48 protein-coding genes and 6 tRNA genes (1 of these 54 cut by a window edge) are annotated in these 56,995 nt (G+C 66.9%); 30 read left to right on the top strand and 24 right to left on the bottom strand.

Going from position 1 to position 56,995, the window contains the following annotated elements:
• The 4 genes in view from GC150_02555 to GC150_02540 are tightly spaced (at most 27 nt apart) and all read left to right on the top strand, a layout consistent with a single transcriptional unit that may run on beyond the window.
• Positions 1 to 189, top strand: partial view of an ABC transporter permease subunit gene (locus tag GC150_02555; GenBank protein ID MBI1383775.1) — the 3' portion only. It extends 486 nt beyond the left edge of the window; the window shows 189 of its 675 coding nt (coding positions 487-675); its start codon lies beyond the left edge, outside the window; the stop codon is at positions 187 to 189.
• The gene (locus GC150_02550; GenBank protein MBI1383774.1) at positions 186 to 836 is read left to right on the top strand and encodes an ABC transporter permease subunit; all 651 of its coding nucleotides are present in this window, start codon (positions 186 to 188) and stop codon (positions 834 to 836) included. Before GC150_02555 ends, GC150_02550 begins: the two co-directional genes overlap by 4 nt.
• Positions 837 to 863: 27 nt before the next feature.
• On the top strand, positions 864 to 1,607 hold the full coding sequence (locus GC150_02545; protein MBI1383773.1) for an ATP-binding cassette domain-containing protein: 744 nt from the start codon (positions 864 to 866) through the stop codon (positions 1,605 to 1,607).
• 10 nt (positions 1,608 to 1,617) lie between these two features.
• Positions 1,618 to 3,606, top strand: coding sequence for an aminotransferase class III-fold pyridoxal phosphate-dependent enzyme (locus tag GC150_02540; GenBank protein ID MBI1383772.1), 1,989 nt, complete (start codon positions 1,618 to 1,620; stop codon positions 3,604 to 3,606).
• On the opposite strand, the gene GC150_02535 is transcribed toward GC150_02540, so the two are convergent.
• From GC150_02535 to GC150_02525, 3 genes are read right to left on the bottom strand one after another with little or no spacing between them, the layout of a single operon-like run.
• A complete protein-coding gene (locus tag GC150_02535) occupies positions 3,590 to 3,967 on the bottom strand; it encodes a hypothetical protein (GenBank protein MBI1383771.1) in 378 nt (125 codons plus the stop codon). The genes GC150_02540 and GC150_02535 overlap by 17 nt on opposite strands.
• A gap of 16 nt (positions 3,968 to 3,983) precedes the next feature.
• Complete coding sequence (locus tag GC150_02530) at positions 3,984 to 5,303, bottom strand: aldehyde dehydrogenase family protein (protein MBI1383770.1); 1,320 nt, start codon at positions 5,301 to 5,303, stop codon at positions 3,984 to 3,986.
• A 3-nt stretch (positions 5,304 to 5,306) separates the two neighbouring features.
• The gene (locus GC150_02525) at positions 5,307 to 6,488 is read right to left on the bottom strand and encodes an aminotransferase class I/II-fold pyridoxal phosphate-dependent enzyme (GenBank protein ID MBI1383769.1); all 1,182 of its coding nucleotides are present in this window, start codon (positions 6,486 to 6,488) and stop codon (positions 5,307 to 5,309) included.
• 329 nt (positions 6,489 to 6,817) lie between these two features.
• Between GC150_02525 and GC150_02520 the strand changes: the two genes are divergently transcribed.
• The 13 genes from GC150_02520 to GC150_02460 all read left to right on the top strand — a co-directional run bounded on the left by GC150_02520 (position 6,818) and on the right by GC150_02460 (position 19,345).
• On the top strand, positions 6,818 to 7,927 hold the full coding sequence (locus tag GC150_02520) for an extracellular solute-binding protein (protein ID MBI1383768.1): 1,110 nt from the start codon (positions 6,818 to 6,820) through the stop codon (positions 7,925 to 7,927).
• Positions 7,928 to 8,250: 323 nt separating this feature from the next.
• Entirely contained in the window at positions 8,251 to 9,594 is a 1,344-nt protein-coding gene (locus tag GC150_02515; GenBank protein MBI1383767.1) for a hypothetical protein, read from the top strand.
• Between the two features lie 8 nt (positions 9,595 to 9,602).
• On the top strand, positions 9,603 to 10,451 hold the full coding sequence (locus tag GC150_02510) for an ABC transporter permease subunit (GenBank protein MBI1383766.1): 849 nt from the start codon (positions 9,603 to 9,605) through the stop codon (positions 10,449 to 10,451).
• Positions 10,452 to 10,455: 4 nt separating this feature from the next.
• The gene (locus GC150_02505) at positions 10,456 to 11,241 is read left to right on the top strand and encodes an ABC transporter permease subunit (GenBank protein MBI1383765.1); all 786 of its coding nucleotides are present in this window, start codon (positions 10,456 to 10,458) and stop codon (positions 11,239 to 11,241) included.
• Between the two features lie 4 nt (positions 11,242 to 11,245).
• Positions 11,246 to 12,319 carry an ATP-binding cassette domain-containing protein gene (locus tag GC150_02500; GenBank protein MBI1383764.1) on the top strand — a complete coding sequence of 358 codons (1,074 nt, stop codon included), beginning with the start codon at positions 11,246 to 11,248 and terminating at the stop codon, positions 12,317 to 12,319.
• Positions 12,316 to 13,596: an aminotransferase class III-fold pyridoxal phosphate-dependent enzyme gene (locus GC150_02495; protein ID MBI1383763.1), complete on the top strand. Its 1,281-nt coding sequence runs from the start codon at positions 12,316 to 12,318 to the stop codon at positions 13,594 to 13,596. The genes GC150_02500 and GC150_02495 overlap by 4 nt, the downstream gene beginning before the upstream one ends.
• A 31-nt stretch (positions 13,597 to 13,627) precedes the next feature.
• On the top strand, positions 13,628 to 14,332 hold the full coding sequence (locus GC150_02490; GenBank protein MBI1383762.1) for an FCD domain-containing protein: 705 nt from the start codon (positions 13,628 to 13,630) through the stop codon (positions 14,330 to 14,332).
• A 48-nt stretch (positions 14,333 to 14,380) separates the two neighbouring features.
• On the top strand, positions 14,381 to 15,262 hold the full coding sequence (locus GC150_02485; GenBank protein ID MBI1383761.1) for an EamA family transporter: 882 nt from the start codon (positions 14,381 to 14,383) through the stop codon (positions 15,260 to 15,262).
• A 73-nt stretch (positions 15,263 to 15,335) separates the two neighbouring features.
• Positions 15,336 to 15,641 (top strand): ETC complex I subunit, encoded by a 306-nt coding sequence (locus GC150_02480; GenBank protein ID MBI1383760.1) that lies wholly within the window; start codon positions 15,336 to 15,338, stop codon positions 15,639 to 15,641.
• A 141-nt stretch (positions 15,642 to 15,782) separates the two neighbouring features.
• A tRNA-Arg gene (locus GC150_02475) sits at positions 15,783 to 15,859 on the top strand.
• Positions 15,860 to 16,079: 220 nt separating this feature from the next.
• Entirely contained in the window at positions 16,080 to 16,778 is a 699-nt protein-coding gene (locus GC150_02470) for an SDR family oxidoreductase (protein ID MBI1383759.1), read from the top strand.
• A 45-nt stretch (positions 16,779 to 16,823) separates the two neighbouring features.
• Positions 16,824 to 17,651 (top strand): carbon-nitrogen hydrolase, encoded by an 828-nt coding sequence (locus tag GC150_02465; GenBank protein ID MBI1383758.1) that lies wholly within the window; start codon positions 16,824 to 16,826, stop codon positions 17,649 to 17,651.
• A 59-nt stretch (positions 17,652 to 17,710) separates the two neighbouring features.
• On the top strand, positions 17,711 to 19,345 hold the full coding sequence (locus tag GC150_02460) for an NAD(P)-binding protein (GenBank protein MBI1383757.1): 1,635 nt from the start codon (positions 17,711 to 17,713) through the stop codon (positions 19,343 to 19,345).
• A gap of 541 nt (positions 19,346 to 19,886) precedes the next feature.
• Here GC150_02460 and metC read toward each other — a convergent pair.
• The 12 genes from metC to GC150_02400 form a co-directional block, all read right to left on the bottom strand.
• Positions 19,887 to 21,071 carry a cystathionine beta-lyase gene (gene metC / locus GC150_02455; protein MBI1383756.1) on the bottom strand — a complete coding sequence of 395 codons (1,185 nt, stop codon included), beginning with the start codon at positions 21,069 to 21,071 and terminating at the stop codon, positions 19,887 to 19,889.
• A gap of 114 nt (positions 21,072 to 21,185) precedes the next feature.
• On the bottom strand, positions 21,186 to 22,046 hold the full coding sequence (sseA, locus tag GC150_02450; protein ID MBI1383755.1) for a 3-mercaptopyruvate sulfurtransferase: 861 nt from the start codon (positions 22,044 to 22,046) through the stop codon (positions 21,186 to 21,188).
• Positions 22,047 to 22,151: 105 nt separating this feature from the next.
• Positions 22,152 to 22,868 carry an alanyl-tRNA editing protein gene (locus GC150_02445; GenBank protein ID MBI1383754.1) on the bottom strand — a complete coding sequence of 239 codons (717 nt, stop codon included), beginning with the start codon at positions 22,866 to 22,868 and terminating at the stop codon, positions 22,152 to 22,154.
• Positions 22,869 to 22,883: 15 nt separating this feature from the next.
• Entirely contained in the window at positions 22,884 to 23,930 is a 1,047-nt protein-coding gene (locus GC150_02440; GenBank protein ID MBI1383753.1) for a cysteine synthase A, read from the bottom strand.
• A 414-nt stretch (positions 23,931 to 24,344) separates the two neighbouring features.
• A tRNA-Val gene (locus GC150_02435) sits at positions 24,345 to 24,420 on the bottom strand.
• A gap of 123 nt (positions 24,421 to 24,543) precedes the next feature.
• Positions 24,544 to 24,822 (bottom strand): hypothetical protein, encoded by a 279-nt coding sequence (locus tag GC150_02430; GenBank protein MBI1383752.1) that lies wholly within the window; start codon positions 24,820 to 24,822, stop codon positions 24,544 to 24,546.
• 446 nt (positions 24,823 to 25,268) lie between these two features.
• Positions 25,269 to 27,695, bottom strand: a complete 2,427-nt coding sequence (locus GC150_02425; GenBank protein ID MBI1383751.1) for an endopeptidase La — start codon at positions 27,693 to 27,695, stop codon at positions 25,269 to 25,271.
• A gap of 813 nt (positions 27,696 to 28,508) precedes the next feature.
• Positions 28,509 to 29,756: an ATP-dependent Clp protease ATP-binding subunit ClpX gene (clpX, locus tag GC150_02420; GenBank protein ID MBI1383750.1), complete on the bottom strand. Its 1,248-nt coding sequence runs from the start codon at positions 29,754 to 29,756 to the stop codon at positions 28,509 to 28,511.
• Positions 29,757 to 30,227: 471 nt separating this feature from the next.
• Positions 30,228 to 30,860 (bottom strand): ATP-dependent Clp endopeptidase proteolytic subunit ClpP, encoded by a 633-nt coding sequence (clpP, locus tag GC150_02415; protein ID MBI1383749.1) that lies wholly within the window; start codon positions 30,858 to 30,860, stop codon positions 30,228 to 30,230.
• Between the two features lie 151 nt (positions 30,861 to 31,011).
• A complete protein-coding gene (locus tag GC150_02410) occupies positions 31,012 to 32,370 on the bottom strand; it encodes a trigger factor (protein ID MBI1383748.1) in 1,359 nt (452 codons plus the stop codon).
• 53 nt (positions 32,371 to 32,423) lie between these two features.
• Positions 32,424 to 32,509: transfer RNA gene (locus GC150_02405), tRNA-Leu, on the bottom strand.
• Positions 32,510 to 32,652: 143 nt separating this feature from the next.
• Positions 32,653 to 33,783 (bottom strand): MBL fold metallo-hydrolase, encoded by a 1,131-nt coding sequence (locus GC150_02400; GenBank protein ID MBI1383747.1) that lies wholly within the window; start codon positions 33,781 to 33,783, stop codon positions 32,653 to 32,655.
• 235 nt (positions 33,784 to 34,018) lie between these two features.
• Here GC150_02400 and GC150_02395 point away from each other — a divergent pair.
• Positions 34,019 to 34,095: transfer RNA gene (locus GC150_02395), tRNA-Asp, on the top strand.
• A 132-nt stretch (positions 34,096 to 34,227) separates the two neighbouring features.
• Here GC150_02395 and GC150_02390 read toward each other — a convergent pair.
• The gene (locus tag GC150_02390) at positions 34,228 to 34,857 is read right to left on the bottom strand and encodes a PilZ domain-containing protein (GenBank protein MBI1383746.1); all 630 of its coding nucleotides are present in this window, start codon (positions 34,855 to 34,857) and stop codon (positions 34,228 to 34,230) included.
• 165 nt (positions 34,858 to 35,022) lie between these two features.
• Positions 35,023 to 35,994, bottom strand: a complete 972-nt coding sequence (locus GC150_02385) for a PAS domain-containing protein (GenBank protein ID MBI1383745.1) — start codon at positions 35,992 to 35,994, stop codon at positions 35,023 to 35,025.
• Positions 35,995 to 36,028: 34 nt separating this feature from the next.
• Between GC150_02385 and GC150_02380 the strand changes: the two genes are divergently transcribed.
• Positions 36,029 to 36,460 (top strand): CBS domain-containing protein, encoded by a 432-nt coding sequence (locus GC150_02380; protein MBI1383744.1) that lies wholly within the window; start codon positions 36,029 to 36,031, stop codon positions 36,458 to 36,460.
• Between the two features lie 140 nt (positions 36,461 to 36,600).
• Here GC150_02380 and GC150_02375 read toward each other — a convergent pair whose 3' ends face one another.
• The 3 genes from GC150_02375 to folE all read right to left on the bottom strand — a co-directional run bounded on the left by GC150_02375 (position 36,601) and on the right by folE (position 38,802).
• Entirely contained in the window at positions 36,601 to 37,542 is a 942-nt protein-coding gene (locus GC150_02375; protein ID MBI1383743.1) for an NTE family protein rssA, read from the bottom strand.
• A gap of 123 nt (positions 37,543 to 37,665) precedes the next feature.
• Positions 37,666 to 38,106, bottom strand: coding sequence for a phosphoribosyl-AMP cyclohydrolase (hisI, locus tag GC150_02370; protein ID MBI1383742.1), 441 nt, complete (start codon positions 38,104 to 38,106; stop codon positions 37,666 to 37,668).
• Between the two features lie 54 nt (positions 38,107 to 38,160).
• Complete coding sequence (gene folE / locus GC150_02365) at positions 38,161 to 38,802, bottom strand: GTP cyclohydrolase I FolE (GenBank protein MBI1383741.1); 642 nt, start codon at positions 38,800 to 38,802, stop codon at positions 38,161 to 38,163.
• A gap of 278 nt (positions 38,803 to 39,080) precedes the next feature.
• Between folE and GC150_02360 the strand changes: the two genes are divergently transcribed.
• Both GC150_02360 and GC150_02355 read left to right on the top strand, forming a co-directional pair.
• Complete coding sequence (locus GC150_02360; protein MBI1383740.1) at positions 39,081 to 39,530, top strand: iron-sulfur cluster assembly scaffold protein; 450 nt, start codon at positions 39,081 to 39,083, stop codon at positions 39,528 to 39,530.
• A 176-nt stretch (positions 39,531 to 39,706) separates the two neighbouring features.
• Positions 39,707 to 40,222, top strand: coding sequence for a hypothetical protein (locus GC150_02355; GenBank protein ID MBI1383739.1), 516 nt, complete (start codon positions 39,707 to 39,709; stop codon positions 40,220 to 40,222).
• A 774-nt stretch (positions 40,223 to 40,996) separates the two neighbouring features.
• On the opposite strand, the gene GC150_02350 is transcribed toward GC150_02355, so the two are convergent.
• The 3 genes from GC150_02350 to GC150_02340 all read right to left on the bottom strand — a co-directional run bounded on the left by GC150_02350 (position 40,997) and on the right by GC150_02340 (position 42,684).
• On the bottom strand, positions 40,997 to 42,154 hold the full coding sequence (locus GC150_02350) for a slipin family protein (GenBank protein ID MBI1383738.1): 1,158 nt from the start codon (positions 42,152 to 42,154) through the stop codon (positions 40,997 to 40,999).
• A gap of 383 nt (positions 42,155 to 42,537) precedes the next feature.
• Positions 42,538 to 42,610, bottom strand: a tRNA-Asp gene (locus GC150_02345).
• A tRNA-Leu gene (locus tag GC150_02340) sits at positions 42,611 to 42,684 on the bottom strand.
• Between the two features lie 346 nt (positions 42,685 to 43,030).
• Between GC150_02340 and GC150_02335 the strand changes: the two genes are divergently transcribed.
• Positions 43,031 to 44,497: an MBOAT family protein gene (locus GC150_02335; protein MBI1383737.1), complete on the top strand. Its 1,467-nt coding sequence runs from the start codon at positions 43,031 to 43,033 to the stop codon at positions 44,495 to 44,497.
• A gap of 154 nt (positions 44,498 to 44,651) precedes the next feature.
• Positions 44,652 to 46,247, top strand: a complete 1,596-nt coding sequence (locus tag GC150_02330; protein MBI1383736.1) for a hypothetical protein — start codon at positions 44,652 to 44,654, stop codon at positions 46,245 to 46,247.
• 183 nt (positions 46,248 to 46,430) lie between these two features.
• Here the strand turns inward: GC150_02330 and GC150_02325 are convergent, their stop codons facing one another.
• Positions 46,431 to 47,990: a DUF4189 domain-containing protein gene (locus tag GC150_02325; protein MBI1383735.1), complete on the bottom strand. Its 1,560-nt coding sequence runs from the start codon at positions 47,988 to 47,990 to the stop codon at positions 46,431 to 46,433.
• 72 nt (positions 47,991 to 48,062) lie between these two features.
• On the opposite strand from GC150_02325, the gene GC150_02320 reads away from it, so the two are divergent.
• The 7 genes from GC150_02320 to GC150_02290 all read left to right on the top strand — a co-directional run bounded on the left by GC150_02320 (position 48,063) and on the right by GC150_02290 (position 56,951).
• Positions 48,063 to 48,878, top strand: a complete 816-nt coding sequence (locus GC150_02320) for a PhnD/SsuA/transferrin family substrate-binding protein (protein MBI1383734.1) — start codon at positions 48,063 to 48,065, stop codon at positions 48,876 to 48,878.
• Complete coding sequence (locus GC150_02315) at positions 48,875 to 50,374, top strand: HAMP domain-containing protein (protein MBI1383733.1); 1,500 nt, start codon at positions 48,875 to 48,877, stop codon at positions 50,372 to 50,374. Before GC150_02320 ends, GC150_02315 begins: the two co-directional genes overlap by 4 nt.
• Complete coding sequence (locus tag GC150_02310; GenBank protein ID MBI1383732.1) at positions 50,364 to 51,692, top strand: response regulator; 1,329 nt, start codon at positions 50,364 to 50,366, stop codon at positions 51,690 to 51,692. The genes GC150_02315 and GC150_02310 overlap by 11 nt, the downstream gene beginning before the upstream one ends.
• 191 nt (positions 51,693 to 51,883) lie before the next feature.
• The gene (locus GC150_02305; GenBank protein MBI1383731.1) at positions 51,884 to 52,405 is read left to right on the top strand and encodes an arsenate reductase (azurin) small subunit; all 522 of its coding nucleotides are present in this window, start codon (positions 51,884 to 51,886) and stop codon (positions 52,403 to 52,405) included.
• Positions 52,406 to 52,416: 11 nt separating this feature from the next.
• Entirely contained in the window at positions 52,417 to 54,882 is a 2,466-nt protein-coding gene (locus GC150_02300; protein MBI1383730.1) for an arsenate reductase (azurin) large subunit, read from the top strand.
• 284 nt (positions 54,883 to 55,166) lie between these two features.
• Entirely contained in the window at positions 55,167 to 55,970 is an 804-nt protein-coding gene (caiD, locus tag GC150_02295) for a crotonobetainyl-CoA hydratase (protein MBI1383729.1), read from the top strand.
• A gap of 27 nt (positions 55,971 to 55,997) precedes the next feature.
• Positions 55,998 to 56,951 carry a 3-hydroxybutyryl-CoA dehydrogenase gene (locus GC150_02290; protein MBI1383728.1) on the top strand — a complete coding sequence of 318 codons (954 nt, stop codon included), beginning with the start codon at positions 55,998 to 56,000 and terminating at the stop codon, positions 56,949 to 56,951.
• The last annotated feature ends 44 nt before the right edge of the window (positions 56,952 to 56,995 follow it).

The raw sequence follows: 56,995 nt of genomic DNA, 5'->3' as shown, positions 1-56,995 counted from the left end.
CTCTCCATCATCACGCTCTACGAACTGCACAAGGCCGCCGAGGCGATCATCTCGGCGAATTTCCGCTTCGTTGAGGTGTTGATCGTGGAGGGCTTCTGGTACTTCTGCTTCGTTTACGCGCTGAGCCTCGTTGCACGCGCGCTCGAGGGTCGGCTCTCGGCTTCGGGAGGTCTTGCGGAGCAGCGATGAAATTCGATTGGAACGCATTCTTCGAATTCCTTCCGCGTATGCTCGAGGCGGCCGTCGTCACTGTCGAGGTCAGCGTTCTCGCGCTGGGTTTCGCCTGCCTGCTGGCCCCCCCGCTCGCGGTCGCGCGCATGATCGGTCCGCTTCCCCTACGCCTCCTCGTCGCCGCCTTCGTCGAGGTCGTGCGCGGCATCCCGCCGCTCCTCGTCATCAGTTTCGTCTATTTCGGGCTTCCCGCCATCGGGCTCGTTCTCAACGGCTTCTGGACGGGTGTCGCGGCGCTCACGATCGTCGGCGCGGTCTATGCGGTGGAGATCATCCGCTCGGCGATCGACAGCCTCGGGCGCGGCCAGCGCGAGGCGGCGCTGGCGCTCGGCTTTCCGCTCTGGCGAACCTATCTGGAGCTGCTGTTCCCGCAGGCCCTCAAGCGCATCCTGCCGCCGCTCACCAACGAACTCGCGAACGTCATCAAGGCATCCGCCCTGCTCTCCGTCATTTCCGTCCACGAGATCGCGCAGGTCGGCAACGCGCTCATCTTCGAGACCTTCGTCGTCGTCGAGATCGTGGTGCAGATGACGCTGCTCTACCTCGTCATCGTCGGCGTACTTTCGCACCTCTCACGCACGCTCGAGCGCAGGCTCGCGCACTGAAATCGAAGCGGGGATCAACGAGACCACATGACAGCCCCTCCCCTTTTGAGCATCACCGGCCTCGTCAAGCGCTTCGGGTCCTTCACGGCGCTCGATGGCGTCGATCTGGAAATGGCACGCGGCGAGCGGCTCGTCGTCTGCGGCCCCTCGGGCTCCGGCAAGTCGACGCTGATCCGTTGCATCAACCGGCTCGAGGAACCGGACGCCGGAGCGATCGCCGTCGAGGGAGAGTTGGTGCGTGGTGACCGGGCCGGCCTCGCCCGGCTCCGCCGCAGGGTCGGCATGGTCTTCCAGCAGTTCAATCTTTTTCCGCACCTTTCCGTCATAGACAACATCACCGTTGCTCCGCGAAAGCTGCTCGACATGCCGCGCGACGTGGCCGAGGCCAAAGCCATGGTGCTGCTCGAGCGTGTCCGCCTCGCCGATCAGGCCGCCAAACTGCCCTCCCAGCTCTCCGGCGGCCAGCAGCAGCGCGTCGCGATCGCCCGCGCGCTCGCCATGGACCCCGTCCTCATGCTGTTCGACGAGCCGACGTCGGCACTCGACCCAGAGACCATCAAGGAGGTGCTCGACGTCATGCTCGAACTCGGAGGTCAGGGCATGAGCATGATCGTCGTGACGCACGAGATGGGGTTCGCGCGCCGCGCCGCCGATCGGGTCGCGTTCATGGATCACGGGCGCATCGTCGCACTCGCGCCGCCCGACGAGTTCTTTTCCGCTCCACCCCATCCGCGCCTGCGCCGGTTCCTCGACAACGTGCTCGGGCATTGAGGAGACCTTGATGACGAGAGGCAGCCGCGCACGCGTCGCGTTCATCTGGCCCGACGACGGTCTCAACGACGACGAGTATTGGTCCTATCTGCCGGACGGCGTCGCCTGGCTCGCCTCACGCTACCCGGGCACGCTCGAAGGACATGGCCTCGATCGCGCGACCTTCGAGGCCTCCGCCGATCTCGCGCCGATGATCACCGCCGCCCGCCTCACGCGCGCGGCAAGACCGGCGGTCGCCGCGCTCGGCGACCACGCCGGTTCCTTCATCAAAGGGTCGGGCTTCGATCTGGTCCAGGCGCGCGCGATCGCCGAGGCTGCCGGCGCCCCACACGGCACCACTCCTTCCACAGCCCTTGGAGCGGCCCTCGCTCACCTCGATGCGCGGCGCATCGCCGTCGTCTCCCCCTACGATGCCGAGGTCACGGCGGCGGGCCTTGCTTTCCTCGAGGCCGATGGCCTGGCGGTCGTTTCGCTGCGGCAGGTCGCCCACCACGACGAGCACGCCATTGCCGGCGCGGGGGCGGAGGTCTGGCGGGGTGCCGCGGTGAGCGCCGACCATCCCGAAGCCGATGCCATCGTATTCCTCGGAGGCGGTCTGCGCACCGCCGGCATGCTGGCCCGCCTCGAGGCCGATCGCGGCAAGCCCGCCGTGCCCGCGACGGCCGCCCTCGTTTGGCACGCCTGCCGGCTCGCCGGCGTCGAGGCGGAAAAACCCGGGATGGGTCGGCTTTTCGATCCACCGCCGGGCAAGGGGGAGACCGGGCGCATCCATGGCGCCATGCGTCGCCACCTCTCGTCGGGCACGAAGACCTATGCCATCAGCGAGACCCCGCCGGTTTTCCGCTCCGCCGCCGGCACGATGCTGCTCGACACGGACGGCAAGCGCTATCTCGACTTTGCCTGCGGCTCGGGAACGACCGTGCTCGGCCACGGCCATCCGCGTGTGCTCGCCGCGATCCGCACGGAACTCGATCGCGGGCTGACGCACCTCGGGCCGCACTTTCATGCTCCTGTCCAGATCGCGCTCATGGAGCGCCTTGCCGGCGTTCTGCCTTCGGGCCTCTCGGCGTTCCACCCCGCGACCAACGGCACCGAAGCGATCGAGACGGCGCTGAAGGCGGCCGTGCATGCGACCGGACGGCGCCGCTTCCTGGCCTTCGAGGGCTCCTATCACGGCCGCACCATCGGCTCGCTCGCCGTCTCGCACGCGCGCGGCGCCAATGCGGTCCTCGGAGAACTCAAACCCGACACCGTGCATTTGCCGTATCCGGTGAGCGATGGCGATCTCGCCGACCTCGGCGAGCGCCTCGATCGCGCGTTGTCGACGGGAGACGTCGCGGCCGTTCTCGTCGAGCCGGTCCAGGCGACGGCGGGCATGCGCTCGCCGCATCGAGGGCTTCTGGGGATGCTCGCGGCGCGTTGCCGGAGCGCCGGAACCCTCCTCGTTGCCGACGAGGTCTTCACCGGCTACGGGCGCACCGGCCGCCTCTTCGGGGTCCAATGGAGTGATGCGATCCCCGACATCCTGGTTCTTGCCAAGGCAGCGAGCGGCGGTGTACCCGGGGCGCTGGTGGCGGCACGGCCGGAAATCTTGAAGCTGCTGCGCCCCGGCGTGCAATCCTCGACCTTCCAGCTCCATCCCCTGTCGGCCGCGGCCTCGCTCGCGACCCTCGACGTGCTGCTGGAGGAGGGCTTGATCGCCCGTGCGCTCGGGATCGGCGAGCGCATCGCAGGTAGTGGACTTGCCGCGCGCTGCCCCGAAACGGCGCTCGTTGGCACTGCCGCGATGCGTGGTCTCGCCGTTTTCGATACCTCCGGCGCGCCCGATCAGTCGCGCACGCGCGCCATCCGCTCGGCCGCCCTCGCGTCGGGCCTCGTCACCTGGGAGTGCGGCACCCACGGCCACGTCATCGGTCTCGTGCCGCCACTGACGGTCTCCGACGAGGAGATCGACCGGGCGCTCGAAATCCTCGAGGGTGCGGTCACGCGAGTGCGATGAGCGATATCTCGACGAGGGCCTCCTCGCCGATGTCCTTGACGGCAACGAGATTGCGCGCGGGCGGGCGATCCCCGAACGTCTCGGCAAAGACCGCGTTGACGGCTGGCTTCACGGAGAGGTCGGTCACGTAGATCCAGGCGATCATCACCTTTTCGGGGCCGGAGCCGGCGGCCTTCAGGATCGAGAGGCAGTGCTGCATCGAAAGGCGCGCCTGCGCCTCTGCGCCCTCGACGATGCGCCCGCTAGCCATGTCGCGTGGCATCTGCCCCGAGACGAACACGAACCCGCCACCAAGCGTTGCCTGCGAGACGGGAGAGGTCGAGGCGGGCGCTGACGGGTCCGTGACGAGTTCACGCATCATTTTTTCGTCCTTCCATTCAGCCGCGGCGGATGTTGATGGTGGTGAGGTACTCTTCGAGCCCCCACGGGCCGCCTTCGCGCCCGATGCCAGCGGTGCCGAACCCACCGGTCGGCACGTCCGGTCCCTGGATGCGTGTCGAGTTGAGCCCGATCGAGCCGAAGCGCAGCGGTGCGATTTCTTCCTCGGCGATCTCGCCATAGATGTAGCAGACGAGCGCCTGGCGCTCGCCGGCGGCGATCGCGAGAGCCTCCTCGCGCGTCGCGGAGGTGAGCGAGACGAGCGGCCCGAACGCCTCTGCTTCGCGCAGCGCGACATCGCTTGCAACGACCGTCGGTGGGAACAGGAAACCGCCCTCCCCCGCGCGTTGCCCGAGGCGTTCGACCGACCCGTCTGCCCGGCTCGCCGCGACCAGCCGCTCGAGCGTCTCGACCGCGCGTGCCGTGCGCTGCGGTCCCATCGAGACGCCGATGTCGGAGGGCCCGTAGGTGATCGCGCCGAGGGCGTCCATGAACCGGTCGCGGAACGCCGAATAGAGAGAAGGGACAACGTAGATCCGGTTCTCCGCCGAGCAGGCCTGGCCCGCTGCCCGGATTTTCCGCGCCACCGCATCGCGCACCGCGCGCTCGACGTCCGCGCCCTCGAGGACGAGGAAAGGATTGTTACCCCCGAGCTCGAGGACGAGGCGCTTGAGGCTGCCGCCGGCCTTGGCTGCGAGCGCCACGCCGACTTCCGTCGAGCCCGTGAACGAGAGCACCCGGAGCCGCTCGTCGCGAACCAGCCGGTCGAGCACGTCGCGGCTCGTGTGATTGACCATGTGCACGAGGTCGCCGAGACCGCAGTCGCCGACGCTCGCCATCAAGGCCTCGGCCGTCAGCTGACCGAGCGCGGACGGCTTGACGACGGCCGGACAGCCGGAGGCGATGGCGGGGGCGATTTTTCGCGTGATGCCGGCGAGGGGATCATTGTAGGGGGCGATGAGCAGCGCCGGCCCCGCCGGCACGACGCAGAGGTCCCGCTCGCCTCCCTTCGTCGTGCGGCTCAGCGCATGGTCACACACACCGGCGGCATATTCGAGGAAGCTCGCCGCATAATCCACCTCGTCGGCGGCTTCGCCCGGCGTCTTGCCGACCTCAGCGACGATGACGCGCGTGAGCGCCTCCTTTCGCCCGGCGAGCCGGCTGGCGAGCGCCCTCAACTGCCCGGCGCGCTCGCCCGGGCCCGGCATTGCCCGCTGCCGCAGTCCGAGACCCGCGAGGATGCTCTCGATGCCGGCCTCCGACGTCGGTTCCCAGTGGCCGATCGCCGTGCCCGAGTTGGGGGAGATGATATCCGGCATGAACTAGCCCCGCCCGATGATCCCGGCGGCGGCCAGGCGCTCGCGGATCGCGATCATTTCCGCCACGGGCTTGCCATAGCACACGCGCAAATGATCGCCATAGGCGTCCCCGAAGGCCGCGCCGGAGAGCGCGTAGATTCCCGCTTCCTGCATCGCCGCGATGGTCCGCTGGGCATCCGTCATGGACGGAAAGAAATAGAAGGTTCCGCCACCCCTGGAAAGACGCCATCCCGCCCGTGCGATGATCTCGAGCGCGACCTCGCGAGCCGCGCCGTAGTGCGCGGACGGCGGAATGCGGCCTTTGTCGTCGAGCGCGGCGAGCGCGATCGCCTGGCTGACACTGGGCGCCGCGCTGAAGAGTGTCTGGTGGCAGGCGACGATCGCGCCGGCCCGGCTCTGATGCGCAAGGCAGGCGGCGACCCGCAGGCCCTGGAGATGAAAATTCTTGGAGAACGAATTGAGGATGACGATACGCCGGTTCCCGGGCGCCACGGAGTTTTGCCAGGCGCTCTCCTCGAACATGATGTCGGAAAAGCTCTCGTCGATGATCAGCTCCGCGTCGTGCCGTTCGGCCGCCTGTGTCAGGAGCATGAGCTCGGCGGGCTCGAGGATGCGGCCTGTCGGATTGGAGGGGTTCGAGAGCACGATCGTTCGCGCTCCGCTCGCCACCATCGCACGCTCGAGACCGTCGGCCTCGATGGCGAAGCCGTCCCGCGCCCGCGTCTCGTAGACGTGGGCCGAGAGGCCCGCCATCCGCACGATATCGCCGTAGCTGGGCCAGGCAGGCGCGACGACGACGACAGCGCTGCCCGGTCGCGCCCCGCTCTTGAGGGCGCAAAACAGGCCGGCCTTGGCACCGGCGGTCACGAGCACCGAGTGCTCGGGCAATTGCCATCGGGAAAACAGCGCGTCCCTGCTCGCCCGTCTCAACTCCGGCGCGCCTTCCGCCGGCGACAGCCGGCAACTCGCCGCCCCGACGACCTTCGGGTCCAGGGCATGCTCCGGGAATGTCGGCGTGCTGATTGACAGCACGTCGCGTCCGGCCCGGCGCGCCACCTCGATCGCCTCGGCGAGCGCCAGCGTAGGCGATGGGCGCGGATGGGTTGCCCAATCCTCTGCGTCCCGATGCGGTTCCGGCCCCCTGTTGGCCGGCGCCGTGCCGCCGATCTCGCCGTTTGCCGACATATTGCTCCGTTATCGTTCATGCGCCCGTGGCGCGCTGACAGCCTGCGTCACCGGCCATCGGCGCCCTGGCTTCGAGCACCGTCGCGTGCGATCCGGTCCGGCCCCGGGATGGAGCTGGAGCCAACCGAAGGCCCGCCCCGATCGAGCGCCGCGACCCGAGGTTGCCCCGCGAGCGCTCCTTGACACAATGGGCCAGCGTCCTTAGCGTTGTCAATTGTTGACAATCTGAGTGACCGAGGACGGGTGCTGTCTCGCGGTCACCGTCGCGCCGGTGCGATTGCTTGCCCGGCGGCGGATGGGAGCGGATCGACGCAACGGGAGGATCGGCAATGAACTCTGCATCTCGACGCGGCGGACACAGTCGCCGCGATGTCTTGAAGGTGACGGCCGCCGCCGGCACGGCCATGGCGATGCCCTGGGTGTGGACCCGCCGGGCCTATGCCGCTGGCGAGGTCAACGTGCTCGCCTTCGGCGGCTACGAGGAACCCGGCATGCTGGAGCCCTTCGAAAAGGAGACCGGCATCAAGGTCAATCTCAAGATCCACGACGGCTCGGACGAGGAGATGGTGGCGCTCGTCAAGACCTCCGCGCCCGGCACCTTCGACATCATGACGCCCACCTCCGCTTTCATCCCGCAGGCGGCCAAGGACGGTGTGCTGATGGAGCTCTCCGACGGCGACTATCCGCTGGGGGACTATTTCCCGATCATCGCGAACTGGGGGCCGACCATCGTCGACGGCAAGCGCTATGCCATCGTCAACCGCTTCGGCTACTACGGCATCACCTACAACCACAAGAAGTTCTCGGAGGAGGATTGCTCGAGCTGGGCGCTGTTCTTCGACGAGAAAGTCAAGGGGCGCGTGGCGCTGTTCGACTGGTATCTCCCGAACATGGGCTGCCTCTCCAAGTTCGACGGCAATCCCAACCCGTACGATCTCGATGCCGGCGCCTTCGACAAGCTGAAGGCGACGTTGAAGCGCCTGCGCCCGCAGGTCGGCCTCGTCGGCAACACCAGCCAGGTGCAGCAGGCCATGGCCGGCGGCACCTACGATCTCGCGATCGCCGGTGAATGGGTGCAGGCCGGCATGTACGATTCCGGCTTGCCGTTCAAAGCGGTGGTGCCCAAGGAAGGCGGCGTGACCTGGGACCAGGCGCCCTGCATCGCCAAGAACACGACGCGGCCGGAGAACGCGGTGAAATTCCTCCAGTACATTTGCGGTCCCGTCTTCCAGTCCCGCCTCGCGGTCGCCAAGACGTACTACTCCATGGTGCCGAACCGCAACGCCGCCGAGCAGCTTCCCGCCGACAAGCGCGAACTGCTGAACCTCGCCGATCTCGACAAGTTCGACACGGTCTTCATGGCCAATCTCTCGCCGAGGAAGAAGCCGGACAACGACAAGGACTGGCTCGCGGCCTGGGAGGATTTCAAGGCGACCTGATCGCGATCACCATGTCACCGCCGCCGGGCGCCGCGGACGGCCGTCCGGTGGCAGGTGGGCTCGATCGAGCCGCGCGGCCGCTCGGGTCGGGGAGTGACCCACTCCGCTCGACCGGCCGCCGGTTCGTTGCCCGATGCCTCGGCGTCGGCGATGGAGCGGGCGTGCCGTCGGTCGCGGGGCTCCCCAGCCCCCTCGCCCTGGGCTAGACTGGTCCCTGGCGGGCGATTCCTCCCCGGCTCTCCGGCGTTGCGCCCGTTCCGATCCGGCTGCTGTTGTGGCCGGTGGCCGGCCCCCGTCAGTTCCTGCGATGCGAGATCAATGACATGGCGATCATCGACTGCTCAGCTCTGATCGAGCCGCATTTCCACTGGCAGAGCCATCCATTCGTCTCCCAGGACCCCGCGCGGGGCGATGAATTCCAGGAGTTCGGCCTCAAGTGGCGCGGGCCCGGCTTTTCGTTCGTCTCCGCTCCGGGCTGGCGGATGCGTGGCGCGGGCCGCCTCGATGCCTATCCTCTGGATTGCTTTGCGGCGGTCGCGAGCATCGTCGATGTGTCCGATCTCAAGGAGATCGGCGCCGTCGCCCTCGCCGAGCGGCTGAAGGGCGTTGCCCCCAAGGGTCGACGGATTCTGGTTCTGCGAACCGGTCATTCCGCCCGCCACCGCAACAGCCACCTCGCCTACTGGCGCGAGGTGCCGCGCTTTGCCGCCGCCTGCGCCAACCAGATCGCGCGCGAGGGATTCCGCCACGTCGTCCTCGACATTCCGTGCGACGAATTGCCCGCCCGCCGCCCGCTCGACGATGGCTATGTCCCCAACGCGAACCAGCATTTCCGCGCCGCGCTCCATGCCGCCGGACTGCTCGTCACCGAGAACGCCGAGAACCTCGTGGCGATCGAGCAGAGCGAGGTGTTTTTCTGCTCCCTGCCCCTCGCCATTCCGCGCGCCTCCGTCTCGCCCGTCCGCCCCATCGCCTTCACGCAGTGGCCGTCCGACGAGCCGGTCCTGCTCGACGTCTCGACCCCGATGTTCAACCACTGGCGCTGGTACATCGATGTCGACGACGGGCCGAACTTCGCGGCCGGCGCCGACCGGGATGAAATCCATTTCACGATCCGCGGTCACGGCTTCACGCATTGCGATGCGCCCCGCCACATGCGCCGCGACGGCATGACCATCCAGGAGATGCCGAACTGGGGCCTCGATGCCTTCACCGGCGAGGCGAACATCGTCGATCTCTCCGACCTGCCGCTACCGACGCCGATCACCGCCGAATTGATATCCGCCCGCGCCAAGGGAATCCGAATGGGCGACATCGTCGTGCTGCGCTCCGACCTCACCAACCGCATGGGCTATGAGAGCACGCGCTGGCATCTCGTCGCCCCGAACCTCGAGGTCGCGGCGGCGGAATGGCTGATGGACCAGGGCATCAAGGCGATCGCCCTCGACTTCCCGCAGGATTTCGTTGCCCGCGAGATGCCGAAGCGCCATGTCTTCGTGCACGAGTTCCACACCCATCTCGCCGTCTTTGCCCGCAACATTCCCTTCATCGAGGATTTCCGTGACATCGGCCTTGCCGGCTCGGACCGCACTCATGTGCTGGCGATCCCCTTGAAGACGACGTGCATCGACGGGGCGATGATGCGCGCGCTGTTCGTGCGCTGGTGAGGTCGGCCGTGGCGAGCGCACGCGCCCCCGTCCTCAACCTCTGGCACGGCGTTCTGCCGGCGGTCGCCCTGACTCTGCTGTTTTTTGCGGCCCCGATCGCCTACACCATCGCGCTCTCCTTCGGTGCCGAGGGAGTGGAGGGGCCGACGCTCGCCAACTATCGCACCTTCTTTGCCGAGCCGCGCCTCGTCGGCGCCCTATCGCGCACCCTGTTCCTCTCCCTGACCGTGGTCGCGCTCTCGAGCCTCATCGCCTATCCGCTCGCCTATTTCCTCGCTTTCGAGGTCTCGCCCCGCATGCGGGTGCTGCTCTTGTTCATCCTCGTCGCACCCTTCTGGACGAGCTTTACGATCCGCGCCTTTTCCTGGCAGCTCGTGCTCGCCGACAGCGGCGTCATCGCCTGGGCGATCGAGCGCGTGACGGGAACCGCCGTCTCCCTCGGCTTCCTCTACACCATGGGCGCTTCGATCCTCGGGCTCACGCTGTTCGGCATCATGCTGACGACATTGATGCTTTTCAGCGTCATGGTGACGATCGACCGGCGCCTGCTCGAGGCGAACGCCGTGCTCGGTGGCACGCGATGGACCGGCTTTCGCGAGATCGTCCTGCCGCTGAGCGTTCCGGGCTGGCTGATCGGCGCGGTGCTCACCTACATCATCGCTGTCGGCGATTATGCCGTTCCGGCGCTGCTCGGCGGCGGCTTCCGCCCCGTTCTCGCGCAGGTGATGCTTTCGGTCCTCAAGGGCACCTACGACCTGCCCATGGCGGCCACCTTCGCCTCGATCCTTGTCCTCGTCATCCTGGCCGGCGCAGCGCCCCTTCTGCTGCTGGTGCGCCAGGTCCGGCTTCAGGGGTGAGGCCATGAGGGGCGGTCTCGCACGCACGCTGCTCACGGGTCTTTTCGCCCTCGTCGTCGTCGCCGTCTATGCGCCGATCGTGGTGATGGCGATCTTCTCCTTTTCATCTGCGCGCTTCCAGACGCTGCCGTTCCGCGATGCAACGCTCGAATGGTACGTGCGTGTGTTCTCCGACGGTCAATATTCCGCCGGCTTCCTCAACAGCATCCTCGTTGCCGGCGCCGTTGCCCTCACCGCGACCACCGTCGGCTTCCTCTGCGCCTATTCCCTGGTCAACGCGCGCTTTCCCGGAAAGACCGCCGTCACCCTTCTCGTCCTTGCCCCGCTCGCGGTGCCGTTGCTCCTCGTCGGCATTTCTCTGAGACTTTATTTCGTCCGCATGGGGATCGAGCCCTCACTCTGGCTCGCCTATCTCGGTCAGGTTCTCTATGTCCTTCCGCTCGCCGTGCTCAATTTGCGCAACCGGCTGGCGCAGATCCCCAAGAGTCACGAGGAGGCCGCCTGGGCGCTCGGTGCTTCGCGGGCACGCGCCATCTGGGAAATCGTCCTGCCTTCCTGCCGCTTCGCGATCGTCGCCACGCTGATCCTCACATTCACCTTCGCTTTCGACGAGTTCGTGATCGCCTACTTCCTCACGAATTTCTCCATAACACTGCCGATCAAGATCTGGACGACGCTGGTCACCGGCTACGACCCGACGATCAACGCACTCGGCACCATGGTATTCCTCTTTTCTATGGTGCTCGGTCTCGTCGCCCAGCTCCTGTTCATGCGCAAGGACGTGAGATAGCGCCATGCCAGCAAAAGCGGTCGAGGTCATCGGGGTCGGCAAGCGTTTCGGCGAGGTCGAGGCGGTGCGCCCGCTCTCGCTGCGCATCGAGGCCGGCGAATTCCTCACCCTCCTTGGTCCCTCCGGCTGTGGCAAGACCACGCTGCTGCGCATGATCGCCGGCCTCGAGCAGGTCAGCGAAGGTCGCATCCACGTCGGTCGGACGGATGTCACCGACTTGCCGCCCAACCGTCGCGACACCTCGATCATGTTCCAGGACTACGCCCTTTTCCCCCACAAGAGCGTCTTGGACAACATCGGCTACGGCCTCAAGATGCGCGGCATCGCGCGGCCCGAGCGCGACCGCGCGGCGGGCGACTGGCTGACGCGCATTGGTCTCGACGGTTACGGCGCGCGCGCGCCGCACCAGCTCTCCGGTGGCCAGCGCCAGCGCGTGGCGCTCGCACGGGCCCTTATCGTCGAGCCCGGCGCCCTCCTCCTCGATGAGCCGCTCGGCGCGCTCGATACGAGCCTGCGCCGCCAGCTCCAGGGTGAATTGCGACGCCTCCACCGCGATGTCGGCCTGACCTTCGTCGCCGTCACCCACGACCAGGAGGAGGCGATCACCATGAGCGATCGCATCGCCGTGATGCGCGATGGGCGCATCGAGCAGGTTGGACCGCCGACGGAGATTTACGACCGGCCGCGCACCGAATTCGTCGCCGGCTTCCTCGGCCGCTGTAACCTGGTCGACGGAACCGTTGCCGGCCGCCACCAGGGCGATCTCCTCGTCGATGCCGGCCCGCTCGGTCGCATCGTTGCGGGGACCCCGGCGGGCAACGCCGCCGCCGCCGAGGGAACCCGCGTCCGTCTCGCCGTTCGCCCGGAATCGATACGCATTTCGGAGGGCGCCCCAGCGCGGGCCGTGGTTCGAGACGTTGCGTTCGCCGGCTCGGGTCTGCGCCTCGATCTCGTCTCGCGAGACGGTACGGTCCTAGAGGTCGACGCCCGACGCGACGATCCCTCGCCCGCGCCGGGTGACGACGTCGGCCTTTCCGTCCTCGAAGGTGCCGCGACCGTACTGGAGCCGGGGCCATGATCGATGCCGCAACGACGCTGGCCCTGACGCGCGCTCACGAGAGTGCGTCCGCCAACACCTTCCGCCTGGTCTCCGATCCGCCGGTTTTCGTTCGTGGAGAGGGGCCATTCCTCTTTACGGACGACGGCGAGCGCTACCTCGATCTCGTTTGCGGTTCGGCCACCACCAATCTCGGTCACGGCCATCCAGCCCACGTCAGCGCCATAGGCGAGGTGCTGTCGACCGGCATTCTGCACACCGGCACGCGCCTGCCGTCCCCGTGGCGAGCCGAACTCTATCGCAGCCTCGTCGATATCCTGCCCGCAGGCATCGATACGGTGCAATTCGTCAATTCGGGTGCCGAGGCGATCGAGGCCGCAATCAAGGTGGCGCAGTACGCGACCGGGCGCCGCCGGCTGGTCGCCTTCGAGGGAGGCTATCACGGGCGCACCCTCGGCGCTCTTTCGATCACCTCCGGCGAGCGCATCCGCGCGCCATTTTCCACCCTCGAACACCTCGTCGACATCCTGCCGTACGCCGATGGATCGCCCGCCCGCTCGGCCTCGGCCTGCCTTGCCGAGGCCGAGCGCCTGCTCGAGCGCCGCGCCGACGGGGGCGATCCGCCGGCGATCATGGTGGTCGAGGCGGTTCAGGGCGTCGCAGGGGTCATCGAGCCTCCTGCGCCCTTCCTCGAGGGTCTCGCCGAACTCTGCCGGCGCCACGACGTCGTGCTGGCGCTCGACGAAATCTGGTGCGGTTTTGCGCGGGCCGGTCGCTGGTTCGCCTTCGAGCGTGCCGGCATCGCGCCGGATCTCGTCGTCATGGGTAAGGCGCTCTCGGGCGGCCTGCCGCTCGCTGCCGTCGCCGGCCCCGCGCGCCTCCTCAAGGCCTGGCCGCCGGGCATGCACACCAGCACCTTCCAGGGCAATCCGCTGGCCTGCGCCATGGCGGTCGCCGGCATCGAGACGATCGCCGGTGAGCGGCTCGCCGCGCACGCCGAGGAGGTGATCGCCCCGATGCTGCGCACCCGTCTCGCCCCGCTCGCGGGCTCGGCCGGGGTCGGAGCTGTTCGTGTGGTCGGGGCGATGGCCGCCGTCGGCATCGAGGCGACCGGGGCCGGCAGCGGGAGCGAGCGCAATGCGGCCATGCAGACGGCGCTTCTCCGGCGCCGCATCCTCGCCTATGGAGGAGGGCGCGGGGGGGATTGCCTGATGCTGCTTCCACCGCTCAATCTGGAGGCCGGGATTTTGGCTGAGGCCCTCGCGGCCGTCACCGAGGTGATCGGCGCATGCCCGTGAATGCGATCGCGGCCATCCGGCTGGAGGTTCGATGAGTGGCACCCATACGATGAGGCATGCCAGGGACGCCCAGGCGACGGGCGGCGACGGGGCGGAACTGCCGAAGACGCTTTCGTCGCACCTGCTCGAGCGCCTGCGCTGGCGGATCATCACGGGCGAGCTGGAACCGGGCCGGGCGCTTCGCGAGCAGGACATCGAGCGCGAATTCGGCTCGAGCCGGGGCCCGGTGCGTGAAAGCCTGCGCATGCTGCTCCAGAACGGTCTCGTCGAGTACCAGCAGCGTCGTGGCTTTCGCGTGCGCACCTACAGCGTCGAGGACGTCCTGCACCTTTACGATCTGCGCGCGAGCCTCGAAGGTCTCGTCATCGCCTCGCTCGAAGGGCGCCCGCTCGAAGCCCTCATCGTCGACCTCGCCCAGAGCAACGCGCGTATGCGCCGCCACTTCCAGGCCAAGGACATCGAGAGCTATTTCGCCGAGAACCAAGTGTTCCACGATCGCATCATCGCCTACACCAGCAATCGCCCCATCACTGAGGTGATGGCCTACGTCAACGAAATTTCGCTGCCGGTTCGCTATCGATTGATGCGCGTCACGCTCATGTCGCGCCGCTCGCTCGACTACCACGAGCGCATCGTCTCCTTCCTCGAGAAGGGCGACATCGCGGCCGCCCGGCGCGAGACCGAGGAGCACATTCTCGTGAACCGGGAGGCAGCGGCGGCTCTCTATGCGCGCTGATCGATCCCCGCCAGAGCCCCGTCGAGTTGCGCGCGAGGGCGCGAACAGATGACACCCGCGCTTCTCGGCCTCATTGCCGCCCTCTCCTGGGGGCTGCACGATTTCGCCGCACGCTTTGCGAGCCGAAGTGTTGGTCCGCTGCGCACCGTCGGCGCCGTCACCGCCTTCGGTCTGCTCGCCTTGACCGTGTTGCTCGCCGCTCTCGGACGCTGGCCGGTCTGGCACCTGGACGGCCTCTGGCTGGTGGTCCTCAGCGGGGCGGGCTTCGCCCTCGCGACACTCTGGCTGTTCGCCGCCCTCGCTCTCGCCCCGATCTCGCTCGTCGCCCCGATCGTCGGCTCATATCCCGTTCTGGTGGTGCTCTACGAGGTGGCGACCGGCCGCGTGCCGACGCTCCTCGATGCGCTCGCGATCGTCGGTGTCGTCGCCGGGGTGGCGATCGTGGCGAGCTATGCGCCGGACGAGCCGGGCTCCGCGGCGCCCGAGAACCCGCGCGCCGGCCGCGCCGGTGTCCTCGGCCTCGCGCTGCTCGCCAATCTCAGCTTTGCCCTCGCCATCACGCGCGGCCAGCGTGCTGCCCCTGTTTTCGGTGAACTCGAGGCGACGTGGCTTGCGCGCATCGTCGGCTTCGCCACGCTGGCCCTGGTGCTGTTGGTGACGCGCACGGGGATGCGCTTGCCGGTACGCTGGCTGCCCCTGCTGATCGCGATGGGGCTGTTGGACGTCATGGCCCTCGCCGTGCTCCTTGCGGCGGGCCATGGACCGGGAGCGTCCATCGCCACGGTGGTCTCGAGCTGTTTCGGGGCTGTTGCGGTCCTGCTCGGGCGGATCGTCCTTGCCGAGCGCGTCCATCCGCTGCAGTGGCTCGGCATCGTCATGGTGTTCGGTGGCGTCGCCGTGCTGCTTTCCGGCAACCCGGCCCCCGGTTGACGCCCCTCCGGCGGCGCGTGTAGACGACGCATGGTTCACGTTGCCAGCCATCATCAGCAGGGGTCGAACGCCCGTGACCGCGCGCATTTTCAAGCCCGCCAAGACCGCCATGCAGTCCGGCATGGCCAAGACGCGCCAATGGGTCCTCGAATACGAGCCCGAGGCGCCGCGCTCGATCGATCCGCTCATGGGCTGGACCGGCTCGAGCGACATGAAGGGACAGGTTCGCCTCACATTCGAAACGCGCGAAGAGGCCATCGCCTACGCCGAGCGCAATGGCCTCTCCTTCCGCGTGATCGAGCCGAAATCCCGCCGGCCGCTCGCAAAATCCTACAGCGACAATTTCAAGTTCGGCCGCATCGGACGCTGGTCGCATTGACCGGCGCGGTGGCTGGACCACGGGTGCCCCGTTGGCGACGATGCGCCAGAACTTCGAAACAAGGGGACCACAGGCGGCAGGCGCCATCGTCTTGCCAAGCCCGCCCCGCGCCGCCAACATGCAGGCCGAGCGGCCACATTCGACCCCGTAGCTCAGCTGGATAGAGCATTCGCCTTCTAAGCGAATGGTCGCAGGTTCGAATCCTGCCGGGGTCGCCAACTCTCGCCTGTGCATACCGGAGACATGGGCCACAGATCGTACCGATCACATCGGTAACAGCCTCGGGCGGAACGGGTTGTCGAGGGGTTGCAGGGTTTTCTCTTCCAGTGTCCAGCCCGGGCAGCCTCGGCCTGTCTCTGGCGGTCGCCTCTGGTGGCGGGCTAGGATGGGTGCGAGGTTCCCCCGGCAGGATCGCCGGCCTCCAGATCGAGGTGAGCAATGACCAAAGTCGCCATCGTCACCGCCGCGGGTCGCGGCATGGGGGCCGCCGTTGCCCGGCGCCTCGCCGCCGACGGCTATCGCCTCGCCCTCCTCTCGCCCGGCGAAACCGTTCTCCCGCTCGCCGAGGAACTGGGTGGCATCGCCCTGCGTGGCAGCCTGACCGAGCCCGCCGATATCGAGCGCCTGGTCGCCCTCGCCATGGAGCGTTTCGGACGGATCGATGCCGCCGTGATCAACACTGGCCATCCGCCGAAGGGCCCTCTGCTCGAACTGACCGACAGCGATTGGCACGCCGGCCTCGACATGGTTTTCCTCTCCGTCGTGCGACTGGCCCGGCTCCTGACCCCCCAAATGGAGCGCCAGGGCGGCGGTGCGTTCGTCACCATCACGTCGGCCTGGGCACTGGAACCGCAGGCGGCGTTCCCCCTCACCACTTTGCGCGCAGCGGTGAGTGCATGGGTCAAGCTCTATGCCGATCTCCACGCCGCCCGCGGCATCCGCATGAACGCGGTGCTACCCGGTTACATCGACAGCCTGCCGGAAAAGCCCGAGCGTCGCGCCGCTATTCCGGCCGGCCGATACGGCGAGGTGCGCGAGATCGCCGACACTGTGGCCTTCCTGCTCTCCGATGCCGCCAGCTACATCACGGGCCAGAGCCTGCGTGTCGACGGTGGGCTCATGCGCAGCGTGACCTGAGCGCCCTTCAAGGAGGGGAAAATGACGGCGGCACCGAGCGAGACGATGCGCCTTGCGGTACTCCAGGCGACGCCCGTGAGCCACGGCATCGGCGAGGGGCTCGCGCGGCTCGAGACGGCAGCGCGCGGTGCTGCCGAAGCCGGTGCCCGCGTCCTCCTCACCCCGGAGATGTTCCTGTCTGGCTATGCCATCGGCGCCCCGGCGGTCGCCCGTGCCGGCGAGGCGATCGCCGCGAACGGCACGCACGAGCGGATCGCCGATCTGGCCCGCGCGCACGGTCTCACCATCCTCTATGGTTACCCGGCCCCGGTCGCCGGAGCCACGGGATGGCACAATGCCATCCGCTTCGCACTGCCTGATGGCACGCTTTGTGTGCCTTACGCCAAGACGCATCTTTATGGTTCCCTGGATCGTGCCCAGTTCGTTGCGGGCGGCACGCTCCCGCCGCTCCTCGAACTCGACGGCTGGCGGCTCGCCGTTGCCATCTGTTACGACATCGAGTTCCCGGAACTCGCCCGTGCCCATGCGCTCGCGGGCGCCGACGCCATTCTCGTGCCGACCGCCAACATGCGCCCGTTCGAGAGCGTTCCAAGACGCCTCGTGCCGGCGCGGGCAGAGGAAAATGCGCTCTACGTCGCCTACGCCAACTACTGCGGCAGCGAGGGCGAGATCGTGTATTGCGGCCTTTCGTGCATTGCGGGCCCGGATGGCGAGGACGTGGCGCGGGCCGGGGACGGCGACTGCCTGCTGATCGGGGCCTTCGATCGCGGTCACCTGGAAGGCAAGCGGCGCAACTACACACACCTCGCCGACCGCCGTCCCGAACTCTATGGCCCGGTCGTCGCTCCGCCGTCGGCCCGCCCGCGCGGCTAGAGCCGGGATCGGCCCTTTCGGATAAGGAGATAAATATGTCGAACGGCGCGCACATGACGATGTTCGGCCCGGACTTGCCGTTCGCCTACGATGACTGGCTATCGAGCCCCGAGGGCCTCGGTGTGCTGCCCGGGGAGCGTCACGGCACGCGCATCGCCGTCATCGGCTCCGGCATCGGCGGGCTCGTTGCCGCCTACGAATTGATGCGCATCGGCCTCCAGCCGGTGGTCTATGAAGCCGGCCGGCTCGGAGGCCGGTTGCGTTCCGAACCATTCGAGGGGGCCGACGGCATCATCGCCGAACTCGGCGGCATGCGGTTCCCGCGCTCGTCGAGCGCCTTCTGGCACTATGCCGACAAGATCGGAGTGGAGCGTCGCCCATTCCCGAATCCGCTCACCGAGGCGGCGGGGTCGACGGTCATCGACCTCGAAGGCGTTTCGCACCATGCCCGCACGCTCGCCGATCTGCCCGTCATCTTCCGCGAAGTGGCCGAAGCCTACGACGCCGCGCTCGAGGAGGGGGCGCGCTTTTCCGACCTCAAAGCGGCGATCGCGCGGCGTGACTGGCGCGCGATCAAGGAGATTTGGGATCCGATCGTGGAGGCCTGGGACGAGCGCACCTTCTACGACTTCGTTGCCTCGTCGTCGTCGTTTCGGCGGCTGTCCTTCCATCATCGGGAGGTTTTCGGTCAGGTCGGTTTCGGCACCGGCGGCTGGGATTCGGATTTCCCGAACTCGATGCTCGAGATCCTGCGCGTCAACGCCACCGAGTGCGACGCCGAGCAGTTTTTCATCGCCGGCGGCGTCGAGCAGGTGCCGCAGGGGCTCTGGCGCCGTCCCTGCGACCGCCCGACCCACTGGCCGGCCGGCGTTTCCCTCTCCGCGCTCAATGGCGGCGCGCCCCGACCCGGCGTCGTCGCCCTGTCGCGCGATGGCGACGGTGATTTCCTCGTGCGCGACCGCTGGGGCCGCACCGATCGCTTTCCCGTCGTCGTCGTTGCAACGCAGAGCTGGATGTTGACCACCTCGATCACCACGGAGGAGCGGCTTTTCAGTCCCAAGCTGTGGATGGCGCTCGACCGCACGCGCTACATGCAGAGCGCCAAGACCTTCGTCATGGTCGATCGCCCCTTCTGGAAGGACGTGGACCCGACGACCGGCCGCAACGTCATGTCCATGACGCTGACCGACCGGCTGACGCGCGGCACCTATCTCTTCGATAACGGCGACGATCGGCCCGGCGTCATCTGCCTCAGCTATACCTGGATGTCCGATGCCCTCAAGGTGCTGCCGATGCCGGTGGACCGGCGCGTTTCGCTCGCCCTCGAGGCGCTCGCGAAAATCTATCCCGGCCTCGATATCGCCTCGCACGTGATCGGCGATCCGATCACCGTGAGCTGGGAGTCGGACCCCAATTTCCTTGGCGCCTTCAAGGGGGCGCTCCCCGGGCACTACCGCTACAACCACCGAATGTTCGGGCACTTCATGCAGGAGGGGCTCGCGCCCGCCGAGCGCGGAATTTTCCTCGTCGGCGACGACGTGAGTTGGACACCGGGCTGGGTGGAGGGAGCTGTCCAGACGGCGCTCAACACCGTCTGGGGAGTGGTTCGCCATCTCGGCGGCGGCACGCCCGCGGGCAATCCGGGGCCGGGCGACGTCTGGGCCGAGCGCGGGCCGGTGCGCCTTTCCGACTGATAGGGCGGTTCGTTCGTGCTCCGGATGGCGGATAATGGGCGGCGTGTTTCGCATGCCCGGGAAGAACAGGTTCACCCCGCCGGCGGCAATGCGTTAAGGCATCGGCAACCCGACCCGCGTAGATTCGGCCTCGATGAGCGCCGGTCGTGGCTTGGCAGCCGACCGCGTTCGTCTCTTCCTAGGGTTCGACTGGGGCGGTCGTCGAGACCGCCTTTTTTTTGTCTTCTCGTCGTCCGGGCAGGTGGCGATTTTGCCGCCGCCGTCGTCAGTGCTGGCGCGAGGGGTGGCCCATGGTTCGCAGCCGTACCACCCCTCCCTTTCGGTGCCTCTTGCAGTGCCTTCCCAGGTTCCGACCGGGCTTGTCGCCGTGGCTCGGGTGACCGTGCGGGCTCTTGTGGATGGCTCCCGGCCCGTCCTCGATCACAAGAGGACCATACCGGTGGGCTCCGTTCCGGTCACCTGGGAGATTACCCGGGGCGGGTGCGTCGGCGGGAGGAGGGGCGTGCGCAGCACTCCGCGGCGCCGCATGAGGAGGTGCCCCTCAGGTCGCGGCGCGAGCCATGGCGGAAAATCCCCGCTCGAGATCGCGAAGGAGATCTTCCGCCTCCTCGAGGCCGATATGGAAACGCAGGCACGGCCCTTCGGCGTCCCACGCCGTGGCCGACCTGTGGCTTCGCGGATCGAAGGGCACCACGAGGCTTTCGAATCCGCCCCATGAAAATCCCATTCCGAACAGTTTGAGGGACTCGACGAACGCGCGCAATCCCTCCCTCGGGACAGGCTTAAGGACAACTGAAAAGAGGCTCGAGGCGCCGGTGAAATCGCGCTTCCAGATCGCGTGCCCGGGATGGGAGGGTAGCGCCGGATGCAGCACGCGCGCCACCTCCGGGCGTGTTTCGAGCCAGCTCGCGACCGTGATGCCGGATCGCCAGTGCCGCTCGAGACGCACGGCGAGTGTCCGAATGCCCCTGAGCCCGAGAAAAACCTCTTCGCTTCCCGCGCAGTGACCCGCGTCCTGGATGCCCTTGACGACGGGCAGCCGCGCCCGCTCGTTCGCCGTCACCGTGCCGAGCAGGGCATCGGCGTGTCCGACCACGTATTTCGTTCCCGCCTGGATCGAGACGTCGGCCCCGAGCCGGAATGGATTGCAGTAGAGCGGCGATGCCCAGGTGTTGTCGACGACGAGCCAGATGTCCCTTCCGCCCCGCGCCTCCGAGATCGCCGGAAGGTCTTGCATCTCGAAGGTCTGCGAGCCCGGGCTCTCGCAATAGATCATGCTCGTGTTGTCGCGGATGAGGCTCGCGATGCCCCCAGCAATGAGCGGATCGTAATATTCCACCGTCACGCCGAAACGTGACAGCATCCCCGAAGCAAAGAGCCGCGTCGGTTTGTAGACGCTGTCGCTGACGAGGATGTGGTCGCCCGCCTTCGTCAGCGCCAGCAGCGTCGATGTCACGGCCGCGAGCCCCGAGGGCACCAGCACCGTGCGCGCGCCTCCCTCCATCTCCGCTACGATCTCCTCGAGCGCTTCGACGGTCGGCGTCCCCCGGCGCCCGTAGACGTAGCGCTGGTTGCCGCTCTCGATGGCATCGAGCGTCGGAAAGAGCACGGTCGAGCCGCGATAGACCGGCGGGTTGACGAACCCGTCGAAGCGCCAGGGATCGCGCCCGGCGTGGGCGAGGCGGGTCTTGCGGTCGTGTTTGGTCTCGTCGCTCGGCTTGCTCATTGCGTACTCTGTCGTTGACTGGAATGTCCGGCCCGCCGCCGGCTCGCCTGTTGCAGGTTGGGCAAGCGCGCCCCGAGGGCAGCCCGGAGGCGCCATTCGGATGTGTTCTGCGGTTCAGGCCGGTCCCGTATCGATCGGCACGTCTGGCGTATTTCCCCACTCGACCCATGAACCGTCGTACACCGCGACGTCCTCGCGCCCGGCGAGCGCCATGGCGAAGGCGAGCACGCACGCCGTGAGGCCTGACCCGCAGGTCGCAATCACCGGTCGCCCCGGCTCGACGCCGATCCCCGCCATGGCCGCGCGGATTTCATCCACCGGCCGGAAGCGTCCGTCCGCGCCGATCACTTCGTTGAAGGGCAGATTGCTCGAGCCAGGGATGTGCCCGAGCCGTGCCACTTGGCGCGGCTCCGGCGCCGTCCCCGCGAAGCGCTCGCGCGAGCGCGCATCGACGACGAGGGCGGAACGGCTCTCTGCGACCTCCCGCATGTCGCCGAGATCGCGAACCAGTCCGGCGCGACGGCGGGCCGTGAAGTGCCGTTCCGCACGCTTGGCGGGCGGGCCGTCCTCGAGCGGTCGGCCTTCCGCCTTCCACTTGCCGAGGCCCCCGTCCAGAATCACGACATCCTCGACGCCCATCACCCGGAACGTCCACCAGACCCTGGCCGCGCCGAGATAATTCTCCTTGTCATAGACGACGATGCGCATGCCGTCGCCGATGCCGAGGCGGCGCATGGCGAGCGAAAAGGCGCGCGGGTCGGGCAGCATGTGGGGCAAGTCGACGGAGCGATCGGCGATCGCATCGACGTCGAAATAGACGGCGCCGGGGATACGCTCGGCGAGGAATTCCTGATAGCCGTTGCGCTTTGCCGCCGGCATGTAGGTGCTGGCATCGACGATCACGACATCGGGCGCGGCAAGGTGGCTCGCCACCCAGTCGGTTCCGACCAGCCACCGGTTGCCACCGTCAGTCATATCGTCCTCCATGCCCGCGCGCCTTGCGTCCCAGAAGGAGGGGCGCACTCGTGTCGACGCCCCTTGGCCCCACGATCCACCACTCGACTTCGGCGGAACCGTCGCTCACGTCAATTCGACTCGTATCCGCCGATTGAGCGCGCCCTTCTTTTCGATCTTCGTCACCTTCGCAGTTCCGATCTCGCGCGTCGAGCGCACGTGCGTGCCACCGCAGGGCTGCAGATCGACCTCGCCGATGCGCACCAGCCGGACCCGCCCCGAGCCGCGCGGCGGCTGCACCGACATCGTACGCACCAGCCCCGGATTCGCATCGAGTTCGGCATCCGTGATCCACGTGCTCGAGACCTCGTGGTCGCCGGCGATCAGCGCCTGGAGACGGGCCGTCAGCTCCTCCTTTTCGAGGATCGCTTCGGGCACGTCGAAATCGAGCCGGCCCCTGGCGGCTTCGACCGCCCCGCCCGTCACGGGCGCGGGAATGAGGGAGCAGAGGAGATGCAGGCAGGTGTGCGTGCGCATGAGGTCGAAGCGCCGCTCCCAGTCGATCACCCCTCGCACCGCCCGGCCCGGTGCCAGCAATCCCTCGGCGGGTGGACTGGCCGGCACGTGCAGGATGGTCTTGCGGTCGGCGTCGTAGATCGTGGTCGCAATGGTGATCTCGGTGCCGTCGTCGAGAACGAGCCGCCCGCTGTCTCCTGGCTGGCCGCCGCCGGTCGGATAAAAAACCGTGCGGTCGAGAGCGATCCCGCCCCGCGCGTCGATGCCGGTGACCGTGGCCTCGGTCGCGCCGAGATAGGCGTCGTCGTGGAACAGTGGCGTGCTCACGAATTATCCTCTGCTCTACGCATCGCCACCCCCGGCCGCGACGCGGACGTCGGGAACCTGCGGGAGGGCGGTGAGCCAGGCGGGCGCGGCGAGACCCTTGGTGGCGAGAAACGCGGGGTTGAGCAGCTTGCCCTGATAGCGCGTCCCGTAATCGCAGAGGACCGTAACGATGGTGTGCCCCGGCCCGAGGTCGCGTGCGAGACGGATCGTCCCGGCGATGTTGACGCCGCTCGAGCCGCCGAGGCAGAGCCCCTCCTCCTCGATCAGCCGGAAGACGATCGCGAGTGCTTCCTCGTCCGCGATCCGGTAGGCGGTGTCGATCCGCGCGCCCTCGAGGTTGGCCGTCACCCGGCCCTGGCCGATGCCCTCGGTGATGGATGAGCCTTCCGCCTTGAGCTCTCCCGTCGTCACGTAGCTGAAGATCGCCGAACCGTGCGGATCGGCGCAGGCGATGCGCACCTTGGGATCGATCGCCGCCAGCCCCATCGAAACGCCCGCGATCGTGCCGCCCGAGCCGACCGAGGCCACGAAGCCGTGCACCTCTCCGCCCGTGTCGCGCCAGATTTCCGGGGCGGTCGTGTCGATATGAGCCTGCCGGTTGGCGACGTTGTCGAACTGGTTGGCCCAGAACGCACCCGCCGGCTCGCGCTCCGCCATCGCCTCGGCGAGCCGCCCCGAGTAGCGCACGTAGTTGTTGGGGTCGCGATAGGGCACGGCAGGCACTTCCACGAGCGTCGCCCCGGCGGCCCGCAGGGCATCCTTCTTTTCCTGCGACTGCGTCTGCGGAATGACGATGAGGGCTCTGTAACCGAGCGCCCGCCCGATGACCGCGAGCCCGATTCCCGTGTTTCCGGCGGTGCCCTCCACGATCACACCACCGGGGCGCAGCAAGCCGCGCCTCTCGCCATCGCGGATCATCGATAGCGCGGCCCGGTCCTTCACCGACTGACCCGGGTTGAGGAACTCGGCCTTGCCGAGGATGCGACAACCCGTTTCGCGGGAAGCGCGTTGAAGCTCGATCAAGGGCGTGTTGCCGACGAGGTCGACGATACTGCCTGCGATTGCGCGGGCGGGGGGATTCTCCGGCACCTCGAGCCTCGATCGATGATGGGACGATCCGGGGACGTTAGTCGGCCGAGGGCGCCTCGGCAAGGCATGCCGCCGAAATGCGATCGGCGCCACCGAGGGCGTCGTTGCTCGTCCATCTGGCCCGCCGATTGCAATCCAGCCCTCGCAACGGTTCGGCGGGGGGATGACCGGAATGATCTACGATTGGCGCGACGTGGTGGCCCAGGCGATGCTTCATGCGCTCGGTGCCGGGGCGCTCGTGGCGGCGCTGTCGATGCTGTACGTGCTGAAGTCCCTGGCCGGTATCAACCTGTTCGAGGGGCACTTCATCCTGCACGACGTCTTCTTTTCGTGAGCGAAGACACGGCTCTCACGGGCGCCACGCACGACCCAGAGTCTTGAAGTGGCTGGTGGGCGGTGACGGGATCGAACCGCCGACCCTCTCGGTGTAAACGAGATGCTCTACCAGCTGAGCTAACCGCCCGCATCCAGTGCGCGTGGCGAAAACCCCGCCACGCGTGCCCATCTTTGCAATCTCGCTACCGCTGCCGAGGCGCGACGAGATATGTGCATGCAACTCGCGCGGCCCACCATTCGGCCACCCGGCTCACTTGCCGTTGAGCAGATCCTTCAGCGCCTTGGCCGGGGTGAACTTCGGCACGACCGACGCCGGGATCATGCGGGCCTCGCCCTGCCCCGGTGGCGTCACCATGCGTGCCGGCTTGGTTTTGACCTTGTAGTTGCCGAAACCGGCGATCTTGACCTCTCCGCCATTCTGCATCTGCGTCGTCACGACCGCGAGGAACGCATCCAGAAAATTGCCGGCTTGCTCCTTGCTCAGGTTCAATTTCTCGGCCAGCGCGGCTGCCAGCTCCCGTTTGTTCATCACAACGTCCTTCTGAATATTTTGGCGCCGTCGACAGTCCGGGTGCACAACACACCTGCCACCGCGCAAGCCCTCGTTGCGCGACCGCCGGACAAAGGGGGCTTGCGACGACAACAGGTTCAAGAGTTACGCATGCAAGAGCACTCCCCAACTCCGCAGCGGCGGCCATCTACGGGCGCTGCCGGTCTGTCGTCAAGCCTTCAAGAAGCGACCGGCCGGTCGGTGCGGAACCGAATCTGAAGAGGAAAAGCCGCTTTCCATCATGTGGTTGTGCGCCTAACCCCCTTCAAATGGGGGGTGTGTCCGAGACCCGACGCAAGTCCCGGGATTTGTCCCAATTCGGCACGACGGCCACAGATCGGTGTCTGCCTGGCTGACATCGTCTCTGTCCGCTCGGATGGTCCGGGCGGACAGAGACGCGCCAATCCGTGGGCCTCGCGGCCGTTCTAGTGCGCCACCACGCCGGCCGGTGCCTCGGCCTCGCCGGTATTCGCCGGCTTGGCCTCCGGGGTCTCGTTCTCCGACCACTCGACAGCCTCGGGCATACGCTCGAGAGCGACCTTGAGGACTTCCTCGACGCGGGCGACGGGGATGATCTCGAGGCGTGTCTTGACCTCGTCAGGGATGTCCGCGAGGTCCTTTGCGTTCTCGGCCGGGATCAGCACCTTCTTGATGCCGCCCCGCAGCGCCGCGAGCAACTTCTCCTTGAGCCCGCCGATCGGCAGCACGCTGCCACGCAGCGTGATCTCGCCCGTCATGGCCACATCCCGGCGCACCGGGATGCCGGTCATCAGCGAGATGATCGCCGTCACCATCGCGACACCGGCGGAGGGGCCATCCTTGGGCGTTGCCCCCTCCGGCACGTGGACGTGGATGTCACGGCTCTCGAACATCGGCGGCTTGATGCCGAAATCGACCGAACGCGAGCGCACGTAGGCGTTCGCGGCCGAAATGGATTCCTTCATCACGTCCCGCAGATTGCCCGTGACCGTCATCTTGCCTTTGCCCGGCATCATGACGCCCTCGACCGTCAGCAGTTCGCCACCGAACTCCGTCCAGGCGAGACCCGTGACGACGCCGACCTGGTCCGCCAGCTCGGCCTCGCCAAAGCGGTACTTCGGCACACCGAGGTAGCCCTCGAGGTTCTCCGGCGTGATGCGGACGGCGTACTTGCCGGTCTTTTCGATCTCCGTCACCGACTTGCGGGCCAGCTTGGCAATCTCGCGCTCGAGCGAGCGCACGCCCGCCTCGCGCGTATAGCGCCGGATGATGAGCTGCAGGGCCTCATCGTCGATCGTCCACTCGTGCGGCTCGAGGCCGTGGTCCTCGAGCTGGCCGGGAATGAGGTGACGCCGTGCGATCTCGACCTTCTCGCGCTCGGTGTAACCGGCGAGGCGGATGATCTCCATGCGATCCATCAGCGGTGCCGGCAGATTGAGCGTGTTGGCCGTCGTCACGAACATCACGTTCGAGAGGTCGTAGTCGACCTCGAGATAGTGGTCGTTGAACGTGTTGTTCTGCTCGGGGTCCAGAACCTCGAGCAGCGCGGCTGCCGGATCGCCCCGGAAATCCTGCCCCATCTTGTCGATTTCATCGAGCAGGAACAATGGGTTGACCTTCTTGGCCTTGCGCATCGACTGGATGACCTTGCCGGGCATCGAGCCGATGTAGGTCCGGCGGTGGCCACGGATCTCGGCCTCGTCACGCACCCCGCCGAGCGACATGCGCACGAACTCGCGCCCCGTCGCCTTGGCGATCGAACGTCCGAGCGAGGTCTTGCCGACGCCGGGAGGTCCGACGAGGCACAGAATCGGACCCTTGATCCGGTTGGTGCGCTTCTGCACGGCGAGGTATTCGACGATGCGCTCCTTGACCTTCTCGAGGCCGTAGTGGTCCGCATCGAGGATGGCCTGCGCCTCCTCGAGGTCCTTCTTGACCTTACCCTTGACGCCCCACGGGATCGACAGCAGCCAGTCGAGGTAATTGCGCACCACGGTGGCCTCGGCCGACATCGGGCTCATCATCTTGAGCTTCTTCAGTTCGGCGAGCGCCTTGTCCTTGGCTTCCTTGGTGAACTTCGTGTCCTCGATCTTCTGCTCGAACTCGGCGATGTCGTCGCGCTCGTCGCCGTCGCCGAGTTCCTTCTGGATCGCCTTCATCTGCTCGTTGAGGTAGTATTCGCGCTGCGTCTTCTCCATCTGGCGCTTGACCCGCGTGCGGATCTTGCGCTCGACCTGCAGCACCGAGATTTCGCTCTCCATGAGTTCGTAGACGCGCTCGAGCCGCTCGGCGACCGTTTCGATCTCGAGGATTTTCTGCTTGTCGGCGATCTTGATGGCGAGGTGCGAAGCGATCGTATCGGCCAGCTTGGAGTAGTCGGCGATTTGCGAGACCGTTCCGAGCACTTCGGGCGAAATCTTCTTGTTGAGCTTCACGTAGCTTTCGAACTGCGTGACGACCGAGCGCGCGAGCGCCTCGACTTCGGCCTTCTCGCCGACCGTCTCGACCACGCGCTCGACATTGGCCTCGAAGAACAGGGGGTTGTCGCGATACCCGGTGATCCGCGCCCGCGTCGAGCCCTCGACCAGCACCTTGACGGTCCCGTCGGGCAGCTTGAGGAGCTGCAGAACGGACGCGAGGGTGCCGACCTTGAAGATCGATTCCACTTTCGGATCGTCGTCGTTCGCGTTCTGCTGGGCCGCGAGCAGAATCTGCTTGTCGGTGCGCATCACCTCCTCGAGGGCGGCGATCGACTTCTCGCGCCCGACGAAGAGCGGCACGATCATGTAGGGGAACACGACGATATCGCGCAACGGCAGCACCGGATAGGAGCCCGCCAGCTTGCCCAGCTCGTCCCTGCTTTTCTCGCTCATGATGTGCTTCCTATGCTCACCCGGCTCCATCCGGCAGCGACCGGAAGGCCGACCTCGACGTTTTTTGTTCAGCTGGCGACGATGGCGCAATGCCCTTCGCCAGCAATGCTACACGATCCTCTAAGGTAGGCGACAATTCGGCACCTACAAGCTTACGCACCGATAAGCCCGACCTCGATACCCGATCAGTTCCGCGAACCGCGCCCGCTCCGTCTGTGACGCGGCCTGTCCTCCCGAAGCTCTACGCATCGCGGCCCGGCTCCGATCGGGCTCCTCCCGGTGAACCGGGCGTGGTCCGGTCTCTGGTCGGCGCGGGTAAAGGGGGCGGGACGCGGAAGAACGCCACGGCGCGGATCCTGAAACGCGGTTCCGCAAAGGCACGATGGGACGCGGACACCGGTTCGATCAACCCGCACGCGAACGCCGATCCCCTCGAACGCCTCTCGGGAGAGGCTCGGCGACAACCCGATGATCCCGCCAGAGATCATGGCCAGTGGGCATGGAGTCGGCTCTGGAACGGATCACAACAGGAAACGCGGGCCATGGCGTGCCCGCAACGGACATCACCATGTCACATGATCCTACAGTGCGTTGAAAGCGCCTTGCAACCCGGGAGTTGCAACATGGGGGTGGCACGCCAGCCACAACCCCCAACGCTCGTTGGCGCGCAACAAGGTGAATGGGCGACCGTGCGCCCGCGCCACTCCGTCGGCAGGCCGAGGGCGCGATGTCAACGCATGGCCCGGGGCGCAAGAACCGAGCCCCCATGGCCTGGAGAACGGGCGCGGCTGGGACCGACAATCAGGGTGCCGCTCAGGCGCTCGACTCGATTTCCTCGGCGCGGTCCGAGTAGATCCGCAACGGTCGTGCGCTGCCCTCGACGGACTCGGCCGATATCACGACTTCCTCGACACCCTTGAGGCTCGGCAGATCGAACATGGTATCGAGCAGGATCGCCTCCATGATCGACCTCAGGCCGCGAGCGCCGGTCTTGCGTTCGATGGCCCGGCGCGCAATCGCCGTCAGCGCATCCTCGTGGAACGTGAGCTGCACGTCCTCCATCTCGAACAGGCGTTGGTACTGCTTGACGAGAGCATTCTTCGGCTCGCTGAGGATTTTCACCAGCGCCGGCTCATCCAGGTCTTCGAGTGTTGCGAGCACGGGCACGCGGCCGATGAACTCGGGGATGAGGCCGAACTTGAGCAGGTCTTCGGGCTCCACCTCCGACAGCACTTGGCCGGTCCGCCGGTCGTCCTCGGCCCTGACGTTGGCTCCGAACCCGATCGAGGTCGAGCGCCCACGCCGCGAGATGATTTTCTCGAGGCCCGAGAAGGCTCCGCCGCAGATGAAGAGGATGTTGGTCGTGTCGACCTGCAGGAATTCCTGCTGGGGATGCTTGCGCCCACCCTGTGGCGGCACGCTCGCAACCGTGCCCTCCATGATCTTGAGGAGTGCCTGCTGGACACCCTCGCCCGAGACGTCGCGGGTGATCGAGGGGTTGTCCGACTTGCGGCTGATCTTGTCGACCTCGTCGATGTAGACGATGCCGCGCTGGGCCCGCTCGACGTTGTAGTCGGCCGCCTGCAGCAGCTTGAGGATGATGTTCTCGACGTCCTCGCCGACGTAACCGGCTTCCGTGAGGGTCGTCGCGTCGGCCATGGTGAAGGGGACATCGAGCATGCGCGCCAGCGTCTGGGCGAGCAGCGTCTTGCCGCAGCCGGTCGGGCCGATCAGCAGGATGTTCGACTTCTGGAGCTCGACGTCGTTGTTCTTGGTGGCGTGGTTGAGCCGCTTGTAGTGGTTGTGAACCGCCACCGAGAGGACGCGCTTGGCCTTTTCCTGACCGATCACGTAGTCGTCGAGGATGCGGCAGATTTCCTGAGGCGTCGGCACGCCGTCGCGCGACTTGACGAGCGAGGTCTTGTTCTCCTCGCGGATGATGTCCATGCACAGCTCCACGCATTCATCACAGATGAACACCGTCGGCCCCGCGATCAGCTTGCGGACCTCGTGCTGGCTCTTGCCGCAGAAGGAACAGTAGAGGGTATTCTTCTCGCTCATTGGCCCGTCATCTGTTTGTTGGCGGCTGCAAATCAATGCAGCGCACTGCGCCTTGTTTCCCGAGCGCCCCGCGGTGCGGCCCGGCCCCGTGGAACGTCCGCGAGGCGATGAGAGCACGCGACTCTCGCGACGTTCAAGCCCGCACTGCAACCCGTCCAGTACCACCTCGCCGGGCACGCTCGCGCCACGACGACAACTTCCAAGTTTGGCCCATGCCAACCCCGGTTTCAATGGGGTAGCCGGTCGCCCCCCTCACGATCGTGTCGATGCCCCCTCGAAACGGCGGAACCATAACGACTATTTGTCGATCCCGTGACGTTGGCGAGGGACCGGGCACGGGCCATCCTTAGCTCCCGACGCGACCATCGGTGGCTTCCTTGAGGGCATTGGCGGACGAATCGCCCGTCGTGGCGGCCGGTAACGCCAAGCGGCGACGGCCATGAGGCGTTTCCCGGCCTCCGACGAACGGGGCTATTTCTGCTCGGCCTCGTCGACCTTGCGCTTGCTGATGACCTCGTCGATCAGGCCGAAACTCTTGGCCTCCTCCGCGCTCATGAAGTGATCGCGGTCGAGCGTGCGCTCGACGACCTCGAGCGGCTGGCCCGAGTTGTCGACGTAGATCAGGTTGAGCTTGCGCTTGAGCTTGATGATTTCCTCCGCGTGCCGCTCGATGTCGCTCGCCTGCCCCTGGAACCCGCCCGAGGGCTGGTGGAGCATGACGCGTGCATGCGGCAGTGCAAAGCGCATGCCCTTCTCGCCCGACGAGAGCAGCAGCGAGCCCATCGAGGCCGCCTGCCCGATGCAGAGTGTCGAAACCGCCGGACGAATGAACCGCATGGTGTCGAAGATCGCCATGCCCGACGTCACCACGCCGCCGGGCGAGTTGATGTACATGGCGATCTCCTTCTTGGGGTTCTCGGCCTCCAGGAAGAGCAACTGCGCCGTGACAAGGGTCGCCATGTGATCCTCGATCGGACCCGTGACGAAGATGATGCGTTCCTTGAGGAGGCGCGAATAGATGTCGTAGGCGCGTTCGCCCCGGTTCGTCTGCTCGACGACCATGGGCACCAGGGTGTTCGTGTAGACGGCGACCGGGTCTCTCATCTCTCTGTCCTTCCTCGAACGGGGGTTGCTCGATGGGCGCGCGTGGCGTGCCGTGCGTGTGCCGCCTCTGGCGAGGCGTCGCACGGCTGCGCGCCACTCGGCTGCGCGGCCGGTGGGCACCGGCCGTGGTCTCGGCTGGCCCGGCCGTGGCTCAGCCCTGCTGCTCGTCCTCGTCCTCGACCGCAAGCAGTTCTTCGGGCGTAACGACCGTGTCCGTCACCTCGGCGAGTTCGAGAATGAAGTCGACGACCTTGTCCTCGAAGAGCGGGGCGCGCAATTGCAGCATCGCCTCGGGCGACTTGCGCAGGAACTCGTAGACTTGGCGTTCCTCGCCGGGATAGCGCCGGGCCTGCTCGACCATGGCGCGCGCCAGTTCCTCGTCACTGACCGTGATCTGGTTCTTCTCGCCGACATCCGAGAGAACGAGCCCGAGGCGCACGCGCCGCGCCGCGATCGCGCGGTACTCGTCACGGGCGGCCTCCTCGGTCTTGCCCTCGTCCGCGAGTGTGCGGCCGGCCTGCTCGAGGCTTTGCGTCACCTGCCGCCAGATGCCCTCGAACTCACTGTCCACCAGCGATGCCGGCAAATCGAAGGTGTGGGCGTCGTTGAGTGCATCGAGCAGCTTGCGCTTGAGCTTGGCGCGAGTGGCCGAGGCATACTCGGCGTTCGTGCGCTCCTCGACCGCCGCCCGCAACTTGGCGAGGCTGTCGAGCCCGAGCTTGCTGGCGAATTCGTCATCGAGTTCCGGCAGCCGCGGCACCGCGACGTCCTTGACCTTGACCTTGAAGACGGCGTCCTTGCCCCTGAGCTGCTCGGCCGGATAATTGTCCGGAAAGCTCGCCTTGACGTCACGCTCCTCGCCCGCCTTGGCGCCCGTGAGCCCGTCCTCGAAGCCCGGAATGAAACCGCCGCGGCCGATCACGACGAACATGTCCTCGCCCGAGCCGCCCTCGAACGGTTCGCCATCGATGCGGCCCTCGAAATCGATCGTCAGCCGGTCGCGTGCTTCGGCGGCCCGGCCCTCCTGGACGTCGTAGGAAACGCCCTGCTCGCGCAGCCGCTCCATCGCCTCGTCGATCTGCGCGGCCGGCACCTCGGCGACCGGGCGCTCGAGCTTGAGCGTCTTGAAATCGACCACCTCGAAGCTCGGGAGCACCTCGAACGTGACGTCGTAGGAGAGGTCGGCCTCACCCGCGATCACCTTGTCGATGGCCCCCTCCTCCTCGGAGAATTTGATGTCGGGTCGCAGCGCCGGGCGTTCGTTGCGTTCATCGAGCGCGCGCTGCGTCGTCTCGTTGACCGCCTTCTCCAGCACTTCCGCCATCACCGAGCGACCGTACAGCCGCTTGATGTGCGCGAACGGAACCTTGCCGGGCCGGAACCCCTTGATGCGCACCTGGTCCTTGAGCTCTGCGATCCGCTCGTCGGCGCGGCTGGCCAGTTCTGCCGCGCTGATCGTCACTTGGAGCTGGCGCTTCAGCCCTTCGTTCATGGTCTCGGTAACGTGCATGTCGGACAATTCCGTTTGTCGTGGCCACGCCATTGCGTGACCGCCATTGAGCCTGGTGCGGGCGGAGGGACTTGAACCCCCACGGGCGAAGCCCACGAGGACCTAAACCTCGCGTGTCTGCCAGTTCCACCACGCCCGCTGAGGGGTGCGCCAGGATAACGCGAGAAACCTGCGGTCTCTATCATGGGCCCGCAGCCAACCGCCAGCGTAAAATCGGGCATCGTCAATGGCCGGCGCCGGCGCCGGTGATCGCGCACCGGTCGGGTCGGCGCACCGACGCCGTCAAACCTCCCAGGTCCAGAGCGAGGGTACCCAGCGATAGGTCCGTCCGCGCCGCCCGACGCGGCCGAGCCCGGGATACGGCAGATGATAGCCGAGCACCAACGGTGCCTCGTTCGCACACCGTTCCAGCAACGCGAGCCGCGTATTCTTGGCCATCTCGGCGTCGAGATCGAGGCCGGAGCGCCAGTCGGGCCTCTCGAAAGCAACGACAGCATGCGCAAGTGCATTGCCGGCGATGATGAGCTTCTCGGCTCCGCCATCGACCAGCACCGACGCATGGCCCGGTGTGGTACCGCCCGTCGTAAAGAGCGAGATCCCTGGCGCCACTTCACCAGGCTCCGTCAATCGGCGAACCCGCGCGCTGATCGCGAGCAGGATGGCCTGCACTTTGTCGATGGTTGCGGACCACGGCTCCTTGAGCGTCGCGCGCGCCTGCTCGCCCGTCCAGAAGTCCCACTCTGCGCCCAGCATCACGTAGTCGGCGCGCGGGAAGACGGGCGTGTTCGCGAACGGGTCGACGAGGCCGCCGATGTGGTCGAGGTGGCAATGCGTGACCACCACGAGATCGATGTCCTCGGTCTTGTAGCCGGCGGCCGCCAGGTTCTGCAGCAGTCGGCCCGAACTCGGTTGGTAGTCGGCACCTGCTCCGGCATCGATGAGGATCCGGGCATCCGCCGTCTCGACCACGCATGCGTTGAGGTGTGCGGCGACCGTCTCGGTATCGAGGAAGCTCTCGCGCAGCAGAGCCTTGAGCTGCGCGTCCGGCACGTCGGTTGCTGCCACTCCGACCGGCCAGTTGACGAGCCCGTCGCTGATGACCGTGATGACCCGCTCGCCGACGCGCTGGCGATAAAAGCCCGGTGCCTGCAACTTGTGATCCACATGGCCTGCCTGGGCGAGCTGAGCGGAGGTGCCATCGTCGGCCTTGGCACCGTTGGCAACGCCGCCGAGCACACCGAGCGCACCACCGAGCGCACCGAGCGCCCCCCGGCGCGTCATGTCCATTGTCGATGATCGCCCGCCACCCGCGATACTGCCGCCGCGGGCCGGCATTTCTGATCCCTCAACCGCTCTCGATGAAGCGGCCCCGTCACGACTCTTCCCGGCCCCCGCCGAACCCTGTTTCGTCATGGCGCTCCTCGATCATTCGCGCATGCGGGCGCCGCCACCCGCTTGCGGTATTTCGAGTGTGCCATGCCGGGACGATGCATGTAAAACTCAAATGTCGAGATGGTCGGGCTGGCCGGCGGGTTCGTTTCGGGAGCCCTGATCATCGGTTTGCGCTTCGGGTCGTTCACGAGACCCTTGACACCCGGCGCGCACCCCCGTACCCACTCTCGGCTTGGCGGACCCAGTCCGTCCACGCGGGGGTGTAGCTCAGTCGGTTAGAGCGCCGGCCTGTCACGCCGGAGGCCGCGGGTTCGAGTCCCGTCACTCCCGCCATTTCCATCCATCTCGACACTCGTTCGGAAGGACGGCGGCGCCCGGAGGCGCCGGCTGGCGATTGTCGCCGCACGAGGCGCAGCGCGCGGGATCGGACGCAAAGGGCCCGGAAGGCCCTTGTCTTGACGCGGCTCAGCTGAAATTGCGGCGGATCGCGTTCGGGCTCTGGATGTCCGTGAACTGCACGCTGAAGCCCTGCTCGTGATGTCGCACGACGCGGCCGCGCAGCTTGCCGAGCAGGATGTTCTCACCGACTTCGGGCTTGACCTCGGCCGAGATCGAAGCGCCCCCGACCGAGACGTCGTTGAGGCGGCATTGAAGCATGGCGCCATTGGCGAGGGTGATGACCGCTTCGCGCACGTTCGGCACGATGCGCTCGTGTCGCCGCTCGTCCGCAGGGTCGAGGAGATGCCGGTTGACGAGCCACGTCAGTGTGGCGGCCAACTTTTCCCGCTTGTGCTGCGTGTTGACGAACTGCATTCCGAAGCCGCCGTCGAAGCGCCGCGTCACGGTGCCCTCGAGCCGCCCGAGTTCATCGAAGTAGGCGACGATCCGCTCGCCGTCGCCGACCACCCTGTTGGTCTCGATCGCCGCGCCTCCGACGGAAATGTCGCGCAGGCGGCAGGGGTGCTCCTGCTGGTCGCTCGACATGAAGCGCCCGATCAGTGACATCGTGCAGCGCTTGTGGCGGCGTCGGTCCGCCGCGATCCGCGAGAGCGTGCCGCGCGGTCGCGATTCCGAGAGCTGGCCCTGAGTTGCCATTGGTGTGGATCGATCCCGGTTCAGTGAAGGTTTGACGCGGGCCGTGCGGATGACTGGCCTTCACCGAACAGGATCGCCCGCCGCGTTTAACAAACGCCTAAAGTCAGGGCGATGAGTGACACCAAAAAGGGGGGTCCTAAGAACGGGACGTCGCCGTCTGCCGGATCAGTCCTGGCTGCGCCCGCCATCGTAGACGCGGAACGCGCGGTGCTCGCTGGTCACGAGGCGCGAATAGCGCGGCTGTGTCAGGAACGGCGACTGGCGATCCATCCGGTTGACCACCGCGAATGGCCGCCCGTCCGGCCAGATCGTCTCGACGCCGATGAGCCGGATGGCCTCGATCGGGCGGCCGACGGCCCACCCCTGCCGACCTGCGGTCGCCAGCGCGCCGAGCACGCGGTTCACTTGATCGCCCGTGTGCACGAGCGGCAGCAGGATCATTTCGCATTCCGACAGCGTCTTGCCACCCGCGCTCGCCTGGAAGCGGACGATGCCGACGGCCGCATCACGAACCACGGTTTGCATGACGTCGCCGATGGCCTTGCGGTCGTCGCCATGCCAGATGTCCATCAGATCGATGCCGCGGAACTCCCGCCCGAACAGCTCGCAGATCCGCGTCCCGGCGAGCCTGAACCGGAAGCGCTCGAGTTCGACTCGCTCCAGGATGAACGTGTCGGGGAGAATCTCGGCGATCCGCGACGGCTCGATGTCGAAGCGGCGCGGCGCCAAGCGCTCCCCCCGCACGCCATTCCAATACCCATAGAGGATCTGGTTATTCTTTTCCTGCATCGCGGATACGCTCCCAACACAGCCGATTGCCCGACTGCCGCCCCTCGCCCGAATGACCCCTGCCGAGCGCGACCGACCGACGGACGGTCGCCGCGCTTCATCTGCCGCCTCCAAGAGCAGGACTTGTGCCAACGCCAGCGCCGATCGTTTCCCCCCGGGGGCGATCGTAAGAATGCGTAAACGACGTTTGTGGCGTCCGTCGGCGCCACGACAGACGAGGGCTGCACGTGCTTGCGGCCTCTCGCATTTCGCGCAATGCTTGGCTCCGGCAAGAAGATCATCCCGGCGGTCACTCGACGACAGTCCGCCAGGGATGACACGTCGAAGAACGGGGGTTGGTGGCCGCATTGGCCGAACGAGGGATTTGTCAAGGGGACGTGTAATGAACGTTCAGTCCATCCTGACCGCCAAGGGTAACGGCGTGGTCACTTCGCACGCCTCGATGACGCTGGAGGAGGTGGCACGCGAGCTGACCGCAAACCGTGTCGGCTCGGTCGTGGTGGTGGACCGGAATGGCGCCATCGTCGGCATCCTATCCGAGCGCGATGTGGTCCGTGCCGTCGCCGCGCGTGGCGCCGCCGCGCTCGAGGATCTGGTTGGCGATGTCATGACGCGCGAGGTGGTCACCTGCCGCCGCGACGAGGCGATCGAGTCCCTCATGGAAAAGATGACGCGCGGCCGCTTCCGTCACCTTCCGGTCGTCGACGCCGAAAAGCTGGTCGGGATCATTTCGATCGGCGATGTGGTCAAGCACCGCTTGGCCGAGGTCGACATGGAGGCGCAGGCCATGCGGGCCTACATCGCGGCCAACTGACCTCGGCCGTCGACCCGATGCCGCTTGGCCCGGCAAGCCAGAGCGAGCAGTCGGCTGGTCACGGCAGGGAGTGCGGAGCGCACGCCTCGGCGCGCCGTCGTGGGCAACTGGCGCCGCTGGAGCCGGCGCTTGCCGCGGCGTCAGCGCCCCGTGGTCTCAACGAGCGCCGGGCCGCGAATCTCGTCGAGCCTGTTGATCATGCGCTCGGCCGCCTCCTCGCCGCGCGCGATCAGTTCGTCGGCGCGGTGGAACTCGAAGAGGCCGATGCCCTTGAGGCGTGGCTTCAAAGTGATGTCCGGCGGATCGCCGGCGAGCCGCGCCCGAGCGATGCGGTCCTGGATGATGCTGAATGCGTCCATCATGACGCTCGAGATGCCGGGCGCGCCGGACACTTGACCGAAGAACTGGCGATGCAGGAGCTGGGCGGCCGACCAGGTGCTCTTTGGCGCGACGGGGGTGGGGCGCTCGAGATCGTCCTCGCTCGAAACGTCTTCGAAGCCGTAGTCCGGGATGACCGCGCCACGCCCGAAGGTATCACAGTGGAGGTTGACCGCGATCACCATCTGCGCGCCGAGCGCGCGGCAGACCGAGACCGGGATGGGGTTCACGAGGGCACCGTCGATCAGCCATCGCCCCTTGATGTTGACCGGATGGAAGATGCCCGGCAGCGCATAGGAAGCGCGCAGCGCATCGACGAGGCGCCCCTTGGTCAGCCAGATCTCGTGACCCGTGCCGAGTTCGGTCGCGATGGCGGCAAAGCGGGTCGGCAATTCCTCGATGCGGGTCATCTCCAGATGATCCTCGAGCCGCTGGCAGAGCCGCCTGCCGGAGATGAGACCCGAGCCCGCGAGATTGAAATCGAGCAGGCGGAAGACCTTGCTCTTGGTCAGGCTCAGCGCGAATTCCTCGAGCTGGGGGAGCTTCTCGGCGGCATGGCAGCCGCCGACCACGGCACCGATCGAGGTTCCGACGATGACGTCGGGGAATATGCCGGCCTTCGACAGGGCCTTGAGGATGCCGATGTGCGCCCAGCCCCTTGCCGCTCCGCCACCGAGCGCCAGTCCGATCGTCCCAGTCCCCATCGTCTTAGCCCCTCCACGGCCGTTCCGCGCAGGACCGGCCAAGCAAGCACCGTACCGGAGGGCGTGCCTGCGACCGAGGTGCCGGGTTGGCCATGCCAATCAGGCAGGGTAGCGACGATTCGATTAACTATTCTTGAACGGTCCCGGGACCTGGTCGCGGGGCTCGAGCCGACGAGTGCCGGCTGCCGGCCCTGACCCGACGGCGATCGCGCGGTAGAAACAACTCGCAGCGCCGGTATGACAGGCAACCCCGGCGCCTGCTGTCCGCACTACGATCCAGATGGCGTCCTGATCGCAGTCCGTGCGCAATTCGACGACGTGCTGGACGTTGCCGCTGGTCTCGCCTTTGACCCACAATTTGCCGCGCGAGCGGCTCCAATAGGTCGCGATGCCGGTCTCGATCGTGCGGGCGAGCGCTTCGGCGTTCATGTAGGCGAGCATCAGCACACGGCCGTCCTCGGCCGAGGTGGTGACCACCGGAACGAGGCCCTTGGCATCGAAGCGCGGCGCAAAGGTATCGCCGGCCTCGATTTCGTGGCTGTCTTGCAGTGTCTGGAACACCATCGCACGGCTCGCTCGGTTTGCGCGCCCGATCAGCCGCCGCCCTCGCCGGCTGACCTAGCGGCGCCCGCTGGCCAGCAGCATGAAGCGGTTCTTTTCGCTGAGCTCGTCCTTGAAGAGGCCGGTGAACTGCGTCGTGATCGTGGCGACGTTGCGCTTGTTGACGCCACGCAGCGACATGCACTGATGCACCGCCTCGATCATGACGGCCACGCCTCTCGGACGCAGCGCCTGCTCGATCGCATCGACGATCTGCGCCGTCATCGTCTCTTGTGACTGCAGGCGGCGCGAGAAGACCTCGACGACGCGCGCGAGCTTGGAGATCCCGACCACGCGATCGGTCGGGTAGTAGGCGACATGGGCCCGCCCGACGAACGGCACCATGTGATGCTCGCAGTGCGAGTTCATGTCGATGTCGCGCAGCATGACGAGGTCGTCGTAACCAGCGACCTCCTCGAAGGTCCGCGAGAGGATCTCGACCGGATCCTCGCCGTAGCCGCTGAAGAATTCGTCGTAGGCGTTGAGCACGCGCTTCGGCGTGTCGATGAGGCCCTCGCGCGTCGGGTCGTCGCCGGACCAGGCGATGAGCGTGCGCACCGCGGCCTCGGCCTCTTCCCGGGAAGGTCTGGGCGCTGGCGAGCCGGTGCTTGCCGAGGCCTCGCGGGCGATTGCCGCGCTCTTGCGTACGATTGCGTCCATTCCGATGCCTCAGTCCCTTTCGAGGATGGCGTGCCGGGGGTCGTCGCCCGCGACCTTACGCCCCAGGTCGCTCGGCGGCTCGACTGCGCCGAATCCTGCTGGCATCGGATCGGCCCTTGCGCCAAGTTCGCTTGTTACTCGTATGGGTGACACGTTATGACGATTTCAAGTGTAAGTTGATCGCCAGCCCGGCCGCCGCGCGTGGCCAGCAACATATGGCCTCCGCCATGCTCCCGCAAGCGACTGGCCCGGCCATCTGCCATGACGTGGGATGACGCATGAGCGAACTCGACGACATCTATTCCGACGAGATCCTGACGCTGGCAGCCAACATGCCACCGGCCGAACGGCTCCCCGATCCCGACGCGAGCGCGACCGCCCATTCCAAGCTCTGCGGCTCGACGATCACCGTGGATCTCGAGGTCAGGGACGGCCTGGTGAGCGCCTATGGTCACACCGTCAAGGCATGTCTGCTCGGCCAGACCTCGGCAGCGGTTGTCGCCAGAGAGGCGAAAGGTTCGACGCCGCAAGAGCTTCGCGACGTGGCGCGCCAGATGCGGGCGATGCTGAAGGAGGATGGCGAGCCGCCGACCGGGCGCTGGGCCGATCTCGCCCTGCTGCGTCCCGTCCGCCATTTCAAAGCCCGCCACACCTCGACGCTCCTGGTCTTCGATGCCGTGCTCGAGGCGCTCGACGAGATCGAGAGGCGCGCTGGCAGCGCCGCGTGATCCGGCAGCTGGGGCTCGGGTTGGCAGCGGTGGAGCCGGTCGTTTGTGCTCTTTCGCTCACCCTCTTGCATTTCGTCGGGAAGGCTGGCGAAGCTGGGCGCGGTAACCCAGCGCAACGACGCTCGGCAAGGCGGCCTGCCTGCCGGGAATGGTTGGGTGTCAAGTATGAGGCGGGCATGGCAATGGGAAGGGATGCGCGGCGCGGGCCGTTCTGGGTTGAAAAGCTTGCGGCCCTGGCGGTCGCCGGCCTGCTGCTGCTGGCCGGTCCGCCATTGCTCCCGCAGCTTTTCCCGGCCGAGCGCGCCGAGGCTGCGACTTCGCTCTCCGTCGGTGGCCGTCGCATGACCTGCGGTCTCGGCAAGATCGTCGTCGACAACCAGATGCCCGCGCTCGGGCGCGCCCGCCCCTCGCTGCGTGAACTCTACATCAACATGCGGCTGCTGGGCCGCTATCCGGCCGCCTTCCAGCAATTCGTCTTCCTGCACGAGTGCGCGCATATGACCATCGTCGACGAGACCGCGGCCGACTGCTGGGCCATCCAGCGCGGGCGCTATCGCGGGCTGTTCTCCAAGAGGAGCGTCGATCAGATTTGCAAGTCGCTGTGGAACACGCCGGCGGGTCGCTTCCATTTCGCCGGTCCCGATCGCTGCCAGCACCTCAACGCCTGTTGGGCCGGGGCCAGCGGTCGCTAGAGCGTCGTCGGTGGTGCGTCGTGTCCCGTTGGCGTGTCGTGCCCGGCCCGCGATCGAAGCGGCCTGCCCGCGTTTGCTGCGGTCGATGATTTTGTCGCTTGGACCGTCTCGTGTCTGGCGCCACGGGCGCTGTGTGGTGTCTGCCGGCCGCAGGTTCCACGTGGCGCATGCAACGGCATTTTCTGAGCCGAAAGCATAATTTTATTCCGGGTTCATTGATATTTCCGCATCTCTCCCGAACGTGAGCGCGCGGGGTGAAATGGACACCCCGATGCCCTTGACGCGGCGGCAAATCGCCTTGATTCGCAATCATTTTCCTGGTGTGGCGCAGCGGGCCGTCCGAAAGCCGGCGCGTCACGGATCACGAGAAAAGGAAGAAGATCATGAGCAAGTTTGCGACCCTCCTCGTCCTCCTCGGCATCGCTGGCGGCGCAGCCAACGTCGCGGTGGCGTTTGCCCCCGTCGGCGAGCGTTCCCTGACGGTTTTCGCCCAGGAGGATTGCGTCGACGGCGAGAAGTGGAACGAGGAGACGCAGAAGTGCGAGAAAGAGGGCGAGTAACCCTCGGCTCGCACGCCCTGCGGCACAGTCCCGAATGATCGATGAGGTCCCCCCGCCGCTCCTTGTCCCGCGTTCCGGGGCGGGCGGGCGGACCATCGGGCCGCAGGGCAGGTGAGGCGTCGGGGCGGTCGCGGTTCGAGGATCGCGGCCGCCCTCGTGCTGCCTGCCTAGGGGCTCCGGAAATGGCAGCCGGCGGTCGGCCGGCCCGCTCCGTCTAGCCGTTTTCGTCCTTGCCTGGCTGACGCAGTGAATAGAGCCCGGACAACAGCGCCTCGAGACCCTTGCCCCCGCCGGCGTGCAGATCGATCCGCCCGACTTTTTCGACGAGCTTCTCGAGTGCTTCGAGTTCCTTCAGACGCAGCAGCAGCGGATTGTCCTCCATCAGCTTGGAGGTGTTGAGCAGCGATCGCGTCGCCGCCGTCTCCTCCTGGCGCCGGATGAGGTTGGCCTTCGCCGTGCGCTCGGCCTCCACCACCTTGTTGAGGAGTTCGCGCACGTCTCCCGGCAGGATCACGTCCTTGATGCCGATTTCGCCCACCTCGATGCCGAGCGCCTTGGAGCGCTGTGTGACGAATTCGCGTACCTGGCCGTCGATCTGGTCGCGGGCGGCGAGGATTTCATCGAGCGTGCGCGTTGCGACCGCCTCACGGATCGCGAACTGGACGAGCCGGTAGAGCGTTCCGGAGAGGTCGTTGACCTCGTTGACCGCGCGCCGGGGATCGGTGATGCGGTAGAAGGCCGTCAGCGTCACGCGGATGCCGACGCGATCCTTCGTCAGGATTTCCTGCGCCGTCACTTCGATCGGCTGCGGGCGCATGTCGAGTTTGGCGATCCGGATCGTGCGCCCGACCGCCCAGAACGCGTGCCGGCCTGGGGCCAATTCGTCGATGAGTTCACCGTCGACGAAGAGCAATCCGATCTCGTGCGCGTTGATGATTTCGTGCACGACCACCGAACTGCTCTTGAGGTCCATGCGCTTGAGGTGCTTCGGATCGACCTGCAGCGTCCCTGCGGCATCGATGAGTTCGACTTCGACCAGCGTGATGGTGCGCCAGTAGGCCCTCGTCGTCATCGGCGGCAGCAGATGGGTCGGCTGGCCGTCGAGCGCGACGATGGCGACCTCACCGGGGCCGGTTTGAACGATCTCGAAATTATCTTCCGCGACCTTTGGGTGCGCCTTCTCGAATAGGAGCGCGGTGTCGACCGGCACGTCCGTGCGCACCACTTTGACCACCCGGGCATCGTAGCGCCCGGCCGGATCGAAGAGGCGCGTGCGCCCGGGCTCGAGCAGCCGCACGAAGCGACCGTCATGGGTCAGGAACGCGCGCTCGTCGTCACGTACGGTGACGCTGAAAAATCCGAATTGACGCATTGCGCGATCTCCGAGTGTGTGCAGCCATCGCGAAGGTGCGGCCCATCCCGGCCGCGTGTGGTTCGTGGTTCGTCGGGTCCGATCGTGGCTTCCAAGGTCGCCGGCCGCCTCACCACATCCCGGACACGGGCGCCGGCTTGAGCCGGCTGGCGCCGTCCTCGCCTCGGGATTGCGGCCGCCTGTCGCCCCGAGGGACGGCAGGCGCCGGTGTCCCGCGCTCGGACCTTGCCGGCCGGCGGTATCCGCCGGGCGCACAGGGCGCCGCGATGCTCGCCCGCGTGCCGCCTCGGCTTTCGCCTCGACCACAACGAAGGCCGGTTCGGCTGCCGGCTCCCTCATTTTGGAGCTTGGTTACCAGCCAAGTGTGCGTTTTAAAGCACAGGCAAACGACGCGGGAGTCGAACCCGCGACAAAAGGAGTGACGATCCTTTGCTCTACCCTCTGAGCTAGTCGTTTTGGAGAAGCTGAAGGGACTCGAACCCCCGCCCTGCCGGCCATTGCCGGCTGCTCTACCGCTGAGCTACAGCCTCGTCCCGAAGGTGCGGAACACACCAACCGCAGGGCGGCGCGCGCCGGCCGGTGCATGAGAGCCCGTGCCCGAGGCGACCTTCAGGCTCGGGGTTGTTAGCATGCGGCCGGCGCGCCGGGCAACGCACGTCCAGTCGTTTCGCCCACAGCCGCGCCCGCGGATCGTGTCGGCCATCCAATGGCCAGCCTGACCGGGCGACTCGACCGGCGACATCTGCTAGCAAGGCTCGAGCGAGTCCCCACCGGGGGGCGCCGGGACCCGCGACCGGCCCGCCTGCGGATTTCGCCGACCGGGCCGGCAACCTCAGTGCCCTCCCACACGATCGACGCCGAGGCACCGACGCGGCAATGCTATTCCCGACCCTCGATTTTGCTCTCTTCTTCGTGCTCGTCTTCTCGGCGAGCTGGGCGCTCATGGAACGGGCCTCGCTGCGCAAGCTCGTCCTGTTGGCGGCGAGCTATGTCTTCTATGCATGGTGGGACTGGCGCTTCCTGGGGCTGCTCGCGGCCAGCTCGCTCATCAACTACACGGCCGGTGCCATCCTCGTGCGTACCGCCTCCGAGCGGGCGCGCTCCTGGGTGGTCGGTTTCGCCGTCGTCCTCAACCTCGCGATCCTCGGCTTCTTCAAGTACTACGGCTTCTTCATGGAGAGCCTCGGGCGCGCTCTCACCCACTTCGGCCTCGAGCGCGATCTGCCGATGCTCGAGATCGTGCTGCCCGTCGGCATCTCCTTTTTCACGTTCCAGGGCATCTCGTACGTCGTCGACGTCGCGCGCCGCGATGTCAAAGCCGTGCGCTCCCCCCTCGATCTCTTCCTCTACATCTCGTTCTTTCCCCAGCTGGTCGCCGGCCCGATCGTGCGCGCGGCGCATTTCCTGCCGCAGCTCGAGCGCCCCGCCCGCCTCAGCCGCGAGCGCCTCGCCTTCGGTCTCGTCCTCGTGCTTTCCGGTCTCTTCAAGAAAATGGTGGTCGCCAACTATCTGGCGAGCGAGATCGTGGACGAGGCGTTCTTCGACCCGTCGGCGCGCGGTGGCATCGATCTCGCGCTCGGCGTCTATGCTTACGCGGTGCAGATCTACTGCGATTTTTCCGGCTACAGCGAGATCGGCATCGGCACGGCGGCGCTCCTCGGCTACCACTTCCACGCCAACTTCAACCAGCCTTATCGTGCGGCCTCGCTCCAGGAGTTCTGGCGGCGCTGGCACATCTCGCTTTCGGAATGGCTCCGCGACTATCTCTACAAGCCACTCGGCGGCAGCCGCCATGGTGCGTTCGCCACTTACCGCAACCTCTTCCTCACCATGCTGCTCGGCGGCCTGTGGCACGGCGCCAACTGGACCTTCGTCGTCTGGGGCCTCATCCACGGCGGCGCGCTCGCCTTCGAGCGCATGCTGCGCGCCATGGTGTCGCGCCCCGCACCGGTGCTTTCCGTCGCCGATGCGGGCACGACGGCGCACGCTGGCGAGCCGCCCGCCTCGCCCCTCTCCCGCCTCGTCGGCATCCTCGTCACGTTCCACATCGTGTGCTTTGCCTGGGTTTTCTTTCGCTCACCCGATTTCGCGACGGCGACCGCCTACCTCGAAGGCCTCCAGCGGCTCGACGCGCCGATCGAGCTGGCGACGCCGTTCGTCGTCACACTGGTGGCAGGCGCGCTCGTCTGCCAGTTCCTGCCAGCCTCGATCGTCGAGCGGATGTCGTTGCTGCTCTCGCGGCTCGGCTTCATCGGGCTCGGGCTGGTCGCCGGTATCGGCATCTGGCTGATCGAGGTCATCGGCCCCGAGGGGGTCGCACCCTTCATCTACTTCCAGTTCTGAGGCGGGCAGCGGCCCCGGAACGGGCGCCGGGCCGAGGTCTGCCACCCACTTGGTCAGCGCTCCACCGGTTGTCCCGGCCGGCCGTCGCGCTTATCCTTGCCGCTGGCGGGAGACTTTCGCCATCCGCGACGATGCAGACCTCGGAACTCGAGAGATGCCGATGACCTCCGTATTGCGCTTCGTCTTGCTCGGAGCGGTCGCAGCGCTTCTCGCCGCGTCGCCGGTGCGGGCGGGTGATCTGCGCATCGCCCTGGTGATCGGCAATGCCGCCTATGAGAACGCGGACCCGCTGCCCAATCCGGTCCACGACGCGAGCGACGTTGCAGCCGCCCTCGATGCGATGGGGTTCGAGGTCCACCTCGGTCTCGATCTCGCTCGCGGCGATCTCGCGAGCCGCCTCGAGGCCTTCGCCGAACGCCTCGAGGTGGCGAGCACGGCGGTCGTCTATTACGCCGGCCACGGGCTCCAGGTGAACGGCCGCAATTTCATCCTTCCGGTCGATGCCCGCCTCGCCGACGAGGCCGATCTGCCGTTCGAACTGGTGCCGCTCGACGAGGTCGTCCAGCTTCTCTACGCGCACCGCCTGACGACCGTCGTTTTCCTCGACGCCTGCCGCAACAACCCCCTCGGCGAGGCGCTCGCCGAGGCCCTCGGCGAGCGGCGGGACGCGGTCGGCGCGGGTCTGGCGGCCATCGATGTCGGTTATGGTTCCTTGCTCGCCTACGCGACGCAGCCGGGCAACGTCGCCTTCGACGGTGAAGGTCGAAACAGTCCGTTCACCGGCGCCCTTCTGCGCCACATCGCGACGCCGGACACCGACGTCCAGGCCATGCTCCGCCTCGTTCGCCGTGATGTCATCGCAGCGACCGCAGAGCAGCAGATCCCCTGGGACAATTCTTCCCTTGTCGGCACCCTCGAACTCGCCCGCTCGACATCGGGTGATGGCGACCGTCAGGCGCCTGGTCCAGTGCGCGAGGATGGTCCGCCGGCCGTCGTCGAGAAGCCGGCGCAAGGCGACCTCAGCCTCTTCCTGCCGCCCGGGGGTGGCGCAACGGGCACCAGGACGGACGGCCCCTCGACGAGCGGTCGTCCCCCGGTCGATGCCTGCGACATCGTCGCCGGCAGTGACAACGACCGCGAGCGCGTGGTGCCGGGCAACGAATTCCGTGTGCTGGACGGCACCGCCGGGATCGCCGTCTGCGAGAAGGCGCTCGCTGCCTACCCCGGCACGCCGCGCTTCATGTATCAGCTCGCGCGGTCCTACCAGAAGGCGGAACGTTATGGCGAGGCGGCCCGGCTCTACGAGCCATTGGTGCGCCAGGGCTATCTCGCCGCCTTCACCAACTACGGCTACATGATGGAGCGTGGACTCGGCGTTGCGCGCGACCACGAGCGTGCCGTGCGATTGCACCTGTCGGCCTCCCACCAGGGGGACAAATTCGCGATGTTCAACACCGCCGCGGCCTACGACTCGGGCGACGGCCTGCCGGCCAATCCCGTGCAGGCTGCGCGCTGGATCTACGCCGCCCTGCGGCTCGGCCACGATTACACCGTGCGTCAGATGCGCGGTGCCTGGAAGGGCTGGACGCTCGAGTTCCGGATCGAATTGCAGCGCCTGATGCGCGAGGCAGGGCTCTACGAGGGGCAGCTCGACGGCATTTTCGGTCCTCGCTTCATGGCGGGGCTGGATCGTCTGCCGAGCCTGCCCAACGCGCCGTTGCCCGGCGGCACGCGGCCAGGCGCGAACTAGTGTTCCGGCTCCGACACTTGATACCCTTTGCGGCACTCGATTGCTCAAGTGTCGGCGCCAAGAGGAACACCAGCAAGTTTGTAATTCTTGTGCAGCCTATGCATCCAACATTTGGTACCCGCTCGCGGCAAGGTTCCGAACCAAACGTTGGAAGCGCTGCACTAGGTCGAACTTCGATTGCACCTAGGGCTTCTTCGGCAGCACCTCGACGGGCCCCTGCGAGCCGAGCGACTGGTCGCCCGGCAGATGCCGACCCGAACCTCCGCCCGACGAGCCCGCCGTCTGATCGCCCGGCAGATGGCGCCCCTGACCATCGCCGGAGGGTGCGGCGCTGGTGCCGATGCACTCGGTATGGCGCACGCGGCACGTGCCGCCGCCCTTCTCACGATTGCAGTAGGCGAGCACCGCATCGATCGCGCCCGCCTTGTCGCGTGCTCCGTTGGTGAAGGCTTGGGTGTGGTTCACGCGGTTCCGCCGCGAGCCGCTGGTGTAGTTCGTCGTCGCGAGCGACAGGCACGCGGGCCCCGAGGCCGATGAGATGCGCGGATCGCCCGAGCGATTGCGACGTCGCAGTTGCTGCAGGGCTGCCTGCTCTGCGGCGCGCCTCGTCAGCTGTCCGCTCGACGTCCCATAGCGGCCATTGCCGAGGAAGGCGATCGCGACCCAGGGACCGGGCGTCGGAGTGCTATCGATCAGTTCGACGGTCCGGCGTGTGATCTGGCCCGTGGCCTCGAGACCGGCATTGCGCTGGAAGGCCGCGACCGCCTGCACCAGTTCCTGCTGCAGGGTGCCGTCGAAAACACTGATCGAATAGCCGAAATCGTAGAGCCGCTGCTGCAGGCGCAAGAGCAGATCGCTCGTGAGCACAACGGCCGAATCCGCGCCTTCGCCACCTCCTTTGTCGGGTTTGACCGGGCCTCCTTCCTGCTCGCCGTTGTTCGCCTGCTGGCCCTGGTCCGTGCACCAGCGCCGGTGCTGTTCCTGCGCCCGTTTGTCTCCTTTGGGAGCTTCGCGGATGTCCGCGTAGGTCCAGGCATAGAAGGCGCGTTCGCCCTTGGTGATCTCACTCTTGATGATCGCGCTGAGCTTGGCGATGGTGACTCGTGTGCCGAAGGCCTCCACGTCGTCGATCCGGCAGCGTACGAAGATGACGTCGTCCGGGGCCGGCGTTCGGCAGATTTCACGCTGATATTGCGCCGCGATGCCAAGCAGGCGCTCCATGCGGGATTTGTCGCCGGCCTGCTGGGCTTCCAGGGCGTGGAGGATAATGGAGGTTATGGAGTTGGCTGCGTAGGCCGTTGGGCAGAGGCCGGGCCGGTTGGCGTCCTCGACGAGGCCGTGCAGTGTCCATTGCGGCGCGTTGGCCCGCTCGACACTCTTCGACTGCGCGGCGGCGCCCGTGCCGCAGAGCACCGTCAGGACGAGCCCGGCAACGAATGTCCTGCCATATCCCGCGATTTCCACCGGCATGGTTCCCCAATTCGCTTTGGCGGCAGAATGGAGACGCCAGAATAATCCGGCAAAGACGATGATGCCAGTCCGCAAGGGCAGCCACATCGCGCGGCTCGCGGTCTCGTGATGCGGGTGTTGAACTCCCCATGAGGCCAAGGCATCGGTGTCACCACGTCTGCAGGTCGAGCCGGTCACGGCCAGCCCGGCGCCGACGGATCGCCTTGCTGCTCGGCCCTGCGGTGGTAAGCTCGCCGCCAACGGGACGCCACCGGCAATGTTGGGCGGCGCCATGGGAGGATCGTCGTGGGTATTGGCAATCAGCCAAGTCGGCGGTTGTTCGTCGCAGGGGCGGTGGCGGCAGTGATGTCGAGCGGCTCGCCTCGGCGCGCAGTCGCGGGCCTTGATGTGGTCCGCTTCGGGCTGACCCCGGTCTTCCTGAACAACGATCTCGAACTGCTCTCGCGCCTCAAGGAGTATCTGGCGCGCCGGCTGGGGAGCGAGGTCATGCTCGTCCAGCGCCGCACCTACGAGGAGATCACCTCCCTGCTCGTCTCGGGGCAGCTCACGGCAGCCTGGATTTGTGGCTACCCCTACGTCACCTATCGCGAACAGCTCTCCGTCGTTGCCGTCCCGCTCTGGCGTGGGCGCCCGCTCTATCAGTCCTACGTCATCGTCGGCGCCGAACGCCCGGCAGACCGGCTCGAGGACCTGACGGGTGACATCCATGCCTTCTCGGACCCCAACAGCAACTCCGGCTATCTGGTGACCATGGCAGCGCTGGCCGAGCGGGCCCAGCGCCCCGAGGAGTTCTTTCGCCGCACGTTCTTCACCTATGGGCATCGCAATGTCGTGCGCGCCGTTGCTTCCGGGCTCGCCGAGAGCGGCAGCGTCGACGGCTACGTTTGGGAGGTCATCGCCGAACTCGAGCCCGAATTGGCGGGGCGCACGCGCGTTCTGCTGCGCTCCGACTGGCTGGGCTTTCCGCCGATCGCCTGCATGGCGCGCCTTCGCGAGGCTCGCGCGACGATTGCCCTGCGCGAGGCACTGCTCGACATGAGTAACGACCCGGTCGGGGCCGAGGTGCTTCGTCTGCTGCGGCTCGACGGCTTTGCGCCCGCAACGCCGAGCCTCTTCGACGGCATCGCGGCAAAGCTCGAACAGGTGCGGAGGGCGGGATGATGCCGTGGCTCCTGCGCATGCTGACCGGTCTCAACCCGCTCGGCTGGCCGCTCGCCTACCGTGTTCCGGCGGTCGTCGTGCTGCTCATGCTGAGCGTCAGCGTGCTCGTCAGCGACCGCGTGCTCGTTCGCCTTGTCGAGACCCAGAAGCGCCATCTGTCGGAGCTGTCCGGCGCCTATCTGGACGGCCTCTCATCGGCCGTGCTGCCGCACGTGCTGCGCGAGGACGTCTGGGAGGTCTATGACGTCCTCGAGCGCGCGGGCCAGCGCTACGAGGGCCTCGACATCGCCTGGACCACGGTTACCGGACCGGACGGGCTGGTGCTCGCCTCGAGCCTGCCGCGCGAGTTCCCGCTGCAGTCGCCCCTGGCGGAGACGATCCGTGCGCGCTCGTCGCCAGAGGTCGCCGCCAGCATGGACGAGGATGACGGCCGCTTCGGTCTGAGCCGTGACCTCGTCTACCAGAACCGGGTCGTCGGGACGATCTACGCCGAGGTCGGCATCGCCGCGCTGATCGAGGAGCGCTGGGACGTGCTGAAGACTCTCCTCGTCACCAATGCCCTCCTGACACTCCTCCTCGCGATCGTCGGCTATGCCGCGGTGCGCCGCATGCTGCGCCCGATCGACGTTCTCGCCGAGCACATGAATACAGGTGTTTCGGGGCGGGTCACGCCGATTCCCGAGCATCAGCTCGGCCAGCCCAGGAGCGAATTCGGCCGCCTGTTCCGCAACTACAACTCGCTGGTCGACAGCGTCGCCGAACGCGAGAAGCTGTTGAGCCGCCTTGCCGAGGAGGAGCGCCTCGCCGCCCTTGGTCGCCTGGCCTCCGGCATGGCCCACGAGATCAACAACCCGCTCGGCGGTATGCTCAACGCCCTGCAGACCCTGAAACGTCACGGCGAGCGGGCGGACGTGCGTGTCGGTTCGGCGAGCCTCATCGAGCGGGGCCTTCTCGGCATCCGCAATGTCGTGCGCTCGACACTCGCGACCTACCGTGCCGGGCACGACCAGCAGGCCCTCAGCCCGGCGCATCTCGACGATATCGCCGTTCTCATACGCCCGGAGTTGCGCCGCCGTGGCCTGCAGCTCGACTGGCACAACGGCCTGGACGAGAGGCTCCGCGTTCCAGCCCATGCCGTGCGCGACGCCACCCTCAACCTGTTGTTGAACGCCTGCGCGGCCTCGCCGAAGGGAGCAACCATCGGCTTTTCCGCCGAGCGCCGGGATGGCATGCTGGTTGTGCGCGTGAGCGACCAGGGACCCGGCATGCCCGCCCCCTTGTGCGCCTTCCTCGAGGACCGCGCGCGCGCCGGGCTGCCGGTCGACCAGGAGGGCGGCCTCGGACTCTGGATCGTCAAGCGGCTCTTGTTCGAGGCGCGCGGACGGATCGAGGTCGAGGCACGTCCGGCCGGCGGCTCGATGATCACGATGTGGTTCCCGCAGGGCGCCTCGGCCCTGGGCAGCAAGGTCGAGCAGGAGTTTTCGGATGTTGCTTGAGGGACGCTCGATCGCGCTCATCGAGGACGACCCGATCATGGGCGAGAGCCTCTGGCAGGCGCTGCGCCTCGAGGGTGCCCGCGTGAAGTGGTGGCGCGACGGCAGCGAGGCCCGCCGCGGGCTCGCGGCCAATTGCCCCGACATCGTCATCTGCGACATCCGGCTTCCAGACGGCTCGGGCGCCGACCTCTACTGCGAGATATCCTCTCGTCAGGCCGTGCCGCCCTTCCTGTTCATGACCGCATACGGCACGATCGACGAGGCGGTCGGTCTCCTGCGGGCCGGCGCGAGCGACTACATCACCAAGCCCTTCGACATGGAAAACCTCCTGGATCGCGTAAATGCGCTCGCGCCGGCCTGCGCCGCTACGCCCGGCGCCGGCACCATGGGCGCATCGCCGGCGATGCGCCAGGTCGAGGCGCTCTTGCTGCGGGTCGCCGATCTGCCGAGCGCGGTGCTCCTTTGCGGCCCGACAGGAAGCGGCAAGGAGGTCGCGGCCGCGTTCCTGCACTCGGCCAGCGTGCGCGCCGACCAGCCCTTCGTTGCCGTCAATTGCGCGGCGCTGCCCGCCGATCTCATGGAGAGCGAGATTTTCGGCCACGAGCGCGGTGCCTTCACTGGCGCCCACGCCTCCCACAAGGGTTACGCCGAGCGCGCCGGTTCCGGAATTCTTTTCCTCGATGAGATCGGCGAGATGCCGCTTGCGCTTCAGGCAAAGCTGCTGCGCCTCGTCGAAGTGCGCTCGTTCACGCGGGTCGGTGGGGAACGGCCTCTGCGCTTCGATGCTCGGCTCGTCTGCGCCTCCAACAGCGACCTCGCCGAGGCCGTGGTGACCGGCGCCTTCCGCCCCGACCTCTATCACCGCATCAACACGATCGAGGTTCGCATCCCCCCGCTCGCCGAGCGCAGGGAAGATATCGAGGGCCTGCTCCGCCACTTCTTCGAGGCCTTCAACGAGCACTATCAGTCGCGCCTGCGCGGGTTCACCTCGACGGCACTCGAGATGGCTCACGAACACGATTGGCCGGGCAACGTGCGCGAGCTTCGCAATCGGGTCGAGCGTGCGGTGGCCCTTGCGGCTGGTGAATGGATCATGCCCGCCGATCTCTTTCCCGACGGGTCCGCGAATGCTCAGGGTGCGTCCGGCGAGCAGTTCTTGACCCTCGCCGAGGTGCGTGCCCGGGCCGAGCGGCGTCAGATCGAGCGGGCCCTTGCCGCGACCGCTGGCAATGCCACCGACGCGGCCGAGCTGTTGGGCGTCTCGCGCACCACGCTTTGGGAGAAGATGAAGCGGCTCGCCATCTCGTCCAGCGATTGAAATTCGAGCCGCCCGCCCGTTCGGATTTCCGGACACCCCCTGCCGCGAATGTCCGGAAAATCGAACGTCGTCGACCCTTCCGGAAAATAAAAATACGTGAAATCAGACGCATAGGGGGATGTTAACCTTGGCACGCCGGTTGCTCTTCTCCGCTCGACCCGAACCAACGGGCCGATCTGGAGGAGACATCCATGAAGGGTTGCAACAAGCTGGTCGATCTCGGCCGGCGCCAGTTCCTGAGAGGCGGCGCACTCGCGACGGCGGGCGCCGCGGCTGCCACCATGCTGCCGGCGCGGGCCGAGGCGAAGGTGGCGAGCGCGCTCGTCGAGTATCCGGTCACGAGGCTCGCCAATTTGGCCGACCTCAAGGCCGACGAGCCGCTCGAAGTCGCCTATCCCGATGCCGATGCGCCGGGCGTCGTGATGAAGCTCGGAAAGCGGATCGAGGGTGGTGTCGGCCCCGACGGTGACATCGTCGGATTTTCCACCGTTTGCCCGCACAAGGGCTTTCCGCTGAGCTACAACGCCGAGCGCCGCACGCTCAACTGCCCCGGCCATTACTCGGTCTTCGATTGCGAGGCCGGCGGCATGCAGGTTTGGGGACAGGCAACCCAGAACCTCCCGCAATACATGCTCCGCGTGGACGACAAGGGCGACATCTATGCCGAAGGCGTCGATGAGCTGCTCTACGGTCGCCTGTCGAACGTGCTCTGAGGGAGGATGAAATGGCTTATAAGCGACACGTGGACCGTTTGCCCATCATTCCGGCGGACGCCAAGAAGCACAACGTCACCTGCCACTACTGCATCGTCGGCTGCGGCTATCACGCCTACACTTGGCCGGTGAACAAGCAGGGCGGCACGGCACCCGGTGAGAACGCACTCGGCGCCGATCTCTCGCGCCAGCAGGGCGCCGAGACGGACGCCTGGTACGCTCCCTCGATGTACAACGTCGTCAAGCAGAACGGCCGCGACGTCCACCTCGTCATCAAGCCGGATCAGGGCTGCACCGTGAACTCCGGCCTCGGCTCCGTGCGCGGCGCCCGCATGGCGGAGAACCGGCGCTCCGACATCACCGGCACGCAGCAGCAGCGCCTCGCCGAGCCGATGGTCTGGCGCTATGGCACGTGGCAGCCGACGAGTTGGGACGACGCGCTCGACCTCGTTGCCCGCGTCACCGCCCGCGTCATCGACAAGGACGACGAGGACGACCTTTTCGTCTCCATGTTCGACCACGGCGGCTCGGCCGGCGGCTATGAGAACACCTGGGGCACCGGCAAGCTCTATTTCCAATCCATGAAGGTCAAGAACTGCCGCATCCACAACCGCCCGGCCTACAACTCCGAGGTTCACTCGAGCCGCGACATGGGCGTCGACGAGCTGAACTACGCCTACGAGGACTACGGTCTCACCGATACGATCATGATCGTCGGTGCGAACCCGCTCGAAACGCAGACGAATTTGTTCCTCAACCACATGGTTCCCGGGATGCGCAAGGGCGCCAAGGTCATCTTCGTCGACCCGCGCCGCACCGTCTCCGTCAATGCCGCCGAGATCGAGGCGGGCAAGGACAACGTCCTCCACCTGGCGATCGCCTCGGGCACCGACCTCGCGCTCTTCAACGCCATTTTCACGCACATCGTCGAGAAGGGCTGGGTCGACAGCGACTTCATCGCCAAATCCACCTTCCAGGGGGATGTCGCGCAACCCCAGAACGAACAGTTCCCCTCCCCACTCGGCTCCTTCGAGATGGCCAAGGCCGAGTGCCGCATGTCGCTCGCCGAGGCGGCCGGGATCTGCGGCGTTTCCGAGGCCGACATCATGAAGGCGGCCGCCTGGATCGCCGAGCCGATCGACGGCCGGCGCCGCAAGTGCGTCACGGCCTACGAAAAGGGCATCATCTGGGGCAACGACAACTACCGCACGATCGGCGCGCTTGTGAACATCGGCCTCGCCACCGGCAACATCGGTCGCGAGGGCGGTGGCGTCTGCCGCCTCGGCGGTCACCAGGAGGGGTATTTTCGTCCCTCCGACGCCCATGTCGGGCGCCCGGCTCCCTACCTCGACCAGCTCATCATCGCCGGGCGCGGCAAGGTTCACCACATCTGGGCGAACGACCATTACAAGACGACGTTGAACGCCGTCGAGTTCAAGCGCGTCTACAACCGGCGCACGAACATGGTCAAGGAGGCCATGGACGCCCGTGCCGGCGCGACGCGCGAGGAACTGGTCGATGCGATCGTCGGTGCGATCGAAGCGGGTGGGTTGTTCTCCGTCAACGTCGACATCATCCACACCCAGATCGGTCAAGGCGCGCATGTCATCCTCCCGGCGGTCGAATCCGGGGAGATGAATCTGACCTCCATGAACGGCGAGCGGCGCATGCGCTTGGTCGAGAAATACATGGACGGTCCCGGCTCGGCGAAACCGGATTGCCTCATCGCGGCCGGTCTTGCCCAACACCTCGAGCGCGTGCTGCGCGAGGAAGGGCGCAACGAATACGCCGACCAGTTCAAGGGCTACGACTGGTCGAGCGAGGAAGACGCCTTCATGGACGGCTACAACAAGGGCAATCCGGAGGTGACCTACGAGCGCCTGCGCGCCATGGGCAACAATGGCGTCCAGGAGCCGGTCGTCGGTTTCGCGAACGGCCAGCTGGTCGGCACCAAGCGGCTCTACACGGACGGCAACTTCACGCGTCACGGTCGCCAGGACAAGAAGGCCCTCTTCTGCGGCGGTGGCTGGCGCGGGCTGCAGGCGCCGGGCAAGGCGGCACAGAAGGCGGGCCACCGCTTCCTGATCAACAACGGCCGCTCAAACATCAACTGGCAGAACTGGTTCCTCGACAAGGACAACGACTTCGTCTCCGACCGCTATCCCTATCCGTTCCTGGAGATCAATCCGGACGACATGGCGGAACTCGGCCTGAAGGCGGGCGATCTCGTCGAGGTCTACAACGACGTCGGTGCGACGCAGGCCATGGCCTACCCGACGCCGACCGCAAAGCGCGGCGAGACCTTCATGCTGTTCGGCGCGCCGACCGGCACGCAGGGCAACGTCATCAACGCCGGTGTCAACGAGCTGATCCTGCCGAACTACAAGCAGACCTGGGGCAACATCCGCAAGATTTCGGACGCCCCGGCGGCGATCGCGCACCTCTCCTTCAAGTCGAAGGAATACACCGCCGGCTGATCGGCTGGCCCTCTACGAAGAACCGTCCGGGCGCCAGCGCGCCCGGACGACGTCTCCCGGTTCCTCGGCGGTCCCGCAGGGTGCCACGGCCGTGGTGGGCCCTCGCCGGGGCGCCGGGCAGCCAGCGCCGGCGCATTCCAAAAAATGACAGATCGAGACGAATTCTCCGCAATGCGGTCGGCGCCGTTGCCCGACTGTTGGCCACGGTGATGGATCGTCGCGCCGGCCGACCGCCATGCGAAGGGCTTCGGCCGGCCCGGCTGCAACGCATGGAGTGGGTGTCGATGGGCCAGTACGTCGAGGTGAGGCGCAATGGCCATGTGCTCGAGGTGACGCTCGACAAGCCCAAGGTCAACGCCATCGATCACGAGATGAGCCGCGAGCTTGGTGCCGCATTCGCCGAATTGCGCGACGATCCAGAACTGCGCGTGGCGATCCTGACCGCGCGCGGCGATCGCATTTTCTCGGCGGGATGGGATCTCAAATCACTCGAGGCGGACGGCACGCAGCTCGACAACTGGTGGGAGGTCGGCGACTACGGCGATGGCGGCTTCGCCGGACTGACGGAGAACTGGAACAACAACAAGCCGGTGATCGCCGCCCTCAACGGGCTCGCCATCGGCGGCGGTTTCGAGCTGGCGCTGGCCTGCGACCTCGTCATCGCCTCCGAGCATGTCCAGTTCGCTTTACCCGAGCTGCCGCTCGGCATCGTCCCCGACGCCGGTGCCCTCCAGCGCCTCCCCCGCCGTGTGCCGCACAACATCGCCATGGAGATGTTCCTGCTCGGCAGGCGGATGCCGGCCAGCGAGGCCGCCCACTACGGCCTCGTCAACAAGGTGGTGCCGCATGCCGATCTGATGGCGGCCGCGCGCGAATGGGCTTCACACCTCGCCAAGGCCGCCCCCCTCGCGTTGCAGGCCGTCAAGGAAGTGCTGCGCGGCATCGAGTGCGTTCCGCTCGAGCAGGCTTTCGCGCGCATGCGCACCAACGAGATGAAGACCTATCGCGCAATGCTCGCGTCCGAGGACGCGCAGGAGGGCGTGCGTGCGTTCGTCGAGAGGCGCGAGCCTCGGTTCAAGGGTCGTTGAGGGGCATCGAGGGGCGGAGGGACCAGCATGGCGCGACCGGCACCCGGGGACGTAAGGCGTGTGGCGAGCATCGGCGCGGGCCCGATCGGGGCGGGCTGGGCGGCCCACTTCCTTGCGAGGGGCTACGATGTCTCGGCCTATCTCCACTCCATGGCCGAGCGCGCTGCCTTCGAGGAGGTCCTCGACACCGCCTGGATCAGCCTGACGGCGCTCGGCCTCGCGCCCGGCGCCTCGCGCGAGCGGCTGCGGCTGACCGACGATCTGGCCGAAGCGGTCGGCGATGCCGAGTTCGTCCAGGAAAGCGCCCCCGAGCGCCTCGACATCAAGCAGGACCTCTATGAGCGGCTCGGCCGGCTCGTTCCGGCTGGCGTCGTGATCTCCTCGAGCACCTCCGGTCTGCCGATGACCGACATTCAGGCCCGCTGCGAAACGCCCGAGCGCACCATCGTCGGCCATCCCTTCAATCCGCCCTATCTCCTGCCGCTGGTCGAGATCATCGGCGGCGCCCGAACCGCGCCCGAGGCGGTCGCCTGGGCCCGCGATTTTTACGCCCATGCCGGCAAGGCGCCGCTGGTGATGAAAAAGGAGGTGCCCGGCTTCGTTGCAACGCGCCTCCAGGAGGCCCTCTGGCGCGAGGCGCTGCACATGGTGGCGAACGGCGAGGCGACACCCGAAGACATCGACATCGCCCTGATGAACGGGCCCGCCCCGCGCATGGCGATCCAGGGCCAGTGCATGGCCTTTCACGTCGCCTGCGGGGCCGGCGGCATGGCCACCAACCTCGACCAGTTCGGGCCGGCGCTCAAACTGCCCTGGACCCGGCTCGAGGCGCCGGAGCTGACCGCCGAATTGCGCAATCGCATGGTCGATGGCTGCAACGCGATTGCCGGCGACCGCCATTTCAAGGACATGGCCGCCGAGCGCGACCGCGCCATCGTCGGGGTTCTGAAGGCGGTGCGTGCGGCGCGCGAGGGCGGCTGACGGCGGTAGGAGCGGGTGCGAGCGGGTGCGACCGTGTGGTGGGG

The organism is Hyphomicrobiales bacterium, from assembly GCA_016125495.1.
GTDB lineage: Bacteria > Pseudomonadota > Alphaproteobacteria > Rhizobiales > RI-29 > RI-29.
Note: the sequence above shows the minus strand (reverse complement) of the source record. Positions and strands in the feature narration are given on the sequence as shown.

Excerpts from the sequence above, each read along its gene's own strand:
- GC150_02550 (MBI1383774.1), top strand. The coding sequence starts at position 186 with ATGAAATTCGATTGGAACGCATTCTTCGAATTCCTTCCGCGTATGCTC.
- GC150_02545 (MBI1383773.1), top strand. The coding sequence starts at position 864 with ATGACAGCCCCTCCCCTTTTGAGCATCACCGGCCTCGTCAAGCGCTTC.
- GC150_02540 (MBI1383772.1), top strand. The coding sequence starts at position 1,618 with ATGACGAGAGGCAGCCGCGCACGCGTCGCGTTCATCTGGCCCGACGAC.
- GC150_02535 (MBI1383771.1), bottom strand. The coding sequence starts at position 3,967 with ATGATGCGTGAACTCGTCACGGACCCGTCAGCGCCCGCCTCGACCTCT.
- GC150_02530 (MBI1383770.1), bottom strand. The coding sequence starts at position 5,303 with ATGCCGGATATCATCTCCCCCAACTCGGGCACGGCGATCGGCCACTGG.
- GC150_02525 (MBI1383769.1), bottom strand. The coding sequence starts at position 6,488 with ATGTCGGCAAACGGCGAGATCGGCGGCACGGCGCCGGCCAACAGGGGG.
- GC150_02520 (MBI1383768.1), top strand. The coding sequence starts at position 6,818 with ATGAACTCTGCATCTCGACGCGGCGGACACAGTCGCCGCGATGTCTTG.
- GC150_02515 (MBI1383767.1), top strand. The coding sequence starts at position 8,251 with ATGGCGATCATCGACTGCTCAGCTCTGATCGAGCCGCATTTCCACTGG.
- GC150_02505 (MBI1383765.1), top strand. The coding sequence starts at position 10,456 with ATGAGGGGCGGTCTCGCACGCACGCTGCTCACGGGTCTTTTCGCCCTC.
- GC150_02500 (MBI1383764.1), top strand. The coding sequence starts at position 11,246 with ATGCCAGCAAAAGCGGTCGAGGTCATCGGGGTCGGCAAGCGTTTCGGC.
- GC150_02495 (MBI1383763.1), top strand. The coding sequence starts at position 12,316 with ATGATCGATGCCGCAACGACGCTGGCCCTGACGCGCGCTCACGAGAGT.
- GC150_02490 (MBI1383762.1), top strand. The coding sequence starts at position 13,628 with ATGAGTGGCACCCATACGATGAGGCATGCCAGGGACGCCCAGGCGACG.
- GC150_02485 (MBI1383761.1), top strand. The coding sequence starts at position 14,381 with ATGACACCCGCGCTTCTCGGCCTCATTGCCGCCCTCTCCTGGGGGCTG.
- GC150_02470 (MBI1383759.1), top strand. The coding sequence starts at position 16,080 with ATGACCAAAGTCGCCATCGTCACCGCCGCGGGTCGCGGCATGGGGGCC.
- GC150_02465 (MBI1383758.1), top strand. The coding sequence starts at position 16,824 with ATGCGCCTTGCGGTACTCCAGGCGACGCCCGTGAGCCACGGCATCGGC.
- GC150_02460 (MBI1383757.1), top strand. The coding sequence starts at position 17,711 with ATGTTCGGCCCGGACTTGCCGTTCGCCTACGATGACTGGCTATCGAGC.
- metC (MBI1383756.1), bottom strand. The coding sequence starts at position 21,071 with ATGAGCAAGCCGAGCGACGAGACCAAACACGACCGCAAGACCCGCCTC.
- sseA (MBI1383755.1), bottom strand. The coding sequence starts at position 22,046 with ATGACTGACGGTGGCAACCGGTGGCTGGTCGGAACCGACTGGGTGGCG.
- GC150_02430 (MBI1383752.1), bottom strand. The coding sequence starts at position 24,822 with ATGAACAAACGGGAGCTGGCAGCCGCGCTGGCCGAGAAATTGAACCTG.
- GC150_02425 (MBI1383751.1), bottom strand. The coding sequence starts at position 27,695 with ATGAGCGAGAAAAGCAGGGACGAGCTGGGCAAGCTGGCGGGCTCCTAT.
- clpX (MBI1383750.1), bottom strand. The coding sequence starts at position 29,756 with ATGAGCGAGAAGAATACCCTCTACTGTTCCTTCTGCGGCAAGAGCCAG.
- clpP (MBI1383749.1), bottom strand. The coding sequence starts at position 30,860 with ATGAGAGACCCGGTCGCCGTCTACACGAACACCCTGGTGCCCATGGTC.
- GC150_02410 (MBI1383748.1), bottom strand. The coding sequence starts at position 32,370 with ATGCACGTTACCGAGACCATGAACGAAGGGCTGAAGCGCCAGCTCCAA.
- GC150_02400 (MBI1383747.1), bottom strand. The coding sequence starts at position 33,783 with ATGACGAAACAGGGTTCGGCGGGGGCCGGGAAGAGTCGTGACGGGGCC.
- GC150_02390 (MBI1383746.1), bottom strand. The coding sequence starts at position 34,857 with ATGGCAACTCAGGGCCAGCTCTCGGAATCGCGACCGCGCGGCACGCTC.
- GC150_02385 (MBI1383745.1), bottom strand. The coding sequence starts at position 35,994 with ATGCGGCCACCAACCCCCGTTCTTCGACGTGTCATCCCTGGCGGACTG.
- GC150_02380 (MBI1383744.1), top strand. The coding sequence starts at position 36,029 with ATGAACGTTCAGTCCATCCTGACCGCCAAGGGTAACGGCGTGGTCACT.
- GC150_02375 (MBI1383743.1), bottom strand. The coding sequence starts at position 37,542 with ATGGGGACTGGGACGATCGGACTGGCGCTCGGTGGCGGAGCGGCAAGG.
- hisI (MBI1383742.1), bottom strand. The coding sequence starts at position 38,106 with ATGGTGTTCCAGACACTGCAAGACAGCCACGAAATCGAGGCCGGCGAT.
- folE (MBI1383741.1), bottom strand. The coding sequence starts at position 38,802 with ATGGACGCAATCGTACGCAAGAGCGCGGCAATCGCCCGCGAGGCCTCG.
- GC150_02360 (MBI1383740.1), top strand. The coding sequence starts at position 39,081 with ATGAGCGAACTCGACGACATCTATTCCGACGAGATCCTGACGCTGGCA.
- GC150_02355 (MBI1383739.1), top strand. The coding sequence starts at position 39,707 with ATGGCAATGGGAAGGGATGCGCGGCGCGGGCCGTTCTGGGTTGAAAAG.
- GC150_02350 (MBI1383738.1), bottom strand. The coding sequence starts at position 42,154 with ATGCGTCAATTCGGATTTTTCAGCGTCACCGTACGTGACGACGAGCGC.
- GC150_02335 (MBI1383737.1), top strand. The coding sequence starts at position 43,031 with ATGCTATTCCCGACCCTCGATTTTGCTCTCTTCTTCGTGCTCGTCTTC.
- GC150_02330 (MBI1383736.1), top strand. The coding sequence starts at position 44,652 with ATGCCGATGACCTCCGTATTGCGCTTCGTCTTGCTCGGAGCGGTCGCA.
- GC150_02325 (MBI1383735.1), bottom strand. The coding sequence starts at position 47,990 with ATGGCGCCGCCCAACATTGCCGGTGGCGTCCCGTTGGCGGCGAGCTTA.
- GC150_02320 (MBI1383734.1), top strand. The coding sequence starts at position 48,063 with ATGTCGAGCGGCTCGCCTCGGCGCGCAGTCGCGGGCCTTGATGTGGTC.
- GC150_02315 (MBI1383733.1), top strand. The coding sequence starts at position 48,875 with ATGATGCCGTGGCTCCTGCGCATGCTGACCGGTCTCAACCCGCTCGGC.
- GC150_02310 (MBI1383732.1), top strand. The coding sequence starts at position 50,364 with ATGTTGCTTGAGGGACGCTCGATCGCGCTCATCGAGGACGACCCGATC.
- GC150_02305 (MBI1383731.1), top strand. The coding sequence starts at position 51,884 with ATGAAGGGTTGCAACAAGCTGGTCGATCTCGGCCGGCGCCAGTTCCTG.
- GC150_02300 (MBI1383730.1), top strand. The coding sequence starts at position 52,417 with ATGGCTTATAAGCGACACGTGGACCGTTTGCCCATCATTCCGGCGGAC.
- caiD (MBI1383729.1), top strand. The coding sequence starts at position 55,167 with ATGGGCCAGTACGTCGAGGTGAGGCGCAATGGCCATGTGCTCGAGGTG.
- GC150_02290 (MBI1383728.1), top strand. The coding sequence starts at position 55,998 with ATGGCGCGACCGGCACCCGGGGACGTAAGGCGTGTGGCGAGCATCGGC.